This is a genomic window from Yonghaparkia sp. Soil809 (genome assembly GCF_001429705.1).
Taxonomy (GTDB): Bacteria; Actinomycetota; Actinomycetes; order Actinomycetales; family Microbacteriaceae; genus Microcella.
The window spans coordinates 263133-319680 of sequence record NZ_LMSV01000001.1 but is presented as its reverse complement, the minus strand read 5'-3'; the positions used below and the strand labels follow the sequence as shown (position 1 = coordinate 319680).

The window sequence follows — 56548 nt, the reverse complement described above, 5'->3', positions numbered from 1 at the left end:
ACCGGCTGATCACGAACCGCTTCCCTCTGGCCGACGTGAACGCCGCGTTCGACCTCATGCGCGCGGGAGCCCGGGGGCGAAGCGTCATAATGTTCTGATCGCTCACTTCTGACGGGGGCACGGTGGCACGACCCAGGCAGCAGCTCCTCTCGCCGGAGATCATCGCCGATGCCGCCATGCGGCTCGTCGCGAAGAACGGCGACTTCACGATCCCCGGCGTCGCCGCCGCGCTCGGGGTGCACCCGTCGTCGCTGTACCACCACCTCCCCGGCGGCAGGCTCGCGATCGTCCACCAGATGCGGCAGAGGCTCTACTCCGCCCTCGACCTCGGCTCCTCGATGGACTCATCGAGGCCGGCTCTCGATCGGCTCCGGCAGTGGATGCGCGCCTACCGATCGGCCACCGCCCAGGTCCCCGAGGCGGTCACCGTCCTCGTCGGGGCGCAGGTCGAGGACCGCCCGACCCTGGAGATCTACGAGGCGCTCTTCGTCATCCTCCGCGACGCGGGCGTGCCGCGCGAGCAGCGGGTGGCGGCCTCCGCGATGATCGACGCCGTCGTGCTGGGCTCGGCCGTCGACGCCGGATCGCCCGTGCCGCTGTGGCGGATCGGCGCAGAGGACCTCCCGGAGCTCCGCGACGTCGCCGCGACCGATGACGACGAGCGCCGCAACGAGTCGGGATTCGAGCTCGCCGTGGACGCGGTCGTCGTCGCCGTGGCGTCGATGTCTCGACCCGGCTGACGCGGCAGCAGGCCTCGGGCGAGGGGCGAGTCGAGCGCCGAGCGCGTCAGGCGGAGCGGGCCGGAGCGGGCATCCCGCCCGGGGCCATGAGGCGCGCCAGGAGCGCGTCGTCGGCGGCGCGCCGGCGGGGAGGCAGCAGGAGCGCGAAGGCGAGCGCGACGCCGGGGCCGATCACGAGGCTGAACACCCAGATCCACCCGCCGTCGAAGGTGAAGCCGAGCCACAGCAGGAGCACCCAGGTCGCCGCGGTCGCGGCGGCGGCGATCGCGGGGATCAGCAGCAGGCCGTGAGTGTCGCGGCCCGGCGCGCCGTAGCGGACTCCGAGGCCGAGGGCGGCGCCGATGACCGTGACGAACAGGAGCTCCATCGTCAGCCGACGAAGCCGATGCGGCGGGTCGACTCGGAGCCGATCTCGACGTAGCCGATCGCCGCGGCCGGCACGACGTACTGCTTGCCCTTGTCGTCGGCGAGGGAGAGCACGGTGCCGGCGGCGAGAGCCTCGGTCACGGCCTTCTCGATGTCTGCGGCGGTCTGCGAGGTCTCGAAGGCGAGCTCACGGGGGCTGTTGAGGATGCCGATGCGAATGTCCACGAACGTCACTGTACCCCGGCGCGCGGGGCGGTCCCGCGGCGTTCACCGAGAGCGGAGCGCGCGGGCCGCGCGGCGGCGGCGAGGCGGTGTCGGAGGGCGGCGCTAGCGTGTGGGCATGCCCCCGCTCGACCCCTCGCAGCTCGCCGCCGTCGAGGCCCGGCGCGGCCGCGGGGCCGTCGTGCTCGGCGCGCCAGGAACGGGGAAGACGACCGTCGCGATCGAGCTCCTCGCGCTCGCGGTGCTCGAGGACGGGCTCGCCCCCGACGAAGTGCTCGTCCTCACGCCGTCGCGGCGGTCGGCGACCGCCCTGCGCGATCGGATCGCCCTCCGGCTCGCCGAGCCGGACGAGACCCGCGCCCCTGTCCTGCCCGGTCCGCTCGCGCGCTCGATCGCCTCCTTCGCGCACTCCGTGGTGACCGCGGAGGCGCGTCTCGCCGGGGACGCCGATCCGCGCCTGCTGTCGGGGGCCGATCAGGATGCTGACATCGCCGAGCTGCTGGACGGCCACCTCGCCGACGGGGCCGGCCCGGTCTGGCCCGCGCACCTCGGGCCGGACGTGCGCGCGCTCGGCGCGTTCCGAACGGAGCTGCGGGACGTCGTCGCGCGGCTGTCGGAGCACGACTGGTCCTCCGACGACCTGCGGGCGGCGGCCGCCCGGCGGTCGCGGCCCGAGTGGGCGGCGATCGCCGACTTCGTCGACGAGTACCGCGCCGTCCTCGGCGGCGCGCGGGCCGACCAGGTCGACCCCGCGGAGCTCGTGCGCGCGGCGATCGGCCTCGTCCGCGACCCGCTCCCGAGCGCGCCTCCGGTGCCGCGCCTCGTCGTCCTGGACGATGCTCACGACGCGACGCCGAGCGGCTTCGACCTGCTCGCCGCTCTCGCCGCGCGCGGGTCGACCGTCGTGGTGATCGGCGATCCCGACGTCGCGACGAACACCTTCCGCGGCGCCGAGCCGGATGCGGTCGCTCGCTTCGCGGCCCTCGTCGAGGGTGCGGCGCTGCCGACGCTCGTGCTCGGCGTCGCGCATCGGCACGGGCCCGCCCTGCGCGCGCTCACCGCTTCCCTCGCCGGCCGGGTGGGTACGGCCGCGGCCGGAATGCAGCGGCGCGCGGTCGCCGGACGCGAGCGGGATGCCGGTGCTGCGGAGGGGGTGGCTGCGGAGGGCCCGGGCGCGGCTGGCCTCGACCCGCTCGTGCTCCCGCTCGACCCGCCCCTGATCGCGCTCACCGCGCCGAGCGGTGCGCGGGAGCGCACCCTCGTCGCCGACCTGCTCCGCGAGAGGCACGTGCTCGATCGGGTGCCGTGGTCGCGCATGGCGGTCGTCGTGCGCAGCGGCGCCCAGGTGCCGCTCATCGCGCGCGCGCTCGCGGTCGCCGATGTGCCGGTGCGCACGACGGCGGCGGGCCGACCGCTGCGGGAGCACCCCGCGGCGCGCGCGCTCATCCGCTTCGTCGACGTCGGGGTCGGGCGCAGCGCGCTCGATGCCGACTCCGCCACCGAGCTGCTCCTCGGCCCGCTCGGCGGTCTCGACCGCATCGGCCTGCGACGGCTCCGTCGCGCGCTGCGGGCCGAGGAGCTCGCGGGCGAGGGCGACCGACCGGCGGACGAGCTGCTGGTCGAGGCGCTCGCCGCCCCCGACCGGCTCGAGACGATCGACCATCGCGTGGCCCGTCGCGCCGCGCGCGTCGCGCGGACCCTCGCGGGCATCCGCGCCCGGCACGAGGCCGGGGCGACCGTGGACGAGCTGCTGTGGGCGGCGTGGAGCGATGCGCGTGTCGCCGACGAGTGGGCGCGCCAGTCGGCCGGCTCCGGCATCGCCGCCGTCGAGGCCGATCGCGCGCTGGATGCGGTCGTCGCGGTGTTCACGGCGGCGACGACGATCGTCGACACTGTGCCGGAGGCGACCGTCGAAGCCTTCCTCGCACGCGTGCTCGACAGCGACGTCGCCGACGACCTGCTCGCCCCCGTGCGCGTCGCGGAGTCGGTGCTCGTCACGACCCCCGCCTCCGCGACCGGCCTCGAGGTCGACGTCGTCATCGTCGTCGGCCTGACGGAGGGGGTGTGGCCGAACCTGCGCATCCGCGGCACGCTGCTGCACGCGCCGCAGATCAGCCGACTCGCGAGCGGGCTGCCCGTCGATGACATCGACGAGCGCCGCCTCGTGCTCGACGACGAGCTCCGGATGGCCGTGCTCGCCTTCTCGCGCGCCCGGTTCCAGCTCATCGCGACGGCGACCGCGGGCGACGACGAGCAGCCCAGCGCCCTCTGGCAGGTCGTCGCCGACGCGGCCTCCGCGCTCGAGAGCCGCGAGGACGGCGACGGAGCCGGAGGCGCTGCGGGCTCGGGCGCAGCGAGAGCGGCGGCCGAGCGTCGGCGCGGCCGACCGCGGTCGCTGCGCCGGCTCGTCGGGCACCTGCGACGCATCCTGACCGACCCGGGCTCGGGGGAGACCGCGCGCGCCGACGCCGCCGTCGCACTGCGACGGCTCGCCGAGGCCGAGGTCGCCGGCGCGGACCCCGCCGAGTGGTGGGGCCTCATCGACCCCTCGACGACCGAGCCGCTCTTCTCCGAGACGGAGCACGTCGCCCTCTCGCCCTCGAAGCTCGAATCCATCGAGTCGTCGCCGCTCGACTGGTTCCTGGACCGGATCGCCCCGGAGGAGTCGAGCCCCGCGATGGGCATCGGCACGATCGTGCACGGCGCGATGGAGACCGCCGCCGACCCGAGCGTCGATGCCGTGTGGGCCGCGATCGAGGCGCGCTGGAGCGAGCTCGTCTTCGAGTCGCCCTGGCTCGCCGATCAGCAGCGGCGCCTCGCGCGCCGCTACGCCGAGGGCGTCTCGGCCTACCTCCAGGACGCCGCGCGCGCCGGCCGCGCGCTCGTCGCGGCTGAGAGCCGCTTCGAGGTCGAGGTCGACCGCGCGCGCCTGCGCGGCACGGTCGACCGCATCGAGCGGGGTGCCGACGGCGCCGTGCGGATCATCGACCTGAAGACCGGGCGACCCGTGACCGACGCCGGCGCCGCCGAGAACGCGCAGCTCGGCGCGTACCAGCTGGCCTACGCCGACGGCGCCTTCGACGAGCNGCGGGGAAAGCCCTACCGGGAGGCGAGCCAGCCGGTGCTCGATGAGGCCGGGCTCGAGACGTTCCGAGAGCGGCTGCGCCAGGCGGTCTCCGCGATCGCCGTCGCCGAGCTCACCGGAGCCCGTACCGTCGGCCGCTACGACTACGGGGCACTGCGCCACCGCATCCACCGCGTGCCGCCCGTGACGGGAGAGTCATGACGAGCTGGATCGCCTCCGTGCCCGGCGCCCGCGTGAGCGCCGATGAGATCGCCGACGCCATCGGCCAGCACCGACCCACTCCCGAGCAGCGCGCCGTCATCGAGTCGCCGCTCGGCCCCGCGCTCGTCGTCGCCGGCGCCGGGTCGGGCAAGACCGAGACCATGTCGGCGCGCGTGCTCTGGCTCGTCGCCAACGGCTTCGTCGCGCCCGAGCAGGTGCTCGGGCTCACCTTCACCCGCAAGGCGGCCGGCGAGCTCTCGCACCGGATCCGCGAGCGGCTGACCGCGCTCGGGAGCACACCGCTCATGAGCCGGGGCGCCGACGCGCCCCCGCTCGTCGATGCGTTCACCCAGCCGACCGTCTCGACCTACAACGCCTTCGCCTCCACGCTCTACCGCGACCACGCCGTGCTCATCGGCCGCGACCCCGAGGGGGCCGTGCTCGGCGAGGCGAGCGCCTGGCAGCTCGCGCGCCAGCTCGTGACGGGCTCCGACGACGCCCGGCTCGCCGAGCTCGACCGGCCCGTCGACCGCATCTCGGCCGCCGTGCTGCAGCTCGCCCACGCGGTCGCCGAGCACGACGCCGACATCGCCGACGTGCGCGCGCTCATCACCGACTTCCTCGGCGTCGCCGACCTGCCCCTCGGCGATCGCCACGAGCGCAGGCAGGGAATCGAATCGCTGCTGCGGCTCGGCGCGACGCTGCCGATCGTCGACCTCGTCGAACGGTTCCAGTCGCTCAAGGCTCGGGAGGGGCTCGTCGAGTTCAGCGACCAGGTGAGCCTCGCTCTGCGCATCGTCGCCCGCCACGGCGAGGTCGCCGCGGGGGTGCGCGACCGGTACCGCGTCGTGCTGCTCGACGAGTACCAGGACACCAACGTCGCCCAGTCGCGCCTGCTGGCCTCCCTCTTCGCCGGACTCCCCGTCATGGCCGTCGGCGACCCGCACCAGTCGATCTACGGCTGGCGCGGCGCGAGCGCGTCGAACCTCGACGACTTCGCCCGGCGCTTCACGCGCGGCGAGGAGGCGAGCGTCGCCCGTTACTCCCTCAGCACGTCCTGGCGGAACGGCCACCGCATCCTCGACGTCGCCAACGCCCTCGTCGAACCGCTCACCGCGCGCGGGGGAGTGCCGGTGGAGCGCCTCCACCCCGGCCCCTCCGCGAGCGCCGAGCCCGTCGAGCTCGCGCAGCGGGAGACGGTGACGGAGGAGGCCGACGCAGTCGCGCGCTGGCTCGCCGCGCGGCTCGCCGAACCGCCGCACGGGCTCGACCCCGGCGCGGTCGACGACGCCGGGCGCCCGCTGCGGCCGAGCGCCGCGCTGCTCATGCGCAATCGCACGCTGCAGCCGATCTTCCTCGCCGCGCTGCGCGAGCACGGGGTCCCCTTCCACGTGCTCGGCATCGGCGGGCTCCTCGCCGAGCCCGAGATCGCCGACCTCGTGAGCGCGCTCGCGGTCGTCGACGACCCCGCCGCGGGAACCGAGCTCGTGCGCCTGCTCGCCGGGCCGCGCTGGCGGATCGGACTCGCCGACCTCGAGGCGCTGCGCGGCATCGCCTCCTGGCTGCGCGAGCGCGACCTCGCCCAGCGCGCCTTCCCGCCCGAGGTCATCGAGCGGATGCGCGCCTCGGTCGCCGCCACCGACGGCGTCTCGCTCGTCGACGCCCTCGACTTCGTCGCCACGGCCCCCGACGGCCACGGACAGCTCGCCCGCCTGAGCGAGACAGGACGGGAGCGACTGCGCGAGGCGGGCCGGCTCTTCGCCCGCCTGCGCGCGCGGACGGCCCTCGACCTCCCCGACCTCGTCGCGGCCGTCGAGCACGAGCTGCAGCTCGACATCGAGGTCATCGCCAACCCAGCGCGGGTGCTCCGCGACGCGCCGCGCGACGCGTTCCTCGACGCCCTCGACGGGTATCTCGCGCTCGCCGACCACGCGACGCTCGGCGGGTTCCTCTCCTGGCTGCGCGAGGCGGAGTGGCGCGACAACCTCTCGCCGCGCAGCGAGGACCCGGAGCCCGGCACGGTGCAGGTGCTCACCATCCACGGCGCCAAAGGACTCGAGTGGGACCACGTGGTCGTCCCCCGATTCGTCGCCGACGAGCTGCCGTCCAAGCCGCGCGACGGCACCACCGGCTGGCTCAGCCTCGGCGTCCTCCCCTACGAGCTGCGCGGCGACGCCGCGGAGCTGCCCGTCTTCGCCTGGCGCGGGGCGGAGACGCGGAAGGAGCTGCTCGAGCGCCGCGACGCCTACTCCGTCGAGGTCGGCGCGCACCTCGAGCGCGAGGAGCGCCGGCTCGCCTACGTCGCCGTCACGCGAGCCCGCCACCGGCTCCTGCTGACGGGATCGTTCTGGGCGGGGCAGTCGAATCCGCGGCCGGTGAGCCCCTTCCTCGTGCCGCTCGTCGAGCGGGGCATCCTGCCCGGGGTGCCGGAGGCGAGCGCCCACCAGGAGAACCCGCTCGTGCTCGACGACGATGACGCGCCCTGGTGGCCCGGCGATCCGCTCGGCGCCCGCCGCCCCGTGCTCGAGCGCGCCGCTGCGCGCGTGCGGGCGGCGAGCCCCGACGCCGCGAGCGCCTGGCACGACGACGTCGAGCTGCTCCTCGCCGAGCGGGCCGAGCGGCTCGCCGGCGCCCGCCGCGCGCCCGTTCCCCTCCGCGTGGCCGCCTCCACCCTGAAGGACTTCGTCACCGACCCCGAGGGCATCGCCGAGCGTCTGCGGCGCCCGATGCCGCAGCGCCCGTACCGCGCGACGCGACTCGGCACCGTCTTCCACCGCTGGGTCGAGCAGCGCTACGGCCTCGCGACGATGGAGGACGCCGTCGACGGGATCGTGCTCGACCCCGACGCCGTCGACGAGCTCGGAGGCGAGGAGGTCGAGCGCGAGCGGCTCGCCGAGCTCCAGGCGACCTTCGCTCGATCGTCGTGGGCGACTCGCCGACCTCTCGATGTCGAGCGCGAGCTGCACGTGCCGCTCGAGGGGCGCATCCTCGTCTGCAAGATCGACGCCGTCTACGCGCTCCCGCCCGGCCCCGACGGCGAGGAGCGGGTGGAGGTCGTCGACTGGAAGACCGGCCGCGCCCCGCGGGATGCCGACGACCGCGCGGCGAAGGAGCTCCAGCTCGCCGTCTACCGGCTCGCCTACGCGCGCTGGCGCGGACTGCCGCTGGCGAGCGTCGATGCGGCCTTCTACTTCGTCGCCGACGACAAGGTGGTCCGGCCGGAGCGGCTGCCCGACGAGGCCGAGCTGCGCGCGCTCTGGCGCGCGGCGATCGACGCGGAGGCGGGCTAGACCGCGGCGGTCGGCACCGTGAAGCGCGAGCGGTAGCTCTGCACGAGCGAGCGCATCCCGATGCCGCACACGCCCACGAGCGCGTCGCCGCGGTGGTACTCGACCACGCACTCGTCGTCGAGCGAGCCGGCGACGAGCTCGCGCCGGTCGGCGAGGTACGTCATGCCGAAGGCGAGCAGGTGCATGTCGTACTGGTCGCTCCAGAACGACGGGAGCGGCGCGAAGCCCGCGGCGGCGAGCGGCTCGCAGTCCGCGCCGGCGAGGTGCGCGGCGATGAGCTGCCCCGCGCGCTTGCCCGTCTCGGTCGGCAGGTTCCAGTGCTCGACGCGCCTCGCGACGTCGTCGAAGAGCGGGTTCGGGTAGCGGGCCACATCGCCCACCGCGAAGACGTCCGAGCGCACGACGCCGTCGTCGCCGACGGCCCGCAGGCCCCCGTCGACGAGAACGCCGTCGCTCACGTCGAGCCCCGAGCCGTCGAGCCACTCGGTGTTCGGGTCGCTGCCGACCGCGACGACGAGCACGTCGCACTCGAGCATGACCCCGCTCGTGAGGATCACGCGCTCGACGCCCGGATCGCCGACGAGCCCGAACAGCCCGTCACGGGTGAAGAACCGCACGCCGTGCGCCTCGTGCCGTCGTCGCACCTCGCCCCCGAGCTCGGGGCCGAGCGCCCGCTCGAGCGGCACCGCGCTCTGCGTGACGACCGACACCGCGCATCCGTTCTTGGCCGCCGTCGCCGCGATCTCGCAGCCGACAAACCCCGAGCCGAGGATCACGACGTTCGCCCCCGACCGCAGCGCCGACCGCAGGCCGACGGCGTCGTCGAGGGTCCGCAGAACGTGGATGCCCGTGAGCCCGTGATCAGGGATGGGCAGCGGCTTGGGGCGCAGCCCGGTCGCGATCACGAGCGCGCGGTACGGATGCTCGTCCCCAGCCTCGTCGGTCACCACGCGCCGCTCGGCGTCGAGCGATGCGGCCGCTCGACCGAGCGTCCACGTGACGTCCTGCTCGAGCGCCGAGCGGATCGGGAAGGCCACCTCGTCGTGCCCGTGCCCCTCGGTCTGCAGGAGCTCCTTCGACAGCGGCGGCCGGTTGTACGGCGCGTGCGCCTCGGCCCCGAGGAACTCGATGGGGCCCGCGTAGCCCGCGCGCCGGGCGCTCTCCGCCGTGCGGAGGCCCGCCATCGCGGCTCCGACGATGAGGAGCGGGGCATCCGTCATCAGGAATCAGGCCCGCGTGATCGTGATCGCCTGCATCGGGCACACGTCGGCGGCGGCCTCGAGGTCGGCGAGCATCTCGTCCGGCGCCTCGGCCTTGTACTCGAGCTTGTCGTCGGCGTTCAGCTGGAACACCTCGGGCGCCTCGAACACGCACTGGCCGTAGTGCTGGCACTTGTTCATGTCGACATCGATCTTGATCATGCGTCTTCTTCCTCCTGGACGGTGGACGGGTAGAGGTCTTTCGAGGGGGTGCGGATGCCGCGGAACTCCCAGTCGCCGCCGAGCGCGGTCGAGACGACCTCCTCGCTCTCGGTCGGCTGCGCGCCGACGTCGGTGCGGATCGGCGTGGGGCCCTCGACGATGCGGTTGCGCAGTCGGCCGAGGCCTTCGACCTCGACCTCGACGACGTCGCCGGGGACGACCGGGCGCGAGTTCGCGGGCGTTCCGGTGAAGATCATGTCACCGGGCTCGAGGGTGATCGTTCGCGCGAGGTCGGCGACGAGGTAGTGCATGTCCCACTCCATGTTGTCGGTCGAGTCCTCCTGCTTGAGTTCGCCGTTCACGTAGGTGCGGATCATCTTGCCGCGGAAGTCCCAGCCCTCGACGAGCCCGGGGCCGACGGGCCCGAGCGTGTCGGAGCCCTTCACGCGCAGCATCGAGCCCGCGTCGGTGTCGCGGAAGTCGTGCAGCCCGTAGTCGTTGCCGACGCTGTACCCGGCGATGTAGTCGCCCGCCTCGGCCGGCGACACGTTGCGGCACGAGCGCCCGATGATGATGACGATCTCGCCCTCGTAGTTGAGCCACTTGCAGCCGATCGGGCGCACGATGTCGCCGTCGTGGCTGTTGAGGGCCGTGATCGGCTTGTGGAAGTACGTCGGCGCGGCCGGGAGCCTCGTCATGAACTCCTCGGTGCGGCTTGCGTAGTTGAGATGGACCGCGAGGATCTTGGTGGGGATGCTCGGCGCGAGGTGCACGGCCTCCGCGATCGCGACCCGGCGCCCGTCGGGGGCGATGAGCTCCTCGCCGTCGCGGCGCACCCGCACGGGCGCCCCGCCGAGCAGGATGCGGCGGTACTCGGTCGTGCCGGTCGGGTCGGTCGTCGTCGCGTCGCCCACGTTCAGCGCTCCCGCGAGAGGACGAGGTCGCGCGGCTGCGGGAACCCTCCCTCGGGCTCGGGGAAGTACACGTGCACCTGGCCCGTGCCGATCGAGTTCTCGTACTCCGAGTACAGGACGCCCGGCGCGGTGTTGGCGCCCTCGCCGGTCGCGCCGGCCATCGTCAGCCAGTGGCTGAAGTTGGCCTCCGGCTTGTACCTCTTGAACTCGTCCATCGTGTCGAGGATGCGCGCGTGGTCGCCGGCCTTCATCCACTCGATGCGCTCGAGGTCGGCCTCGCGGGCCTCCGGGCTGTAGATGTGCGAGGGGTCGCTCGACTCGTGCGCCCGCAGGTCGCGCAGCTTGTAGAAGGTGTGCGAGAGCGCCCCGGAGGCGAGCAGCAGCACCTTGCGGTCGCTGTCGCGGATGGCCTCGCCGAGGGCGCGGCCGGCGCGGAGGAAGTCCTCCGTCTCCGCCGTCTGGCAGACCGACATGCTGACCCAGCGCTTGTCGAGCCCGCGGCCGAGGTAGTGCCAGAGGTTGACGGTCGCGTAGAAGATCGGCAGGTGCGGGTCGCTGATGGGCGTGATCCAGGTGCCGTTCTTCTCGTCGTACTCGGCGGTGAGGTTAGCGAGCTCGGGGTCGCCCTTGAACGCGTAGGGGATCTGCGACATGCCGCGCGGCAGCTCCTCGCTCGTGAAGAGCCCGCTGCGCTCGGCCTGGGCGGTGATGACGAACTCGACGGTCGTCGCCCAGTGCGAGTCGAGCACGACGACCGTGTCGTAGTCGAGGGTCTCCATGACCTCCTCGCGCAGCCGCTTGAGGCCGGGAACGAGCGAGATCTCCTTCCCCTCGTTGAGGTCGTACCGGACATCCTGCGGGAGCATGATGGTGGGCACGTGAGCCAGGATGGCGGCTCCGACGACTCTTCCCATGACTATTCCTTCCAACCGGTCGGTGCGTAGACGGTGTTCTTGACGTCGGCGTAGAAGTCGAAGGACCACGTGCCCCCCTCGCGGCCGATGCCCGACTTCTTGGACCCGCCGAAGGGCGCGGCGAGGTCGCGCACGAAGAAGCAGTTGACCCAGATCGTGCCGGCGACGAGGTTCTTGGTGAGGCGCTCGGCGCGCGCGCGGTCGCCGCAGACGACGACAGCGGCGAGGCCGAACTCGGTGCCGTTGGCGAGCTCGACGGCCTCCTCGTCGGTCGAGAAGGTCTGCATCGCGAGCACGGGCCCGAAGACCTCGGCGGTGAGGATCTCGCTGTCGGGCGCGGCGTCGACGACGAGCGTGGGGCGGTAGTAGAGCCCGCCGAGCTCCTCGTTCGGCCCGCCGCCGAACGCGATGCGGGCGCCGCTCTCGCGAGCGCGCTGCACGAAGCCGTCGACGCGGTCGAGGTGCACGCGGTGGATCTGCGGCCCGATCTGGGTCTCCTCCTCGCGCGGGTCGCCCTGGCGCAGGGCGGCGGCGCGCGCGGCGAAGGCCTCGGCGAAGCGCTCGGCGACGGCCTCGTGCACGAGCAGGCGAGTGCCCGAGAGGCACACCTGGCCGGCGTTGTCGTACTGCTCGACGGCGAGGTCGACGGCGAGGTCGAGGTCGGCGTCGTCGGCGACGATGAGCGGGCTCTTGCCGCCGAGCTCGAAGCTCACGGGCGTGAGGTTGTCGGCCGCCGCGCGCGCGATCGCCTTCGCCGTCGGCACCGAGCCGGTGAACGAGATGCGCGCGATGCCGGGGTGGGCGACGAGCGCGGCCCCCGCCTCTGCGCCGAAGCCCTGCACGACGTTGAACACCCCCGGCGGGATGCCCGCCTCGTTCGCGAGGTCGGCGAACACGCTCGCACTGAGCGGCGTCCACTCGGCGGGCTTGAGCACGACGGTGTCGCCGGCGGCGAGCGCGGGGCCGATCTTCCAGGTCGCGAGCATGAGCGGCGCGTTCCACGGCGTGATGAGCGCGGCGACGCCGGAGGGATCCCACGAGACGTTGTTGTCGTGGCCTCGCGTCTGCCACACCTCGTGGTGCAGTCTGTTGATCGCCCAGTCGGCGAAGAAGCGGATGTTCATGGCCACGCGCGGCATGACGCCGCGGCGGTGGCTGCGCAGGAGCGAGCCGTTGTCGAGGGTCTCGAGGTTCGCGAGCTGCTCGAGGTTCGCCTCCACGAGGTCGGCGAGGCGGTGCAGCAGCTCGCCACGGCCCTCGGGCCCGAGGTCGCGCCAGGCGGGGAAGGCCGCGCGAGCGGCCTGGACCGCCGCATCCACCTCAGCGGCACCGCCGCGGGAGACGTGCGCGAGGATCGAGCCGTCGATGGGCGAGATGCTGTCGAAGGTCTCGGCCGATGCGAGGCGCTCGCCGCCGATCGCGTGTCGGGTGTCGACCGTCAGGCCCGCGAGTTGCACCTGGTGCACGTGGCTGCTCCCTTGCAGTGGCGATTCATTCGGATGCGAATGACTGCGACGATACTAACGGAATCGCCCTCCGCGCGACAGGCTCAGCGCTCCTTCTCGACGACGAGCGTCACCGCGCGCAGCAGCTCGGCGAGCTCGACGCGCCGGTCGCCGGCCGCCCCCGCGATGGTCCGCTCGTGCTCGTTGAACTCGGGGAAGAGCGTCAGCATGAGCGCGCGGCCCGCCTCGGTCATCGACACGACCACGAGGCGGCCGTCCGTCGCACTGCGCTCGCGGGCGAGGAGGCCCTTGGCCTCGAGGGTCGTGAGCACGCCCGTGAGGGTTGCCTTCGAGAAGCCGCCCTCCTCGGCGATCTGGCGGGTCTCGATCGGCTCCCAGATCCAGGTCACCCAGAGCACGACGAAGGCCGTCCACGACAGGCCGTGCGGGGCGAGCACGGTGCGCTCGAGGTAGTTGCGCGTCGCGTTGGCCGCGCGGAAGAGGTTCGACACGACGGCCATGGCCTCGAAGTCGATGGGCAGGCCGCCGAGCTTCTGCGCGACCTGCTGCTCCGTCTCGGCGAGCGTGTGGGGGCTGGGCATCGATGGATCCTCTCCACGAGCATCCAACCTCATTCGGACGCGAAACGTGCTGAGAGACCGCGCCCGCGTCGCGATGGCGCGCCGGGGGAATCGGCACTCGACGCGGGGTGCCAAAGATTGNCCCTCGCCGACCTCGACCTGTTCGCCCACGGGGCGCCGTGGGAGGTCTTCGAGGGGCTCCGGCGCACTCCGGGCCTCCACTTCTCGACCGAGGAGGCCCCCAACAGCGGCTTCTGGTCGGTCACCCGATACCACGACATCGTGCGCGTGCTGCGCGACACCGAGACCTTCACCTCCACGCACTTCACGAACCTCGAGGAGGTCGACGCCGAGCAGGAGGAGATGCGGCGCTCCCTGCTCGAGACCGACGGCCTCCGGCACCGCGCCGTGCGACGGATGCTCCAGGGCGAGTTCACGCCGCAGGCGGTCGCGAAGTACGAGACCTTCCTTCGCGGCATCACCGCGAAGACGCTCGACGCCGCGCTCGCCAAGGGCGAGTTCGACTTCGTCGAGGAGGTCAGCGCCGACTTCCCGATCCGGGTCCTCGCGCGCATCCTCGACGTACCGGACAGCGACACCGGCAAGCTCATCGAGTGGGGCAACCGGATGGTCGGCAACACCGACCCCGAGCACGCCGACGTGCTCATCGGCTCGGCCGACAGCGAGGCGTACCGGCACGTGCCCTTCCGCTCGCCCGCGGCGATCGAGGTCTACGAGTACGGCAAGCACCTCAAGGCCGAGCGTCTCGGGAAGGGCGGCACCGACCTCGTGTCGCTGCTCGCCAACGGCGTCCCGAGCGACGGCGTGCCGCTCAGCGAGCGCGACTTCAACACCAACTTCCTGCTGCTCGTCGTGGCCGGCAACGAGACGACGCGCCACACGATCACGCACTCGATGAGCAACCTGCTGAACAACCCCGACCAGCTCGCGCTGCTCAAGAACGACCCCTCGCTCATCCCGTGGGCGATCGAGGAGTTCCTGCGCTTCGCCTCGCCCGTCTACCACTTCCGGCGCACGGCGACGAAGGACGTCGAGTTCGCGGGGACCGAGATCACGGAGGGCGAGAAGGTCGTCACGTGGTTCGCCTCCGGCAACCGCGACGACGCGATCTTCGAGGACCCGTACCGCTTCGACGTGACGAGGAACCCCAACGAGCACATGTCGTTCGGCCGCGGCGGCCCGCACATGTGCCTCGGCAACGCGCTCGCGCGCATCGAGCTGCGCATCATGTTCGAGGACCTCCTCACGCGCGACGTCGTCCTCGAGCGCACGGGCGACATCGACTACCTGCGCAGCAACTTCGTGCACGGCATCAAGCGGATGCCCGTCCGCGTCGTCTGACCCCGGCGCTCCGCGCAGGGCGTCGGCGGGTCGCACCGGTCGGCCCCGCGGCGTGCGTCAGGTCGCGGGTGCGCGCCTGCGCGCGCCCGCCTGCGCGCGCCCGCCTGCGAGCGCCCCTGCGCGCGCGCGCCTGCGTGCGCCCGCCTGCGAGCGCCCCTGCGCGCGCCGAACATGCGGAACTCAGGACGGATCCGGCAGGGCGCGCCGATGTCCCGCACGTTTCCGCGGTAAAGCGCGGCGGTCGCTGCCGGAGTTCCTGAGTTGCGCAGTGAGGGCGCAGTGCGGGGGAGTCGGCGCGCCCGGGGTGCGGTGCACCGGGTCCGCGGGATGCACGCGCGCTCGTGAGCGCGCCCGATCGGCCTCCCGTCTCAGGGGACGAGCAGCGCGACGCGCGTCAGGAACGCGTCGACGAGCGCGAAGGTGCGCTCGCGCGCGGCGGCCTCCTCGGCGCGCGTCTGCGCGAGCATGATCGCCGGGTCCTGGCCGTCCTCCGCGACCGCGCGGACGCCGCCCCAGTCGAGCCAGCCCGTCAGCCCGGCGGCGTCGAGCTCGGGGTGGAACTGCACCGCGAGGGTCCGCTCGATCGTGAACGCCTGCGAGGCGACGGGGGTGCGCGCGATCTCGACGGCGCCGGGCGGAAGAGTCCAGCGGTCGAAGTGGAACTGGAACCACGGGCCGGGCCCGACGAGCGACGGGTCGTCGCTCCAGATGGCCGTCCACCCGATCTCGCTCTTCGGCGCGGGCGCGACCGAGCCCCCGAGCGCGCGCGCGACGAGCTGGCCGCCGAAGCAGATCCCGAGCACGGGCATCCCGCCCCGCACCGCCTCGCCGAGCCAGTCGAGCTCGGCGCGCAGCCAGGTGCCGATGCACGCGTCGTCCCACGCGCCCCAGGGAGCGCCGAGCGGGACGACGACGTCGTAGTCGGCGAGGTCGGGGAAGTCGACGGAGATGTCGGGGGAGTGGAAGCTCTCCTCCGGGACGACGAGGAAGGCGTCCACGTCGAAGCCGTGATGGGCGAATCGCTCGCCGACGGGGCCGAGGGGGCTCACGTGATCGTGCTGCACGAACAGGACTCGCAACGGGGACCTCCTCATCGACGGCGCCGGGTGCCTACTGTATCGTTTGAAGCCGAACGATCCAGAGTCGGATCACGAGTGCCACAAGGGAGTCGCACATGAGTCGGAGCCTCGTCAACCTGCAGAGCGAGCTCACGGAGGCGGGCATCGACGTGCTCCGCGTCGTCTACGCCGACATCATCGGCACGGTCCGCTCGAAGGATCTGCTCGTCAGCCAGCTCGACAAGGTGAGCCACGGCGGCCCGACCTTCTGCCAGGGCGTGTGGGTCACGACCACCCAGGGCGGCGTGCTCGACGGCGGCGACGTGCTGAGCGACGGGCTCGAGGATTTCGTCACCCAGATCGTGCCCGAGAGCTGGCGCGCTCTGCCGTGGGAGCCGGGCGTCGCCTACGTCGTCGCGGGCGCCAACAACCCCGACATGACGCCGAACGAGTTCGCGCCGCGCACCCTGCTCGAGCGCATCGTCGGCGAGTACCGCGCACTGGGTCTCACGCCCGTCGTGGGCCCCGAGCTCGAGTTCTACATCGCCGACCGCAACGAGGACGGCTCGTTCCGCCGCGCGCTCACGCAGCCCGGCCGCGTCTACACGAGCGGCGCGACCGTCGACCCCAAGGGCACCTTCCTGCACCTGCTGCGCATGCTCGACCAGCTGCGCATCGGGGTCTTCGCGGGCAACCACGAGTTCAGCCCGAGCCAGTACGAGATCAACATCTGGCACGGCGAGGCGCTCGACGCGTGCGACCGCATCTTCATGCTCAAGGCCGGCGTGAAGGACCTCATCGCGCGCCTCGGCCAGGCGGCGACGTTCTCGGGCAAGCCCTGGAGCGACGAGGGCGGCAGCGGCTTCCACCTGCATGTCTCGCTCGAGAGCGCCGAGGGCGAGAACCTCATGCACGAGGGTCACGACCTGAGCGTGCTCGCCCAGCGCATGATCGCGGGCATCGTCGCGCACGCCCCCGCGCTCACGGCGCTCTGCAACCCGACCATCAACGCCTTCAAGCGACTCGGCCCCGACACCCTCGCCCCGTACCGCGCGAACTGGGGCTACGACAACCGCAGCGCGATGCTGCGCATCCCGCCCGAGCGCGGGTCGGGCACGCGCCTGGAGGTGCGCCTCGCCGACGGCGCGGCCAACCCGTACCTCATGACCGCGGCGATCCTCGCGGCCGGTCTCGACGGCATCCGCCGCGAGCTCGACGCGCCGCCCGCGGCCGTCGGGTACTCCTACGAGGACGAGACGCAGGAGATCCTGCCCATGTCGCTCGGCGATGCGCTGGATGCCCTGCGCGCCGACAGCGCTCTCATCGAGCTGCTCGGCGGCCCGCTCGTCGACGTCTTCGAGGTCATGAAGCGCGACGAGATCGAGCGCTACACCGAGGCCGTGGACGACCCCTGGACGCGCGACGTCACCGAGTGGGAGGTCAAAGAGTATTTCCTCGACCTGTAGATCGAGGGAATCAGATGCGAGGGGCCCGGGAGCGACGCTCCCGGGCCCCTCGCCTTTCTCGCCCTGATCTAGATCGCCGGGTTCGAGAAGTCCTTCACGAGCGTTCCGCCGTTGAACGTCACGCCGACCTCGCGGTAGTATGCGCCGATCTTCTCGCGCATCGGCAGGATCGACGCGAGCTCGTCCCAGGGGGAGTCGTGCAGCTCGAGCTCGAAGTCGCCGCGCCAGGTCGCGCCGATCTCGGCGTCGGTCGTGCTCATGGTGATGAGCTGGTCGAAGCTGTTGCCGGCGCCGGGCGTGATGGAGGGCATCCACCGCGAATGCAGCATGGGGTGCCCGTTCACGAAGCCGTTGCTCTCGCTCTCGGCCTCGAGGGTGACGACGAGCGAGGCGAGGCGGTGGTCGTACGCCGCGAGCGACGCGCCGATCCTCGCGCCGGGCGCGAGGCGGGGCGCGGCACGGCCGACGTTCATGACGCGCGTGACGGCCATCGAGCCGAGCTTCTTCGGGTAGCCCTGGAACCAGCCGCGCGCGATCGCGAAGTCCTTCGTGACCCATATGGCGACGCACCGCGTGTACGTGACGCCCTCGTGCTTCACGCGCACGACGGCGAAGGTCTCGAGGTACTGCGAGCGCTGCGGGTCGAGCAGCTCGGCGCCCGAGGCCGAGCACGACTGCCAGTCGGCCCAGATGAGCGCGACGGCGCCCGGATCCTCGTCGGCGAGCTCGAGTCCCTCGGGCAGGAGGGCGGCGACCCTCTCGGGGTCGGTGCGGTACTCGGCGGTCAGCAGCGTGCCCGAGTAGTACCAGGGCATGTCGGGCACGATCGCGCTCGCGCCGGAGGGGGTCTTCGGGGCCATGAAGCCGTTCAGGTCTGCCATGCGCTTCAGCGTACCCATTCGTTCGCAAACAAACGATAGGGAAAATCGCCGAGCGCCGCTGCTTGACGGAGGGAGGAGCGAGGGCCATTCTGTGAATCAGTCGTTTAGGCCCAAACGATCAGCCCTGCTCAATGAGGAGTTCTGGACATGACCCATTCCACCCCCACGGCCACGACCGAGCGCTCCTCGCTCCGAGCCGGCCGACTCGGCGTCATCGGCGTCGTCTTCTTCGTCGTCGCGGCATCCGCCCCCCTCGTGGGCATCACGGGCGCCGTCCCCGTCGCGATGCTCGTCGGCAACGGCGCGGGCACCCCGGGCGCCTACCTCGTCGTCGGCCTCACCCTGCTGCTGTTCAGCGTGGGCTACGCCGCGATGAGCAACCGCGTGACGAACTCCGGCGCCTTCTTCGCCTACGTGGGCAAGGGCCTCGGAGTGAACGCGGGCGTCGCCTCGGCGTTCGTGTCGATCCTCACCTACGTCACCATCCAGCTCGCCATCTACGGCTTCTTCGGCGGTCTCGTCGCCGGCACGATGGCCGAGCTCGGCCTCGACCTGCCCTGGTACCTCTGGTCGATCCTCGCCTGGGTGCTCGTCACCGGCCTGTCGCTCCTCACCGTCGACATCGGCGCGAAGGTGCTCGGCGTGCTGCTCGTCCTCGAGCTCCTGTCTCTGCTCGTCGCCGCGATCGCCATGCTCGCCGATGGCGGCCCCGAGGGCTGGAACATCGCGGCCTCCTTCAGCCCCGAGAACATCTTCGCCGGCGGGTTCGCCGGGGGCGCCGGCATCGCCCTCGCCTTCGCCCTCGCGAGCTTCATCGGCTTCGAGGCGACGGCGATCTACGGCGAGGAGTCGCGTGACCCGAAGCGCACCGTCCCCCTCGCGACCTACATCGCGATCTCGACCATCAGCATCCTCTTCGCCATCGTCTCGTTCGGCATGGTGACCGGCATGGGAGCGAGCGGCATCATCGACGAGGTCGTCACCCGCTCGGCCGACGCCGACGGCAACCCTCTCGTGAACCCCGCGGGAGTGCTGTTCAGCCTCACCGAGCAGTACGTCGGGGGCTGGCTCGTCACGATCATGACCGTGCTCGTGATCACGAGCCTCTTCGCCGGCCTCCTGGCCTTCCAGAACGCCGCGGCGCGCTACTTCTTCGCCCTCGGGCGCGGTGGCGTGCTGCCGCAGCGCGCCGCGACGACGAACCGCGCGGGCGCCCCGGTCGGCGGTGTCGTCATCACGTCGGCGCTCGCCCTCCTCGTGATGATCGTCTTCGCGATCGCGGGCCTCGACCCGGTCGCGAACCTCTTCTTCTGGATGAGCTCGATCACGGCGATGTCGGTCATCGTCGTCGAGATCCTGGTCTCGATCGCGATCATCGTCTACTTCCGCCGCGAGGGCGGCGGCTCGATGTGGAAGACCACGATCGCGCCCGCGCTCTCCGCCGTCCTGCTGGTGCTCGGCCTCTACCTGGTGATGTCGCGCTTCAACCTGCTCGCCGGCACCGTGCCCGATGGCGTCGACCCGACGCTGCCGGAGAGCGCCTTCCAGCTCAACGCGCTCGGCTGGTTCCTCGTGCTCCTGCCCTTCATCGCGCTAGTCATCGGCTACGTCGTCGCCGTCGTGAACAAGAAGGAGAACGAGCAGCTGGTGCGCGACTTCGCGTCGTAGCCGCCAGCATCTAGGCTCGGATGCTCCGCCCGCTCGGGTGGCGCGCGCTCCGGTTCGCGCCGCCCGGCCCCCGATCCCTCCCGGAGGTTCCCCGCATGGCCGACGACTTCGACCTCGACGTCGCACCCGAGCACGACATCGACGACTCGGCGGTCGACGCGCTCGGCTACGACGAGCTCGTGGGCCGCATCTCGCAGCTGCCGCCCGAGCTGCGGGCGCCGCTCGGCGGGATCCTGCTGGAGCGGCGCAGCTACTCCGACGTCTCGCAGGAGCTGGGCATCCGCCAGCCGGAGCTCGTGCGCGCCGTCCAGCGCGGCCGCGCCCTCATCGCGCGCCGCATCGCCGCCGACGAGTAGCCGGCGCGCGGCGCGCTAGTCGCGGGGCGTGGGCGGCGTCGGCGGAGTCGCCGCGCTGCCGTTCGAGCCGGGGCTCGCGGGCGAGCCGCCCGAGGCCCCCGATGCGGTCGACCCCGCCCATGCCGGGCTCGCGGACGACGGCCCCGCGGGCTGCGTCGCGATCCGAGCAGCCTCGGGCGCGCCGAGCTCGGCGAGGTCGTGCGCATCGGTGAGGGAGGCCGGGCGATCCTGCTCCATCGTGAGGGGGTTCGTCATGTCGCGGTGCACGCGGTCGAGGAGCGCGTGCAGCATTTCGACGGCGTCGTCGACGATCTCGGTGCTGCGGCTCGTCGTGCCGTGCAGCAGCCAGCGGGCGACCTCGAGCTCGGCGGCGAAGACGGCGCGTCGGGCGAGCTCGCGATCGTGGATGCCGCGAGCCTCGTGGTACGCCTCGAAGGCCGATTCGGGCACAGCGGCGTCGGCCGAGCCGAGCAGCCAGAACAGGTCGCGGGCGGGGTCGGCGATCTGCAGGCGCGACCAGCCGAGCACGCCCGTGACCGTCTCGCCGATCGAGAGGAAGGAACCCGCCGAGAGCCCCCCGTTGATGACGGTCGGCGTGAACTGCCAGAGCGACTGGTCCTCGCTCGCGAGCTCCCAGCGCCGCAGCAGCCCCGCGGGCACGAGCCCGGTCTCGCTCGCGCGGTCGAGCGTCGCGAGCGACTCGCGCATGACGTCGATCGCCCGCAGCTGGGGCAGCCCGACGTCGGCGACGACGCTCGTGGGCAGCGCGTGCACGGCCGCGATGGCGCGTCCGATCGAGGAGGCGAGCCCCGGCGTGATCGTCTCCAGGGCCACCGGGTCGCCGTCGACGAACTCGTGCACGATCGCGCGCGTGCCGCCGACGGGCGTCTGCCCGACGAGCCGCGGCACGGCGAAGGGAAGGCGCGAGCGCACGCCGTCGCTCAGCGCGCGCAGGGCGACGAGGTCGGCCGACTGCTCGGCCTCAGCCGGCTCGGTGCGGGGGACACGGATGACCAGGTGGCGCCCGTCGCGGCTCGCGAGCACGGCGGCGTCGACGTCGCGGCCGCGCGAGGAACCCAGGCGCGAGGCGTGCGTGACGTCCAGTCCCGGAACGGCCGCCGTGGCGAGCGCGGCTAGAGTGAGAGGGGATCTGGCCATGCCCCCAGGGTAGGCGGCGGGCACCCCCCGGCCGCCCTGCGCCACGCAGTTCCCACCCGGCAGTTGGAGGCATCCATGCAGTTCTCGCTCACCGCGTCGCTGCCGCTCTCGCGCTATCGCATCGACCGCGATGACGCCTCGCGGACGCGGCCGAGGCTGTTCGACGAGCTGTGGGCCGAGCCGACGACGCGCATCCTGGCGGTGTGGCGCGGCGAGGTCCTGCTCTCGGCGGGCGACGCGCCGGCCCTCGCCCTCCTCCCGGTGCAGGCGGCGCCGTCGGATGCCCTGCGCATCTACCTCGGGCGCTCGACCGACGACGCGCCCGACCTCCCGGCCGGCGCCGCCGTCGTCGCCGTCGTGCTCGACGACGACCGCGCGACCGGATTCGCCGCCGACATCGCCCGCTGGGGGAATCCCCGCTCGCTCGGCCACGCGCTCGGCGACCGCGACGCCGGTCTCGCCGTCGAGGCGCTCGGCATCGCGAACTGGCACGCGGTCCACGCCTTCTCCCCCCTCACCGGCAACCCGACCCAGCCCGGTCGCGGCGGCTGGGTGCGCGTGGACGTCGAGACGGGCCGCGAGCTCTTCCCGCGCACCGACGCGGCGATCATCGTCGCCGTGACCGACGTCGACGACCGCATCGTGCTCGGCTCGAACGCTCAGTGGGAGGCCAATCGGTTCTCGCTGCTCGCGGGCTTCGTCGAGCCGGGGGAGTCGCTCGAGGCCGCCGTGGTGCGCGAGGTGCGCGAGGAGTCGGGGCTCCGCGTCGTCGACCCCGTCTACGTCGGCTCCCAGCCGTGGCCGTTCCCCGCCTCGCTCATGCTCGGCTTCCGCGCGCGCCTCGACCCGTCGCTCGAGCACGAGCTGCGCCCCGACGGCACCGAGATCCTCGACCTGCGCTGGTTCAGCCGCGAGGAGCTCGCCGCGGCGCTCGACGACATCGCCCTGCCGGGGCGCACCTCGATCGCCCGCGCGATCATCGAGGACTGGTACGGGGGCCCGATCGACGCATGACCGGCCCCGACCCCGATCGTCTGCTCGCCCAGCTCGACGACCAGCAGCGCGTCGTCGCCGAGAGCCTGCTCGGCCCCGTGTGCGTGCTCGCCGGCGCCGGGACGGGCAAGACCCGCGCGATCACCCACCGCATCGCGTACGGCGTCGCGACGGGCGCCTACGACCCCTCGCGCGTGATGGCGCTCACCTTCACCGCGCGCGCGGCCGGCGAGCTCGTGGGCCGGCTGCGGGCGCTCGGTGCTGACGGCGTCTCGGCCCGCACCTTCCACTCCGCGGCCCTGCGGCAGCTCCACTACTTCTGGCCGACCGTCGTCGGGGGGTCGCCGCCGCGCGTGCTCGACGGCAAGGGGCCGCTCATCGGCCAGGCGGCGTCCTCGCTCAGGCTCGGTCTCGACACCGCGGCGCTCCGCGACGCCGCCGCCGAGATCGAGTGGCGCAAGGTCTCGCGCCTGTCGCTCGACGAGTACGCGCGCGCCGCCGAGAGTCGCACGATGCCCGCGCGCCTGCCCGTCTCCGCCATGGTCGACCTGCACCGCCAGTACGAGGCGATCAAGGATGAACGGCGCCAGATCGACTTCGAGGACGTCCTGCTCGCCACGGCCGGGATGCTCGAGGTCGAGCCGCGCGTCGCCGAGCAGGTGCGCGAGCAGTACCGCTTCTTCGTCGTGGACGAGTACCAGGACGTCTCGCCCCTTCAGCACGACCTCCTCTCGCTCTGGCTGGGCGGCCGGCGCGAGCTGTGCGTCGTCGGCGACGCCTCCCAGACGATCTACTCGTTCGCGGGCGCGTCGAGCGACTACCTCGTGCGCTTCGGCAGCGAGTTCCCCGACGCGCGCGTGGTGCGGCTGGAGGACAACTATCGATCGACCGAGCCGATCGTGACGCTCGCCAATCGGCTGATGCGCGGGCGTCCCGGCGCGCTCACGCTGCGCGCGGCGGCCCGCGAGGCCGGCGCCGCCTCACCCGCGCCGACGGTGTCGGCGCACCCGGACGACGCCTCGGAGTCGGCCGCGGTGGCCGAGTCGATCGCGCGGCGCGTCGCCGACGGCGCGAGCCCCGAGTCGATCGCCGTGCTGTTCCGCATCAACACGCAGTCGATTGCGCTCGAGGCCGCCCTGCGCCGCGCGGGCATCCCCGTGCAGACCCGCGCGAACAGCCGCTACTTCGACCAGCCCGAGGTGCGGCAGGCGATCATGCTGCTGCGCGGCGCCGCGATCTCGATCGGCGACGAGCCGCTGTTCAAGAGCGTGAGCGATGTCCTGCGCGGTCTCGGCTGGCGGCAGGACCCTCCCGAGGGCGGCGGCGCCGAGCGCTCGCGGTGGGAGAGCCTCACCGCCCTCCTCGGTCTCGCCGAGGAGTCGCCCGCGGGCACGACGCTCGCCGATTTCGTGCGCGAGCTGCAGCGCCGCGCCGAGCAGCAGCACGCGCCCGCGCGCTCGGCCGTGACCCTCTCCACCCTCCACGCCGCGAAGGGCCTGGAGTGGGATGCGGTCTACATCGTCGGCCTCAGCGAGGGCACCGTGCCGATCACGTTCGCGACGAGCCTCGAGGCCGTCGACGAGGAGCGTCGCCTGTTCTACGTCGGCATCACGCGCGCCCGGCGGGCGCTCGAGCTCTCGTGGGCCCAGCGCCCGAGCGCGAGCCGCGCCGAGCGGTCGCCGAGCCGCTTCCTCGACGAGGTGCGCGCCCCCGGCTCCCCGCCCGTCGGTGCGACCGGCGGCGTCAGCCGGCGAGGGGCTGCGCGGCGCTGAGGCCGAGATCGAGACCGCGGCAGCCGCAGCGCGCCGACGGCGCCCACGTCCGGCGGTGGCGGCGGCCGGTGACGGCGTCGATGCGCACGCTCGCGGCGTCCCGCTCGCGCAGCACTCGCAGCACCTCGATCGCGGCCTCGGTCGCGAGCATCGGCGCATCGGCGGCCGCCTCCTGGCCCCACAGCTGCGCCTCGATGGCGGGCCACGCGGGGTCGGCGGCGGTGCGCGCCTGATCGACGCAGGCCAGGCACGGCGTCGTGCCCGGCTCGACGCGCGGGCCGACGGTCGCGGACTGCTCGCCGATCACGACGGGCACGTGCACGATGTCGCGGCGCAGCCACGCGAGGTGCTCGGTCGGGTCGATGACGTGGTGGCTGACGAGCACGGCGGCGTCGATCGACTCGTCGAGGACCCCCGCGCCGTGCGCGGCGGCGATGACCGGATGCCCGGCATCGGCCACGATGCGCGCGATCCGCCCCGCGGCCGGCACCGCACCGATCACGGCCACGCGTCGCACGGCGGCGGCGACGGGCGGGGCGGTGAACGCGGGCTCGAGCGCGGTCAGCAGCTCGTCGACGCGGCTCGCGGCCACGCCGAGGGTCGAGGCGAGCATCCCGAGCCCGCTGCGCGTGACGCCCGTCGCAAGGGCGGCGATCAGCCGCGCGTCGCCGTCGTCCACGGGGTCGATGATCGCGACGACGGGGTCGACGCCGATCTGGATGCTGTGCGGCGTGCGCCACACGAGGGGGCGACGCGGATCGATGCGCAGAACCATGCGCACATGATGCGCGGCGGCTCCCCGCGGGGCCTCAGTTGTGCACAGGGCCCTCGTCGTCGCCCTCGGTCGGCTCCTCGCCCGGAGCGCCCTCGACGGGGCGGTCGCCCTCGCCCGCGAGCAGCTCACTGAGCGCCTGGTCGAAGGCATCGTCGTCGACGGGCCCGGCCTGGATCCCCGCGATGATGCGCGACGGGTCGTCGATGTCCTCCGCGGTCGGCAGCAGGTCGGGGTGGCCCCAGAGGTCGTCGCGGGCGGCGGCGCCGACGGCGTCCGTGATCGCGCGCCAGAACGCGGCCGCCTCGCGGAGGCGCCGCGGGCGCAGCTCGAGCCCGACGAGTGTCGCGAAGGCCGACTCGGCCGGCCCGCCCGCGGCCCGGCGCCGGCGCACGGTCTCGGCCGCCGCATCCGCCCGGGGCAGGCGCGCGGTCGCGTCGGCGGTGACGACGTCGACCCAGCCCTCGATGAGGGCGAGGGTCGTCTCGAGCCGCGCGAGCGCCGCGAGCTGCGACTCCGTCTTCGGCGGGATGAGCGCGCCGCTCGTGAGCGCCTCGCGCAGGCTCTCGGGGTTCGCGGGGTCGAAGTCGGCAGCGACGCTCTCGATGCTGGAGGCGTCGATGCTGATGCCGTGCGCGTAGTCGGTGATCGCGCTGATGAGGTGCGCGCGCAGCCAGCGCGCGTGCCGGAAGAGGCGGGCGTGGGCGAGCTCGCGCACCGACAGGTAGAGGTGCACCTGGTCGAGGGGGATGTCGAGGCCCTGCGCGAACGCCGCGACGTTCTGCGGCAGGAGCGCCGCCTGCACGTCGTGGTCGTCGCGGCCCGGGAGGAGCGGGATACCGATGTCGCCGCCCGAGACGACCTCGGCTGCGAGCTGGCCGACGACGTGCCCGAGCTGGAGGGTGAAGAGCGTGCCGCCGAGCGAGCGCATCATGCCCGTGGCGTCGCCCATCATGGCCTTGAGCTCCTCCGGCACCTGGGTGTCCAGGGCCTGCGTGAGGGCGTCGGCGATCGAGAGCGCGACGGGCTCGGCGAGCTGGCTCCAGACCGGGAGCGTCTGCCGCGCCCAGTCGGCGCGTGAGATCAGGGAGGGCTCGGCCGTCAGCTGCGTGATGCTCGTCGCCTCGTCGAGCCAGAGCGCGGCGACGTGGAGCGACTGACGCAGCGCTTCGAGCTCGGCGGCGGTGGGGGTGACGGCGCCGGTCGCGGCGATGCGGCCGGCCTCCTCGCGCGCGAGCTTCTCGTCGATGCCCTCCGTCTGCGCGTTCATCGCCCGCTGCAGCTGGCCCATGAGCCGCGCGACCATGGCGGGGTCGGCCGGCAGCCCCGCGGCTCCGGCGAGCCTCGCGGGGTCGATGTCGCCCTCTCCCGCCAGGAACTTGCGCATCATCTCGCGGAACTCGTCCTCGGCGCCGCCGAGGGAATCGTCAGCCATGCCGCCTACGCTAGTGCGGCGCCCGCGCTCTCCGGCCGGGTTTCGCCGTAGGCTGACGGCCGGATTTCGAGAGGAACAACCCGTGTCGCTCTTCACCGACGGGGCCGACGCCGAGCAGGACGACGCGCGATCGCGCGGCCGCCGCATCGGCTGGCTGCTGCTCGCCGTGACCGTCTTCGGCGTGCTCGGCATGGCCGTGCTGCCCTCGCCCTACGTCATCGAGCGGCCCGGCCCGGTCTTCGACACCCTCGGAACGGTCTCGGTCGACGGCGAGGAGGTTCCGCTCATCACGATCCCCAGCGAGCCCACCTACCCCACCGAGGGCTCGCTCAGCCTGCTGACCGTGAACGTGCTCGGCAACCCGGAGGCGCAGCCCTCGTGGTTCGAGGTCGCCGCCGCCTGGCTCGATCCCGAGCAGTCCGTCGTGCCGCTTGAATCCGTCTTCCCCCCGGGTCTCTCGACCGACGACCGCCGCGAGCAGAGCCGCATCGAGATGGAGAACTCCCAGCAGGAGGCCGTCGCCGCGGCCCTGCGCGCGATCGGCGAGCCCTACGAGAGCCGCCTGTACGTCGTCGAGGCGCAGGAGGGCGGCGCATCCGTCGGCGTCCTCGAGGCCGACGACGTCATCCTCTCGATCGAGGGCGAGCCGGTGCGGGATGTCACGGCGCTGCGCGCCGCGATCGCGGAGAACGGCACGGGGTCGCCGGTGCTGCTCGGCGTCGAGCGCGACGGCCGGGAGCTCACCGTCGAGGTGACCCCGCGCCTGAGCGAGGGCGAGAACCGCGTGCCCGTGATCGGCGTCCTCGTAGCGGGCGACTACGAGTTCCCGTTCGAGGTCGACATCGAGCTGTCGAACGTGGGCGGTCCGAGCGCCGGCATGATGTTCGCCCTCGGGATCATCGACAAGCTCACCCCCGGCTCGCTGGCGGGCGGGGCGGAGGTCGCCGGCACGGGCACGATCGCCGCCGACGGCACTGTCGGCCCGATCGGCGGCATCGTGCAGAAGATGTACGGAGCCGTCGACGCGGGCGCCGAGGTGTTCCTCGCGCCGGCCGGCAACTGCGACGAGGTCGTGGGGAGCATCCCCGAGGGCCTCGAGGTCTTCCGGGTCGCGACCCTCGACGAGGCGATCGGCGTCCTGCAGACGATCGCCGACGACGCTGATCGCGACGCCCTCGCCCGCTGCGGTTCGTAGCCCGACGCGCCGACCGGGAGCGGCGGAGGAGGGCCCCGCGCCCTGAGCGAACACCGCTCGAGCGCGGGGGTGCCGCCAAGGTTGCGCCCGATAGTCTGGCGGGGCTCGCCACCCGACTCCTGGGAGACCCTCCGTGACGTCCACCGCACCGCCGCCCGCCACCCGAAGCCGGGCGACTCTCGCGATCTCGGCCGGCATCCTCGCCGTCATCGTCGTGCTCTTCTTCGTCTTCGCGAACTTCTACACCGACGTGCTGTGGTTCGACCAGCTCGGCTACCTTCCGGTGCTGACGACGCAGTGGTTCGCCACAGCGGGGATGTTCGCGGTCGGCTTCCTCGGCATGTTCCTGCCGGTGTTCGCGAGCCTCCAGATCGCGTACCGATCGCGCCCCGTCTACGCCAAGCTCTCCAGCCAGCTCGATCGCTACCAGGAGGTCGTCGAACCGCTGCGCCGGGTCGCGATGCTGGGCATCCCGGCGGTCCTGGGGCTCTTCGCGGGCGTCGCGGCGGCGAGCCGCTGGCCGATGGTCCTGCAGTGGATCAACCGCACGCCCTTCGGCGACGTCGACCCGCAGTTCGGCCTCGACATCTCCTTCTACGTCTACGAGCTCCCGTTCTGGCGCGGCGTCGTCGCCTTCGCCTCGGGAGCCGTGCTGCTCTCCGCCATCGCCGCGGTCGCGACGAGCTACCTCTACGGCGCGATCCGATTCACGGGGCGCGAGGTCCGCATCTCCCGCACCGCGCGCATCCAGCTCGCCGCGACGGCGGCGGTCTACATCGCCCTGCAGGCGGTCTCGATCTGGCTCGATCAGTACGCGGCCCTCGTCCAGCCGAGCGACGGCTTCCTCGCTGCGGGCGCCGGCTACACCGAGGTCTTCGCGACCATCCCGGGCCGGCAGATCCTCGCCGGGATCGCCGCGCTCATCGCCATCCTCTTCATCGTCACGGCGATCATCGGCCGCTGGCGCCTGTCGATCGTCGGCACCGCGCTGCTCATCGTGTCGGGCCTGCTGGTCGGCAGCGTCTACCCGTGGATCGTCCAGCGCTTCCAGGTCGAACCGAGCGCTCGCTCGCTCGAGGCGCCGTACATCGAGCGCAACATCGAGGCGACGCGCGACGCCTACGGCATCTCCGGCATCGAGGAGGTGCCCTACGCGGCGACCACGAGCGCCGAGGAGGGCGCGCTGCGGGAGGACGCGGAGACGACCGCGAACATCCGCATCATCGACCCCGCGCTCGTGACCGACGCGTTCGCGCAGCTCGAGCAGTTCCGCCCCTACTACGGGTTCCCGACGTATCTCGACGTCGACCGCTACGAGGTCGACGGCCAGACGCAGGACACCGTCATCTCCGTCCGTGAGCTCACCCCGAACGAGCAGACGGAGGAGAGCTGGTACAACTCCCGCATCGTGTTCACGCACGGCTACGGCGTCGTCGCGGCCTACGGCAACCAGCGCGCCGACGACGGCCAGCCGCTCTTCCTCGAGTCGGGCATCCCCGCCAGCGGCCCCCTCTCGGAGTCGGTCGGCGAGTACGAGCCGCGCATCTACTTCGGCGAGACCTCGCCCGAGTACTCGATCGTCGGCGCTCCCGAGGGCGCTCCGGCGCTCGAGCTCGACTACCCGTCGGAGGGCGGCGAGGAGGACGACACCTCCGGCAACCGCACATACACCTTCACGGGCGAGGGCGGGCCCGCGCTCGACAACGCCTTCAAGAAGCTGCTGTACGCGATCAAGTTCCAGTCCGAGCAGATCTTCCTCTCCGACGCCGTCAACGACGACTCGCAGATCCTCTACGACCGCAACCCGCTCGACCGCGTGCAGAAGGTCGCCCCGTACCTGACGCTCGACAGCGACCCGTACCCGGCGATCGTCGACGGGCGCATCCAGTGGATCGTCGACGGCTACACGACCTCGGCGAGCTACCCGTACTCGACCTCGGTGCCGCTCTCGGCCGCGATCGCCGACACGTACACGCCCACGCCGACCTTCCCGATCGACGACATCAACTACATCCGCAACTCGGTGAAGGCCACGGTCGACGCCTACGACGGCTCGGTGACGCTCTACGCGTGGGACACGGAGGACCCGATCCTGCAGACGTGGCAGAAGATCTTCCCGTCGACTCTCGAGCCGATCAGCGAGATGAGCGACGAGCTCCTCGACCACGTCCGCTACCCCGCCGATCTGTTCAAGGTGCAGCGCGACATCCTCGGCGAGTACCACGTGACCGACGCGGGCTCGTTCTTCTCGCGCGACGACGAGTGGGTCACGCCCAATGATCCCGGCTCGCCCGCGACGAACCCGACGCTCCAGCCGCCGTACTACCTGACGATGCAGGTGCCCGGCACCGAGAGTCCCGCGTTCACGCTGTACTCCACGTTCATCCCCGCCTCGTCGGGCGGCAACAGCCGCAACGTGCTCTACGGCTACCTCGCGGCGAACGCCGATGCGGGCGACGACTACGGCAAGCTCACGCTGCTGACCCTGCCCCGGCAGACGACGGTGCCCGGCCCCGGCCAGGTGCAGAACCAGTTCGACTCCGACGCGAACGTCGGCCAGCAGCTCAACCTGCTGCGCCAGGGCGAGACCGAGGTCATCAGCGGGAACCTGCTGACTCTCCCCGTCGGCGGCGGTCTGCTCTACGTCCAGCCGGTCTACGTGCAGTCGACCGGAGGCACGAGCTACCCGCTCCTGCGCAAGGTCCTCGTCGCGTTCGGCAACGAGATCGCCTTCGAGGACACGCTCGATCAGGCCCTCGACAGCCTCTTCGGCGGCGAGTCGGGCGCGGAGGCCGGCGACGGCGACGTCGACCCGGTCGACCCGCTGCCGCCGACCGACCCCGAGGCGCCGACCGACCCCGAGCAGCCGACCGACCCCGAGGCGCCGGCCGAGCCGGACCTCGACTTCGAGGCGGCGCTGCAGGAGGCCCGAGCGGCGCTCCTGGAGCGCGAGGCGGCTTACGCGGCGAACGACCTCGTGGCGGCCGCCGAGGCGGATGAGCGGCTGCAGACGGCCCTTGAGCGGCTCTTCGCGTTGAGCGAGCAGCAGCCCTAGGGGTCGTCCGGAGTGGGAGCCGACGTCGAGCCCGAGTGGGTCGCCCTCAACCGCGCGCACTGGGATGAGAAGGTCCCCGTGCACCTCGGCAGCGAGTTCTACGACCTCGCGCCCCTGAGGCGCGGCGAGGGGCGGCTCTACTCCATCGAGGAGGCGGAGCTGCCCCGCATCGCGCCCGACGGCTGGGCGGGTCTGCGAGTGCTCCACCTGCAGTGCCACTTCGGCGCCGACTCGCTCGTGCTCGCGCAGCGCGGCGCCGAGGTCGTCGGCATCGACTTCTCGATGCCCGCCATCCGCGCCGCGCGCGAGCTCGCGACCGAGCTCGGCCTCGACGAGCGCACGCGATTCGTCTGCGCCGACCTGTACGACGCCCGCCACCGCCTGCCCGACCCGGAGGGCTTCGACGTCGTCTACACGACGTGGGGCACGATCGGCTGGCTGCCCGACACCGCCGAGTGGGCGCGCATCGTCGCCTGGTTCCTGAAGCCCGGCGGGCGGCTGTACTTCGCCGACGGGCATCCGACCGCCTTCGTCTTCGACGACGCGGCCGGAAGCGTCCCGATCGACGGCGCGCCGTTCCCGCTGCCCGCCTACGGCTACTTCCACGAGGAGGGGCTCTCGCTCGACGAGGGCGGCGACTACGCCGACCCCGACGCGACGCTCGCGAACTCCCGCACCGTCGAATGGTTGCACCCCCTCGGCCGCACGGTCACCGACCTCATCGAGGCGGGTCTCGCCATCGACTTCCTGCACGAGCATGACGCCGTCCCGTGGAGGATCTTCTCGGTGTGCGAGCGCGACGAGAGCGGGATGTGGCGCATGCCGGGCGAGTCGATGATCCCGCTGGGGATGAGCCTCGGCGCGACGCGTCGGGCCGACTGACGACGGCCCAAGGGCGGGGGCGCGCCCGGTCCGTTCGCAATGCGAACATCCGCTCTGTCCTCCAAACGGAGGACACTCGGTCGGAGGCCCGCGCGGGCCTAGCCTGAGCGCAACCCGACCCGGGAGGTGCTCATGTCCACAGATCTCGCCGACGCCATGGCGGTGTCGCTGCGGCCCGTCCTCCGCGCGTGGGAGGCGTGGGCCTCCGACGTCCGCGACTCCACTCCGCGCCCCATCGACGGCCCGCGCGCGGTCGCCGACGGCCCCTCGCCCGACCGCGTCCTGCTCGTCGGCGCGGGCGCCGCCGTGGGCTGGGGCGTCGCCTCCCACGAGCTCGCCCTGCCGGGCTCGGTCGCTCGCGCGCTCCGCGCGGGAACGGGGCGCGGCGCCGTCGTCGACGTCCTCGCCGACCACCGCTGGGGCCTCGCCGACATCGCGCGCGAGCTCCGACCGGCCTCGCCCGGCCGCTACGACGTCGTCGTCGTGGTCCTCGGGGGAGCGGACGTGCTCTCCGGCCAGACCTCCCGTGCCTGGCGCGACGCGATCCACGAGCTGCTCGAGGGCTGGCGGGCGACGGCGGGCTGGGCGACGCGCCTGGTCGTGCTCGAGATCCCCGAGATGGGCGAGATCGCCGGGCTCCACGGCGCCGTGCTCGGCTGGGCCGAGCGCCGGGCGGTCGAGCTCAACGAGATCCTGCGCTCCCGCATCGCGACCGAGTCCGGCATCGACGTCGTCCGCCTCCCGGCATCGCCCGCGCACGGGGTCGCTCCCGACCCCGCCGTCGCGCGCGGCGACTACGCCCTGACCGGGACCCTCCTCGCGGCGTCCCTCATGGACGAGCTCGACCGCGTCGTCGGCGTGCCCGTCGCCCGCCGTCGATCGCTCGACGCGGCCGATGCCGCGCGCAACGACCTCCTCGTGCTCGCGCTCTCGCAGCACCGCGCCCGCCTCGAGTGGATCGTCACGGTCGCCGCCGCGGCGTTCCGGGCTCCCTCCGCTCTCGTGACGGTGCTCGGGCCCGACCGCCAGTGGCACGTCGCGCGCACCGGTCACGCGACCGACAGCGTGCCCATCCAGGACTCCTTCTGCCTCTACGCCGTCGAGCTGGACGAGCCGCTCATCGTGCTCGACGCTCAGCGTGACGCGCGTTTCGCCGACAACCCGCTCGTCACCGAGCCCGACGGCATCCGCTTCTACGCCGGCGCCGCGATCGAGGGCGCCGACGGCCGCCCGGTCGGAGCGGTCTGCGTGATCGATCGCGAGCCGCGCACGGGGGTGACCGCGGCCGAGCGCGGCCTGCTGATGAGCCTCGCCCGCCGCGCCCAGGAGGTCGTGTGGGCGGCGGAGGCCGAGTTCGCCCGCGCCTCCTGAGCCGTCCGGAGCGCGCCGGCATCGGTGCGGCGCGGCCCCGATTCGACGGATGCTCCAGCCCCTGGTATCGTTGGCTCTCGTGCCGCGGGGTGGAGCAGTTCGGTAGCTCGCTGGGCTCATAACCCAGAGGTCGTAGGTTCAAATCCTGCCCCCGCAACAAGAAGAAGGCCCGGAATCCTGGATTCCGGGCCTTCTGCGTTCTCCGGGCCTTCTGCAATCCTGGCCCTCTGCATTCCCGCCGCATGTGCGCTATGCGAACATCCGGCGCGCCGCCCTCGCTCGCGCATCCGGTAGATACCGCCAGAGTGGTCGCGGGAGATCGGGTCCGACCCGACCGCACAGCCCCCTCGCGCTCCCGACGGGCCGGTGCCCACCTCGTTCGCCCCCCGAGCGCGTGAGCACCGGCCCCTGCCGGGGCGACGCTCGCACCCTGTCAGCCGCGCGGCGGCTGGGCGCCCGGCCACTGCACGGCCTCGGCGCCGGCTGCGACGCCGCTCTCGACGGCCTCCTCCAGCGAGCGTCCGCGGGCGAGCTCGGCCGCGACGGCTCCGACGAACGCGTCCCCCGCGCCCGTCGTGTCGAGCACGTCGACCCGCGGAGCCGGCCGGTGGCCCGAGACGGTCCGGTCGGCGGGGCCGGCACCGTGCTCGAGCGCCGCGCCGTCGTCGGACGCGCGCCGCGCGAAGACCGCGCCCTCGCCGCCGAGCGTGATGACGACGCTCCGGCAGCGCTCGAGCAGGGCGACCGCGGCAGCCGCCGCGGAGGCGGGGCCGTCGACGGACGTCGCGGCGAGATCGGAGGCCTCGGACTCGTTGACGACCAGGGGGTCGCAGAGGGCGAGGAGGGCATCCGGCACGGGAGCGCTCGGGGACAGATTCAGCACGACGCGACCGCCCGCCGCGTCGACGGCGGCGGCGGCCGCCGCGACGACGTCGATCGGCACCTCCAGCTGCGCCAGCATCACGGTGCCCGGGGCCGCGAGCGCGCGCAGGCGCTCGACGGTCGGCTCGACGGCGAGCCGGCCGTTGGCTCCGGGGGCCACGACGATCGAGTTCTCGCCGTCGCGGGCGAGGGTGATGAGCGCGACCCCCGTGGGGGCGCCTGGCACGGTCTCGACGTGGGCGACGTCGACCCCGCCGGCGGCCAGCGCCTCGAGCAGGGTGCGACCGCCCGCATCGTCGCCGACGGCTCCGAGGAACACGGGCGGGGCGCCGAGCCGCGCGGCCGCGAGCGACTGATTGGCGCCCTTCCCGCCGGTGCCCGTCGCCACGTCGCCGCCCATGACGGTCTCGCCGGGCCGCGGGTGCCTCTCGACGGCGACCGTGTAGTCGGTGTTGGCGGAGCCGAGGACGACGAGGGAGGCGCTCATGGCCTCCAGCCTGGCAGAGGGCGCGGCTCTAGGCTGAGCGCATGACCGACCACGCCGCCCCCGCCGGGCCCGGGGCCGCGCGCACGGGCGTCGCCGTGGCGCAGTTCTCGCCGGGCGCCGATCGCGACGAGAACCTCGCGAGCATCCGAGGCCTGGCCGCGCTGGCCGTCGAGCGCGGGGCGGGCCTCGTCGTCGCGCCCGAGTACAGCTCGTACTTCGCCCCCGAGCTCGGCCCCGACTGGGTGGCCGCGGCCGAGCCGCTCGACGGCCCTTTCGTCACCGGTCTGGGAGCGATCGCTCGCGACCTCGGCATCGTCCTCGTCGCCGGACTCGTCGAGACCGGCACGCGGCCCGACCGGTTCCGCAACACGATCGTCGCCGTGGGTGCCGACGGTGCGGTCGTCGCGATCTCGCGCAAGCTCCATCTCTACGACGCGTTCGGAGCCCGCGAGTCCGACTGGGCGGAGGCCGGCGACATCGAGCCGCCGCAGCTGCTCGCCTTCGCGGGACTTCGGGTGGGCATCCAGACCTGCTACGACGTGCGGTTCCCCGAGGTCACGCGCCGCCTCGTCGACGCGGGCGCCGACCTCGTGCTCATCCCCGCCGAGTGGGTGCGCGGCCCGCAGAAGGAGCACCACTGGCGCACCCTCGTCACCGCGCGCGCCCTCGAGAACACGATCTACGTCGCCGCCGCCGACCACGCCCCGCCCATCGGCGTCGGCTGCAGCCTCATCGTCGACCCCATGGGAGTTGCGATCGCCTCCCTCGGCGAGCAGACGGATGCCGCGGTCGCCTTCCCGACGCGCGCCCGCCTCGACGAGGTGCGGGCCGCGAACCCCGCCCTCGGCCTGCGGCGCTTCGGGGTCGCGCCCCGCTGACGCGCGCTCGGGCCCGGCGGCGGTTGCCGCCCACCCGTGACCCGGCTCAGCGGCGGTAGGCGCTCAGCCGGCGCACGGCCTCCTCGATGGCCTCATCGCGGCGGCAGAACGCGAAGCGCAGCGAGCTGCGGATCGCGGGGTCGGTCGTGCCCGGCGCGAAGGCGGCGAGCGGTATCGAGGCGACGCCGGCATCCCTCACCAGCTCGCGCGCGAACGCCGCGCCGTCCTCGACGCCCAGGGGCGCCGCGTCGGCGACGACGAAGTACGAGCCGCGGCTCGGCGACACCGCGAAGCCCGCCTCGCGCAGCCCCGCGCTCAGCAGGTCGCGGCGGCGCTGGAGCGTCAGGCTCGCCTCGGCGAAGTAGGAGTCGGGCAGCCGGAGCCCGACGGCCACGGCGGGCTGGAAGGGCGCGCCGTTGACGTAGGTGAGGAACTGCTTGACGGCGACCACCGCGTCGATGAGGGCGGCGGGGCCCGTGATCCAGCCGATCTTCCACCCCGTGACGCGGAAGGTCTTGGCGGCGCTCGAGATCGACAGTGCGCGGCCGACGGCGCTCGGCACGGTCGCGATCGGCGTGAACGGGGCGTCGTCGAACACGAGGTGCTCGTACACCTCGTCGCTCACGACGATCGCGCCGTGGGTGGCCGCGCGAGCGGCGATGCGCTCGAGCAGCTCGGGCGAGATGACCGCGCCGGTCGGGTTGTGCGGGTTGTTGAGCAGCACCGCGCTCGTGCCCGGGCCGATGGCCGCGTCGATGTCCGCCGGGTCGGGCTGGAAGTCGGGGCCGCGCAGCGGGATCACCGTGTGCCGCGCGCCGATGAGGCCGATGATCGCGGCGTAGCTGTCGTAGAAGGGGGAGAGGGTCACCACCTCGCCGCCCGGAGGGACGAGCGCGAGGAGCGCGGCGGCGATGGCCTCCGTCGCGCCGGCCGTGACGAGCACCTCGGTCTCGGGAGCGGGAGCGGGGCTGCCGAAGCGCGCGCGGTGCTCGCTGATCGCCGCGCGGAGTTCGGGTGCTCCGCGGCCCGGCGGGTACTGGTTCACGCCGGAGCGGATCGCCGCGATGGCGGCCTCGAGCACCTCCGCGGGGCCGTCCTCGTCGGGGAAGCCCTGGCCGAGGTTGACGGCCTCGTACCGAGCGGCGAGCGCCGACATCTCGGCGAAGATCGTGGGCCGCGTCGTGCCGTCCGCGTCGAGGAGGCCAGCGGCCGCGAGAGATCGTCGCCAGGGCTCCGTCGCGCTCATGCGCCCACCCTAGCGATGCCCGGCACCGGCGACCGGCCGCGCTCAGTCGTCCGAGCCCGACCTGCCCGAGATCGTCAGGCTCGTGGCCCAGTCGTAGAAGACGCGCTTGCCGGGCGTCGTGTCCTCCACGGCCGCGTCGACCCCGCGCGAGAGGAGGTCGCTGATGCCGCGGATCACCGTGTCGAGATCGTCGTGCGGCGCGGTGAGGGCGAGGCCGGCCGAGCACACGGAGAGCACGGACGAGACCATCGACGCGTCGACGTCGCGGCGGACCATGCCCGCTTCCTGGAGGCGCTCGATCATCTCGCCGCGGATGCCCACCTGGGGCACGTAGCGGAAGGAGTGGCTGTGGCGCATGATGCGGTTGAGGGCGTCGCGATCGATCACGAAGAGAGTCTTCGACAGCGGCCGCTCGTAGATGCCGGCGAGGATGTAGAGGTAGATCCGCGAGAGGAGGCCGCCGCGCGGGTCGCGCTCGATGTGATCGACGATGCTCGCGTACATGGCCGTGAATTCGCGGTTGAGCATCGCGACGAGCGCGTCGCCGGGCGTCTCGAACAGCTCGCCGACGTCCGACTCGCTCATGCCGGCCGATGCGGCGATGCGGGGGATGCTGACGGCGTCGTAGCCGTCCGCCATGAGGATGTCGGCAGCGGCCGTGAGAATCCGGTCGACGTCGGTGGGCGGAGCGGGCATGGAGCGTCCTCATTCGGGTGATGGGCGGCGTCAGCATTGTACGACGGGGAGGCGGAACGGTGGGTGCACCCCTTCCGGGGGTGCTGGTCGAGCCCCGCCCCGCATAGACGCCGTTGACCGGAGCGTCAGGCCGCCCTCAGTGGGGGCAAATAGACTGCACAGGTTTGCGGAGGACGCTGACAGCGGCCGAAAGGAGACCTCGCCATGACCGAGAACCCGACCACCCCCGAGCCCCCCGCGCACGAGCCGTCGGCGGGCCCGACGCCCGAGCAGCCCGGCGCCCCCGAGCAGCACGCGGCCCCCGAGCAGCATCCTGCCCCCGACCAGCACGCGGCCCCCGACCAGCAGGCCGGCCCCGATCGGCATCCCGCCCCGAGCGCGCCCGTGCCCCCTGCGCCTCCCGCGGCGGCCGCCGCACCGGCCCCCGCAGCCGCTCCGACGGCCCCGCAGCGCTCGCTGGCCCCGCTCATCGCGGCGCTCGCCGTGGGAGCCCTCGTCGGCGGAGCCGCGGGCGGCGGCATCGCCGCCTGGGCCCTCGCCGACCGCGGCGGCTCGATGTCCGCGCCGACCGGCCCCGCCTCGGTCACCGTCAACGACCCGGAGGACGCGACCATCGTCACGGGCGTCGTCGCCACGGCGATGCCCTCGGTGGTCACGATCCAGGTCGCGGGCGGCGGCGCGCAGGGCAGCGGCTCCGGCGTCATCCTGAGCGACGACGGCTACGTGCTCACGAACGCCCACGTCGCGACGCTCGACGGGGCGGCCGGCGACCCGACCATCCGCGTCACGACCGCGGACGGTCGTCTGTGGGACGCGACCCTCGTCGGCGCCGACCCGATCGCCGACCTCGCCGTCATCCGCCTCGACGGAGCGACCGACCTGCAGCCCATCGAGTTCGCCGACTCCGACGAGCTCAACGTCGGCGACCGCGCGATCGCCATCGGCGCCCCCCTGGGGCTCGCCGGAACGGTGACCGACGGCATCGTCTCCGCCCTCAACCGCTCGATCACCGTGAAGTCGTCCGCGGTGCCCGAGGCCCCCGAGGCCCCCGAGGCGCCGGGTCCGGACAGCGGGGGACCCTTCGAGTTCTGGAACTTCGACATCCCCGGCCGCGACAGCCAGCCCTCGGCGTCGTCGACCATCTCGCTCGCGGTCATCCAGACCGACGCGGCGATCAACCCGGGCAACTCCGGCGGCGCCCTCCTCGACCAGGACGGCCGTCTCATCGGCATCAACGTGGCGATCGCCACGGCCGGCGGGGGCCAGGGGAGCGCCGGGAGCATCGGCGTCGGCTTCTCCATCCCGGCCAACTTCGCCCAGCGCATCGCGACCGAGATCATCGAGACGGGGTCGGCGAGCCATGGCCTGCTCGGTGCGACGGTGACCGACGCGAGCGCCGCCGCCTCGAGCGACGTCGTCGGCGCCCTGATCGATCAGGTCTCGCCGGGCGGGCCGGCCGATCAGGCGGGTCTGCGCGGCGGCGACGTCATCACTGAGTTCAACGGTGTTCCGATCACCGACCAGATCGACCTGACCGCTCAGGTCCGGGCCCTGGCCGGGGGCGAGAGCGCCGAGCTCACCTACGTCCGCGGCGGTCGCAGCGAGACTCTCACGGTGACGCTGGGCGAGCTCGGCTAGGCAGTAGCCTCGGGAGCTATGGCCGCTCCACCCTCAGAGACCCCCGGTGTGAGCTACGTCATGCCGGTCTACAACGAGGCGGCCTACATCGACGACGCGATCGCGAGCGTCCTGGCGCAGCGCTACGGCGGCGACCAGGAGCTCGTGCTCGCGCTCGGTCCATCGACCGACGGCACGAGCGAGCGCGTCGCACGGCTCGCCGCCGCCGACGAGCGCATCCGGATCGTCCACAACCCGGAGATGGCCATCCCGATCGGGCTCAATCGCGCGATCCGGGCCGCGCGCCATGACGTCATCGTGCGGGTGGATGCCCACACCGAGCTCGACCCCGACTACACCGCCACCGCCGTCGCCACCCTCACCCGCACGGGCGCCGCGTCGCTCGGGGGCCTCATGGTCGCCGCCGGTCGGAGCCGCTTCCAGTCGGCCGTCGCGCGCGCCTACAACTCCCGGCTCGGACTCGGCGGCGGGGCGTACCACGGCTCGGCCGTTGAGGGCCCGGCGGAGAGCGCCTACCTCGGCATCATGCGCCGAGCCGCGGTCGTCGAGGTCGGCCTCTACGACGAGGGCCTGCGCCGGGGGGAGGACTGGGAGCTGAACTTCCGGCTCCGCAGCGCCGGTCACGTGGTGTGGCTCGACCCCGCGCTGCGCGTCACGTACTGGCCGCGCGACACGTGGTCGAAGCTCACCCGCCAGTTCGTGGCGACGGGGATCTGGCGGGGCGAGCTCGTGCGCCGCCACGGCGGCCGGCACCCCGTGCGCTACTTCGCCCCTCCCGCTCTCGTAGTCGCGAGCGCGGCGAGCCTCGTCGTGCTCCTGCTCCAGCTGACCGGAGCCCTCCTCGGCCCCGCGTCGGTCGTGCTCGGGCTCGTCCACCTCGCGCCGCTCGCGTATCTCCTCCTCCTGCTGGGGCTCCTCGGGGTCCCGTCGAGCGGGCGCTCGCTCGCCGACCGCGCGACCTTCGCGCTCGTGATCGCGACGATGCACGTGTCGTGGGGCTCGGGCTTCCTCCGCGGCGTCGCGCTCGGCGCGCGGGACGCGGTCGACCGCTCGCGCACCGAGTCCTGACCCGCGCCGCGGCACGCCGCGCCGCAGGAGCCGGGCTCAGCCGAGCATCCCCGCCGCGATCATGCGCGCCACGACGCGTTCGGCGGCGCGTCCGTCGTCGAGCGGGTTGAACCGCGCGCGCCACGCGGCGAGGGCCGCGGGGTCGGCGGCCGGCGCTCCCTCCGCGAGGTCGCCGAGGACCGCGAGCAGGGCATCCCGGTCGGTGACGACGGGGCCGGGGGCCTCGGTCGTGACGTCGAAGTAGAAGCCGCGCAGGTCGCGACGGTAGTGCTCCAGGTCGGGCAGGAAGAGCACGAGCGGGGCATCCGTCGTCGTCGCATCGAACATGATCGAGCTGTAGTCGGTCACGACGACGTCGGCCGCGAGCAGGAGGTCGCTCATCGACGGGTACGTCGTGACGTCGATGAGCCCCGGCGCCGAGAGGTCGCGGCCGAAGCGCAGCGTGCGGCTGTGCCCGCGCACGAGCAGGACGTGGTCGCCGGGCAGGTCCGCGAGCGCCGCCGCGAATCCGGGCAGGTCGAGGAAGTCGACGATCTCGGTGCGGTCGTCGCGCCACGTCGGGGCGTAGAGCACGGCCCGACGTGGCGCGCCGACGCCGAGGCGCTCGCGCGCGGCCGCGCGGTCGCCCGTCACGAGGACGTCGTTGCGCGGGTACCCCTCGACCCAGACGGGGCCGCGGAAGGCGTAGGCGCGGCGCAGGATGCCGGCGGCGTAGGGGTTCTGCGCGAGCAGGACCGACCACCGGGCGCTCTCGCGCCGCACGGCGATGCGCGTGCGCGGCCCGACCCGATCGCGGTCGAGCGCGAGGCGCTTGAGCATCGTGCCGTGCCAGGTCTGCAGCACCGTCTGGTGCGGGCGGGGCCGCCAGCGCTTGCGCAGCCAGTCGTTCACGACGAGCACGCGCGCGTCGGCCCGCACGCGCCACCACTCCGCCGAGCCCTCGACGAGCGGCACACCGCCCTGGGGAACCGCCACCGAGCGGTCCACGACCGACCAGTAGCGAACCACGTCGGGGTGCGCGCGGGCGAGCTCGCGGTCGATCGCGAGCGGGTTGCAGGCCGCGGTCTGGGCGTAGAAGCTCTCCAGGAGCACGGCGCGCTCGGGGGTCGCCTCGCGATGACGGTAATCGGCCTCGAGGCGGCGCTGGGCGGCCGCGCCGCGCTCGTCCTCGGCGAGGGGCGGGGCGAGCGTGACCAGGAGGGTTCCCCGGTCGGCGGCGACCGCGACGCGCAGGAGGGGCGAGAGGGATGCCGTGGGCAGCGTCGCCGCGACCGTAGCGCGCGCGGTCGGGCGCGCCGCGCCGTCGAGCTCGAGCTCGAGCGCGTACGCGCCGCTCGGCGCCGGCAGCGGCTCCGAGCCCCAGCGGGAGACGAGGAGGGGGATACGCGCGGTGAAGCGCTCGCCGTCGACCGAGAGCGCGCCCGGCAGGTGCTGCCGGGGCCCGACGAGCGCGATGCCGCGCAGGCCGAGGGCGCATCGCCCCGCGACGACCACGGTCGCGCCCGCGCCGTCGTCCCCGCTCTCGATCGCGACGGCGTCGACGACGACGGGGCGCTCGGGCACCGCGTCGAGGTCCTCCGGCGCCGCGCGCTCGCCGAGCAGGGCGAGGATCGCCGCGCGGACCCGCTCGGTCGCGCGCCCGTCGAGGCGGTCGACGTGCTCGTCGCGCAGCCACGTCGCGTGCGCGAGGGCGGCCGCGCGCGCCGAGCCCTCGTCGAGGGCGCCGTCGAGCCGTTCGAGAGTGCGCGACCAGGTCGTCGCCGGGTCCTCGCCGCTGAACGCGCGGTACGGGGTGTAGAGGCCGCGGGTCGAGAGGTAGCGCGCGAGGTCCGGCGCGAAGAACACGCTCGGCACGCCCGCGATCGCGGCGTCGAAAGCGATGGAGGAGTAGTCGGTGACGAGCGCGTCGAGAGCCGGCAGCGCGGGGGTCGCATCCCCCAGGAGGTCGCGCCCCATGAGCCGGATCCGCGGTGACAGCGCCGGCCCCGCCGCGTACGAGCCCGCGCCGAGCGGGTGCGATCGGATCAGTAGCACGGCGTCGACGCGCTCGGCCCACTCCGCGATCGCCCGCCACTCCTGCTCGGTCGGGATGGCCGGGTCGGTCTCGCCGTCCCGCCAGGTGGGGGCGTAGAGGACCACGCGCGCGGACTCGGGGAGGACGCCGACCACGCTCTCGACCAGCGCGCGCGCCGCGGCCCGGCGGGCGTCCGCATCGCCGTGCAGGAGGACGTCGTCGCGGGCGTCGCCGAGCACGCGGACGCGGGAGGAGGGCAGTCCGAACGCCGAGCGCACGCGCGCGGCGACGAGCTCGCTCGCTACCGGGAACAGCGCGATGCGCGAGGAGCCGGCGCGGTACAGGCGGGCCATGAGCGCTCGGGCTCCCGGCAGGGATCCGATGAGGGGCAGGCGCAGCGCGGCCCCCGTGTCGAGGTGCAGCCGCTTGAGCGGGATCCCGTGCCACAACTGCACGACGAGCGCGCGGCTCGAGCCGTAGCGGTTGACGTCGCCGAGCCCGTGCGTGACGATGACGACGCCCGACCGCAGGGTCTCCCAGAACCCGCGGATGCCCCGCGCCGGCACCGCGCGCATGCCCCGCGCGATCGCGTCCGCGAGCTCCTCGTCGCTCGAGGCGAGCCACACGAGGCGGCGCTCCGGGTCGCGATCGCGGCAGAGCTCCCACAGCGCGAGAGCCCCCTCGCCGACCCCGATGCCCGAGCCGAAGACCCACCGGGACGGGTCGCGGGGCACGAGGCGCGCGGCGAGCGCGCCCAGCCCGTACAGCGGGGCGCGAGCCAGGGCGCGCGCGTTGCCGGCGCTGAACGTGAAGCGGGCCATCGCGGGCGATTCTTCCACGCCCGCGCCTCCAGCGAACAAACGCATAACGGTTGCCCCCTGTTCGCGGGGTCGCGTCGACGGCGGAGACCATGATGGAGCAGTGAGCATTCTGAAGCAGCTGGGCACGGCGCGACGCCTCGCGCGCAACATCCTGCGGTCGCGCCGCCATCGCGCGCAGCTGGCCGCGCGACTGGCGTCCGTGACGCCCCCCGCCCCTGGCAGCATTCAGATCGCCGTGTATTTCGCCGACACGCGGGTCAACCTGTACCAGATCCGCCAGTGGTACGCGCCGCTCGCCGAGCTCGCGGCCGAGCATCCCGTCGCCATCATCGCCCGCAGCCCCGGCACGATGCTGACGCTCCTCGAGGAGTCGCCCGTTCCTGCCGTGTACCTGCGCCGCGTCGTCGATCTCGAGCGGTTCGTCGCTGAGCAGCCGCTGCGCATCGTGCTCTACGTGAACCAGAACGCGAAGAACTTCCAGATGTTCCGCTACAGCCGCATGTGGCACGTGTTCGTCAACCACGGCGAGTCGGACAAGATGTACATGACCACGAACCAGTACAAGGCGTACGACTACGCGTTCGTCGCCGGCGACGCCGCGAAGGAGCGCCTGCGCCGCAAGCTCTGGAACTACGACGTCGAGAGCAAGGCCATCGCGATCGGCCGCCCGCAGGCCGACCACTTCGCGGGAGCCCTGCCCTACGCCCCCGACGACCGCACGGTCGTGCTCTACGCGCCCACCTGGGAGGGCGACCGGCCGGCCGCCGCCTACGGCTCGATCGCGAGCCACGGGGAGGCGCTCGTCGACGAGCTGCTCGCATCCGGCCGGCATCGGGTCATCTACCGGCCGCACCCGCGCAGCGGCGTCGTCGACCCCGAGTACGGTGCCGCGAACGCGCGCATCGTCGCCGCTCTCGCCCGCGCGAACGCCGCCGACCCGCGCGCGCAGCACGTCTTCGACGACGGCCCGGAGCTCGGCTGGCAGCTCGCCGCCGCCGACGTCGCCATCACGGACATCTCCGCCATGGTCTACGACCGGCTCGCCACGGGCAGGCCCATCCTCATCGCGCGTCCCGCCTCGTCCCAGGCGGAGATCGATGCCACCGGCTACCTCGGCGCGTGCGAGTGGCTCACCGCGCACGAGGCGCGCGAGGTCGTCCCCGCCATCGACCGCGTGCTCACGAGCACCGAGGCGCACGAGCGCCTGCAGCACTGGGTGGAGCGCTACTTCGGCGACACGACGCCGGGTGCCGCGACGGCTCGCTTCCACGCCGCCGTCGAGACGCTCATGGCCGAGTGGGAGCGCGCGGCGGCCCAGCACCGCGACGACCCCATCACGAGCGAGTCGAACCCCTTCGACGAGGACATCGACGAGGACGCGGCGCCCGGCGAGGGCTGAGCGTCAGATCTCGAACGCCTCGTCCGGCGCGTCCGTCTCGCCGCGCCGCTCGATCGCGAGCCGAGGGACCCGTACGGGCCCGATACGGCCGGCCTCGCGGATCACGACGCGGCGGCCCGGGCGGGGCGCGCCGGGTGCGCGGGTCTCGATCTCGAGGGTGATGGGCCACATCACGGGTGCGGGGCCGAACGCCTCGCGCGCGTTGCTCACCACCTTGCGACCGAGGATGTGATTGCCCGTTCCGCCGATGACGGCGCCGATGCCGAAGGGAATGGCGCGGCCGATCGCCGTGCCGCCCTGCGTGACCGCGAAGCGCCGGACGAACGCCGTGCGCAGCCGGTCGGCGAGCGAGTCGAGCATGACCCGCGGCATGCTCTTTGTCACGAGCTCGCCCCAGTAGGCGTTGCGCGGAGCGCCGCCCGTCATCTGCCGCGCGAACTGCGTCACGAGATCCTTGCCGGCGCCGCCGAGCATGAGCGCCATGACGAGGCTCTGCGCCCGCTCCGGGTCGTCGATCGCGATGCCGTGGACCTCGGTGACCGACTGCGCGAACAGCGCGCTCGCCTCGAGGAAGGCGACCGTCTCGACGCCGCTGAGCGTCAGGGAGGCGGCGATCCCGACGGCGGGCACGGCCGCCGCGGCGCCGACGGATGCCCCGCTCGCGGTCACGAGCGTCAGGTAGTGCTTCTCCAGCATCCTGATCACCTCATCGGGCGAGGCGTTCGGCGAGCGGCGGCGCAGTCGGCGCACGTGCGCGATGACCGCGGGGCGCTGGGACGACATGATCGCCTGCAGGGCGCGCACCATGCGCGGGTCGGCCTCCTCGTGCGGCGGCGGGACGATCCGGGGCGTCGTGGGGTCGTGGGAGCTCATGAGGGGGAACCGTAGTCCCTGTTGTAGGCCGCGAGAACCCCCTCGATCGGCCCGTCGAGCTGCAGTAGGCCCTTGTCCAGGTAGAGGCCGCGCGTGCAGAACCGCGTGAGGTCCCGCTCGTTGTGCGAGACGAAGAAGAGGGTGCGACCGCCGGCGAGCAGCTCGTCGATGCGCTGGTAGCACTTGTCGCGGAAGGCCTTGTCGCCGACGGCGAGCACCTCGTCGACGAGGAGGATGGGCTCCTCCAGTCGCGAGATGACCGAGAACGCCAGGCGCACCTTCATCCCGCTGGAGAGGTGCTTGTACGGGGTGTCGACGCTCTCGCGGAGCTCGGCGAAGTCGATGATCTCGTCGTAGCGCTCGTCGATCTCGGCTCGGGTCATGCCGTGGAGCCCGGCCGTGAGGTGGACGTTCTCGCGCACCGTCAGATCGTCGACGAATCCGCCGGTGATCTCGATGAGCGGGGCGACGCCGCCGATCACATCGACGCGACCCTCATCGGGGAGCATGACGCCGGCGACGAGCTTGAGGAGGGTCGACTTGCCCTGGCCGTTGCGGCCCACGACCCCGATCGCCTCGCCGGCCCGCACCTCCACGTCGACGCCGCGCAGGGCCCAGAACTCGTTGGGGCGCGCCCGGCGGTTGCTGCCGGCGAAGAGGTCCTTGAAGCTCCGGCGCCCTCGGCGGTTGCGCCGGAAGCGGATCCCCGCTCCCTCGACGCGGATGACGACGTCGCCCATCAGATCTCCTTCAGCACGGCGCGCACCATGCGCCGGAAGACGAGGATGCCCGCTCCGAGGATGACCAGGCTCATGATCGCCGCGACGACCACGGCGAACGGCTCGACCTGGTCGGGGAAGTAGCTCGCGCGGTACAGCGAGAAGATCCCCGAGAGCGGGTTGAACGCCATCCACGCCTCCAGTCCGTCCGGCAGGTCGGTCAGGCCGTAGATGATCGGCGAGGCGTAGAAGAGGAACCGCAGCACGAGCTTGACGGCCCGCTCGAGGTCGCGGAAGAACACCACGAGCGGCGCGATCATGAGGCCGAGCCCCAGGATGAGGGTCGCCTGCAGCAGGATCGCGAGCGGGAGCCACAGGACGCCCCAGGTGGGCTCGGCGCCGTAGATGACCGCGAACGCGATCACGACCGGGATCGCGAGCACGAACTCGATGCCCTTCGACAGCACGATGCGCGCGACCCAGACGCTCCGGGGGAGGCGCGTGGATCGCACGAGCTTGGCGTCCTTGATGAACGCCCGCGTGGAGTCTCCGATCGCGCCGTTGAACCACGTCCAGGGCAGGAGCCCCGCGAGGAGGAAGACGATGTAGGGGTCCGCGCCGATCGACCGGTCGACGATCTGCGTGAACACGAACCAGTAGATGACGGCCATCACGAGCGGGTCGAGCACCGACCACACGTAGCCCAGGAACGACGTCGAGTACCGCACCCTCAGATCGCGACTCGTGAGCAGCCAGAGCGTCTGACGGTAGACCCGTGCGGGGGTGCGCGGCGGGCGCGACGGCGAGGCGAGGGTCACAGTGCACAACGCTAGCGGCATCCCGCCCGCGTCGGCCGAGAGCGGCACCGATCGATCGAGCGGCGGGGCGGATGCCGAACGGCCCGCCCCCTGCCGGGGTCGGGCCGTTCGCGGTCGTTCGGGGGCGCGTCGATCAGACGAAGAGGTTCGCGCGCTCCAGGTCCTCGGCGAAGTCGATCTCGACGGCGTAGAGGTCGGAGATGTCGAGCGGCTCGACGCGGAGGCCGTTCTGCTCGATCGCGAGCTCGATGCCGCGCTCGAAGTAGTCCTGGTCGGCGACGCGCTGCAGGTGGTGGATGAGCGTCGCCTTGTCGGCGGAGGCGATGTAGTTGATGCCGACGGCCTCGCCGAGCCCGCCGACGACCTGCTTGGAGAGCTCCTTGATGAAGCCCTCGGCGTCGACGGTGTACTTGACCTCCTCGTCGGAGACCTTGGAGGTGTTCACGCTCACGAACGAGCGATCGGCGTGCACGAGGCTCGCGGCGCGGACGAGCGCCTGCGGGTCGAAGACGACGTCGCCGTTCATCCAGAGCACGCCCTGCGACCCGGTCGCCTTGAGCGCGCGCAGGAGGCTCTTGGAGGTGTTGGTCTGGTCGTACTGCTCGTTGTAGACGTAGTTGACGTCGGGGAAGGCGTCGATGATGTGCTCGAGCTTGTAGCCGACGACGGTCGTGATGGTGGCGTCGGTGCCGAACGCGGCCGCGATGTTGTCGTGCTGCTGCTGCATGATGGTGCGGCCGTCGCTGAGCTCGGTGAGCGGCTTCGGGAGCGAGCGGCCGAGGCGGCTGCCCATCCCGGCGGCGAGGATGACGATCTGCGTGGTCATGAGACCTCCTGTGTCTTCAGTCGGCTGCGCAGGCTCTCGGCGATCATGCTCCCGTGTCGGGGGATCGGTCGGTGAGAGTTCACCGAACGGTCAACTGCGCGCTGTGGATCAGACACTCCCTTGTGCTGCGGCGAGTTTACCGGCCTTTCCGCCGGATGGACAGGAAATGCCCCGCATCCGTTGCCGGATCGTGACCGGCCGTCACGAACGTGGAGGGAGGGCGGGCCGGGAACGGCAGGCGTTGCTAGCGTGGACGCGTGGACTCCCCGACGCCGCACTCGACCAGCGACGCGACCCCCGGCACGGGGGTCGACGGCGCGGCGGCTCCCGCGCGGCCGGCGAAGGCCAGGACACCGGCCTCCACGAAGTCCGCCTCTCGTTCCCGCGCGTCCGCGGCGACCCCCACCGGCCCGCGCGCGCACCTCCCGGCAGCCCCGCCGCCCCCTCCCGCGCCGATCGTGCTGCAGGTCACGGGCCTGCGCAAGCGCTTCGGGCGCACGATCGCCGTCGACGGCATCGACCTCGCGGTGCGCAAGGGGGCCATCTTCGGCTTCGTCGGGCCGAACGGCGCGGGGAAGACGACCACGCTGTCGATGATCACCGGGCTGCTCCGGCCCGACGCGGGCTCGGTCGTGGTGGGGGAGGCCGATGTCTGGCGCTCGCCCGGCGACGCGAAGCGCGTCCTCGGCGTCCTGCCCGACCGCATGCGCCTGTTCGATCGGCTCACCGGCGCGCAGATGCTCTACTACTGCGGCGTGCTCCACGGCCTCGATCGCGAGACGGCGCGCAGCCGATCGGAGGACCTCTCGCGAGCCCTCGCCCTGGAGGGCTCGCTCGACCGCCCGGTCGCCGACTACTCGATCGGCATGATCAAGAAGGTCTCGCTCGCGGCCGCGCTCATCCACTCGCCGCGACTGCTCGTGCTCGACGAGCCCTTCGAGGGGGTCGACCCGGTCTCGACCGCGCACGCGATCGACCTCCTTCGCTCCTACGCCCGCGCGGGCGGGACGGTCGTGCTCTCCAGCCACAACATGGACCTCGTCGAGCGGGTGTGCGACTCGGTCGCGGTCATCGTCGGCGGGAGCATCCTCGCCACGGGAACCCTGGAGGAGGTGCGCGCCGGATCCTCGCTCGAGGAGCGGTTCGTCGATCTCGCCGGCGGCCGCAGCGCGGTGGAGGGGCTCGAGTGGTTGACGACGTTATCCGACTGAAGCTCGCGCTGCTCGGCTCCGCGTTCCGCGGCGCTCGCCGGCTCGCCCGGACGGGGCTCGTCGCTGTGCTCATCGCGGTGTTCACGGGCGCCGTCCTCGACGCGGCGCAGTCCTTCCGGCCCGAGGACGACGGGCACCGTGCCGGGCTCATCGTCATCACGAGCATCCTCGCCCTGGCCCTCGCGATCTGCCCTCTGACCTCCGGGCTTGGCTCGGCGCTCGAGCCGCGGCGCTTCGCGCCGTTCCCGATCGCGCCGGGTCGCCTCGCCGCGACGCTCGCGCTCGCGGGGGCGGTGGGAGTCCAGGGTCTCCTCACGATCGTGCTCGTCATCGCCCTCGGTGTCTCCTGGGCGGGCACGCCGTTCGAGGGCGCCGCGGTCGGGGGAGGCCTCGTCGGCGGCGTCGCGATCGTCCTCACCGGCCAGTTCCTCGTCGCCATCGCCGCGCAGCTCGCGGTCGCGCCGACCACCGCGCGCACCGTCGCGCTGTTCGCCCGCGGCGTCGTCGGGCTCTGCCTCGCCGCCGCGATCACCACCGCCCTCGTCGTCGAGCGCGGCCGCGACGACGCGCGCGTGGACGAGGTCGCCGCATTCCTCTCCTCCTCGCCGCTCGGCCTGCCCTGGGCGGTGGCGGGCAGCGAGCCCCCGGCCCTCACGGCGCGTATGCTCGGCGCGATCGCCCTCGTGGGGGTGCTCGCACTCGGCTGGCGTCTGCTCGTCGGCCGCCTCCTCGAGGCGCCCGAGCGGCAGCGGTGGGTCCCGCGCTCGCGCGGACTGGGCGTCTTCGACCTCGTGCCGGCCACGCAGGGCGGCGTGATCGCTGCGCGGAGCATCCTCTACTGGACCCGCGACCCGCGCTACCGTCTCGCGATCCTCGCCCTGCCGGTCGCTCCCGCGCTCATGATGATCGCCCTCGCGATCGCCGGGGTCCCCGGTCAGTACCTGTGGCTCATCCCGATCCCCGTGCTCGCGCTGTTCCTGGGCTGGTTCAGCCACAACGACGTCGCCTACGACCACACCGCCGTGTGGCTGCACGTCGCTGCCCACGTGCGCGGAGCATCCGACCGCTGGGGGCGCGCGGTGCCGCCGCTCCTCCTCGGGGTCCCGCTCGTCGTACTCCTCGCCCCGCTGTTCGCCGTCTGGTCGGGGATCGAGGGGATCGAGCCGGCTCTCCTCGGCACGAGCCTCGGGCTCCTGCTCACGGGCATCGGCGTCTCGAGCGTCGCCTCGGCGGCCGCCCCCTATCCCGCCCCGCGCCCGGGAGCCGGCCCGTTCGATCAGCCCCCGCTCACCGCCGCGTCCGCGGGCTGGTCGCAGGGGCTCTCGCTTCTGGCGATCATCGTCCTGATGTCGCCGACCCTGCACACCGCCTGGCGCGGGGCGACCGGCGAGACCGAGCTGCTGCCCGCCGCGGCGATCGCGGGCGCGGCCACCGGCGTCGTCATGCTCGCGCTCGGCGTGCTCATCGGCGGGCGGGTCTTCCGGCGTCGCGCGCCTGAGCTGCTCGACCTCGTGCTGCGCAGCTGACTCGGCCCCCGCGCTCGGGGCGCGTCGTAGAATCGGAGAATGGCGACGACGGACGACACCGGAACCGGCGGAGGGCTCGACGTCCTCGACCGCGAGCTCGAGAAGCTGCTCAACGAGGAGCAGCTGGAGGACGGCGACCACGAGCGGTTCTCCCACTACGTGCCGAAGAGCAAGATCATGGAGTCCGCGCTCACGGGGAAGCCCGTGCGCGCGCTGTGCGGCAAGAAGTGGACGCCGGGTCGCGACCCGGAGAAGTTCCCGGTCTGCCCCACCTGCAAGGAGATCTACGAGAAGATGCGCGACGCGTAGTCGTCGGCGCCTCGCACCCTCGAGCCTGCTGAGTGCCGCGCCGCGGTCGCCCCGCCGGCCGCACTAGCCTGGGGCGCATGGCGGAACGCTCCTGGAACCTCGGCGGCGCCCTCAAGGGGCTGTTCACGAAGCCGACGATCGATGAGACCACCTGGGACGACCTCGAGACGGCGCTCATCCGGGCCGACTTCGGCCCCGATCTGACCGAGAGCATCCTCGAGCAGATGCGCGCGCAGGTCGAGCGGTACCGGACGACCGATCCCGCCGACCTCAAGCGCATGCTGCGCGAGTCGATCGAGGAGCGACTGGCCGCGCACGACCCGACCCTGACCCTGAGCGCACGGCCGGCCGTGGTGCTCGTGGTGGGCGTCAACGGCGTCGGCAAGACCACGACGATCGGCAAGTTCGCGAAGTTCCTCACCGGCTACGGGCGCAGCGTGGTCGTCGGCGCCGCCGACACCTTCCGCGCCGCCGCGGTCGAGCAGCTCGCCACGTGGGCCGACCGCGCGGGAGCATCCGTCGTGCGCCCCCAGCAGCACGGACAGGACCCGGCGAGCGTCGCCTTCCAGACCGTGCAGAAGGCGATCGACGACGGGATCGACATCGCGATCATCGACACCGCCGGCCGCCTGCAGACCAAGGCGGGCCTCATGGACGAGCTCGCGAAGGTCCGGCGCGTGGTCGAGAAGCTCAGCCCGATCGCCGAGGTCCTCCTGGTGCTCGACGGCACGACCGGCCAGAACGGGCTCGCGCAGGCCGAGGCCTTCATCGAGCACGCGGGCGTGACGGGTCTCGTGATCACGAAGCTCGACGGCTCGGCCAAGGGCGGGTTCGTGCTCGCCGTGCAGGAGCGCACGGGGATCCCGATCAAGCTCATCGGCCAGGGCGAGGGCATCGGCGATCTCACGGGATTCACGCCGCACGTCTTCGCGGCCTCGCTCGTCCCGTAGCGGACCCCGCGCGCTCAGTCCTCGATCGCCGCGTGCTCCCGCGAGAGCATGAGATAGGTGTCGGCATTGCGACGGATGCCCGCCACCTCGTCGTCCGTGAGCGCGCGCCGCACCTTCGCGGGCACGCCGGCGACGAGCGATCGGGGCGGCACGACGGTGTCCTCGAGCACGACCGCGCCCGCCGCGACGAGGGACTCGCTGCCGATGACCGCCCGGTTGAGCACCGTCGCGCTCATGCCGATGAGGCAGTCGTCCTCGATCGTGCAGCCGTGGAGTACGGCGGCGTGGCCGACGCTGACCCGTCGGCCGACGATCGTCGGCGTGCCCGGGTCGCAGTGCACCGTCACCGAGTCCTGGAGGTTGGAGTCCTCCCCGAGGACGATCGCGGCGCGATCGCCGCGGAGCACGGCGCCGTAGAAGACGCTCGCGCCCGGGTGCACCGTGACATCGCCGATGAGCACCGCCGTGGGGGCGATCCACGCCCGCTCGTCGACCGCGGGCTCCCTGCCGAAAATGCGCCGTCGCATCCCGCCTCCTCGCTCTCGCCTCCAGTCAACCAGACGGGCCCTTCTAGAATGGGCGGATCATGGCGACCTTCGGCACCCTCTCCGACCGGCTGACTCAGACGTTCAGCGCCCTCCGCACGAAGGGCAAGCTGAGCCCGGCCGACGTCGACAAGACCGTCCGCGAGATCCGGCGCGCGCTGCTCGACGCCGACGTCGCACTGCCCGTCGTCAAGGACTTCACGAATACGGTCCGCGAGCGCGCGCTCGGCGACGAGGTCAACAAGGCGCTCAACCCCGCGCAGCAGGTCGTGCAGATCGTCAACGAGGAGCTCGTCGCGATCCTCGGCGGCGAGCAGCGTCGCCTGGAGTTCGCGAAGAACCCGCCGACCGTCATCATGCTCGCGGGCCTCCAGGGCGCCGGCAAGACGACCCTCGCGGGCAAGCTCGCCAAGTGGCTCAAGGGCCAGGGCCACACCCCCCTGCTCGTCGCCGCCGACCTCCAGCGCCCCAACGCCGTCACGCAGCTGCAGGTCGTCGGCGAGCAGGCCGGCGCCGCGGTGTTCGCCCCCGAGCCCGGCAACGGCGTCGGCGACCCGGTGCGCGTCGCGAGGGACGCCGTCCAGTTCGCCCGGACGCGCCTGCACGACGTCGTGATCGTCGACACGGCCGGCCGCCTCGGCGTCGACGCCGAGCTCATGAAGCAGGCCGCGAGCATCCGAAAGGCCGTCGACCCCGACGAGGTGCTCTTCGTCATCGACGCGATGATCGGTCAGGACGCGGTCGCCACGGCCCAGGCCTTCCAGGAGGGCGTCGACTTCACGGGCGTCGTGCTGTCGAAGCTGGATGGCGACGCGCGCGGCGGCGCCGCGCTCTCCGTCGCCTCGGTGACCGGTCGCCCGATCATGTTCGCCTCGACGGGCGAGGGCCTCGACGACTTCGAGCCCTTCCACCCCGACCGCATGGCGAGCCGCATCCTCGACCTCGGCGACATCCTCAGCCTCATCGAGCAGGCGCAGAAGGCCTTCGACCAGGACGAGGCCCAGAAGGTCGCTGAGAAGTTCGCGACCGACAGCTTCACCCTCGAGGACTTCCTCGCCCAGATGCAGCAGCTCAAGAAGATGGGCTCGATCAAGAGCATGCTGGGGATGCTCCCCGGAGCCCGCGGCATGCGCGAGCAGCTCGACAACTTCGACGAGAGCGAGCTCACCCGCACTGAGGCGATCATCCAGTCGATGACGCTCGCCGAGCGCCGCACGCCCAAGCTCCTCAACGGCTCGCGCCGCCTGCGCATCGCGCGCGGTTCGGGCACGACCGTGACCGAGGTCAACGCCCTCGTGAACCGCTTCGAGCAGGCGGCGAAGATGATGAAGACCGTCGCCAAGGGCGGCGTGCCGAACGTCCCGGGCATGGGGCCCATCCCGGGCATGGGCGGCGGAGGCGGAGCGGCGAGCGCGCGCAAGGCCGCGGCGAAGAAGAAGGGCAAGGGCGGCTCCAAGTCGGGCAACCCCGCCAAGCGCGCGGCCGAGGAGGCCGCTCGCGCTCAGGGCGTGCGCCCCGCCGGTGCGGCGGCCGGCTCGGGCTTCGGGCTCGGAGGCCTCGGCGGCGCCGGGGGAGCGGGCGCCGCGGGCGGCACCGAGCCGACGCCGGAGGAGCTCGCCGCTCTGCAGAAGTTCCTCGGCCGCTAGCGCGTCCGAGCGGAGTCCCGCCAGGCGCGCCAGGCGCCCGTCGACCACAGCGCCCACGCGACGAGGACGGGCTGGAAGAGCAGCCGGATGCCCCGCGCGACATCGGTGTCGAGACCGAAGCCGTCACGACCTTCGGTGAACTGCGCGATGTTGCCGGGGAAGATCGCGAGGAAGAACAGCGCCGTCGCCCAGCCGACGGCGACGCGCCACTGCCCGAGCACGATGAGAGCGAGGCCGAGCCCGATCTCGACGACGCCGGAGCCGAGCACGACGAGGTCGGCGTCGACCGGCAGCCACGGCGGCACCTGGGCGAGGAACTCCTCGCGCCCGTAGGTCAGGTGGCTGACGCCCGCGAACGCGAGCGCGCCCCCGAGGGCCCAGCGCGCGAGTCGCTGCGGCCAGCTGGTTCCGGGCTCCCGTGCGTCACTCATCGCTCGATTCTGGTGCGGCGCGCCCCTGCCGCGGCTGGGAGCCGCGCGTCGACGTAGGGTGAAGCCATGAGCCTCCCCGCCGCCGCGGAGTCCGCCGTCGCGACCGCCGCCGCCGTGCGCGCCGGCGCAACCACGGCCCTCGCCGAGACCCGTGCCGCCCTCGCCCGCATCGCCGCGCTCGACCCGCAGCTCGGCGCCTTCCAGCTCGTCCGCGCCGAGCGCGCGCTCGCGGAGGCCGCCGAGGTGGATGCGCGCCTGGCGGCGGGGGAGGACCTCCCGCTCGCGGGCGTGCCGATCGCGATCAAGGACAACATCCCCGTCGCGGGCGAGCCGATGCTCGAGGGCAGCGCCGCGACCAGCGCCGCGCCGAGCCTGGCCGACCACGAGGTCGTCGCGCGGCTGCGCGCCGCGGGTGCCGTCGTCGTCGGCCTCACGCGCGTGCCCGAGCTGTGCGTGTTCGGGACCACTGACTCCGTGCACGGCACGACGCGCAACCCCTGGAACCCGACCCGCACCGCCGGCGGCTCCTCCGGCGGCTCGGCCTCCGCGGTCGCGAGCGGCATGGTGGCGGTCGCCCACGCGGCCGACGGCATGGGCTCGATCCGGATCCCCGCCGCCAATTGCGCTCTCGTGGGGCTCAAGCCCGGCGCGGGGCTCGTGCCCGCGGAGATGGGCGCCGACAGCTGGTTCGGGATGAGCGAGAACGGCCCGCTCGCGACGACCGTGGCGGATGCCGCTCTCCTGCTCGCGGTCATGGCGGGCCGCCCCGCCCTCGCCGACGTCGCGCCGCCCGACCGCCGTCTGCGCATCGGGCTCGCCCCGGGCATCCCCACCCCTCTCGCCCGGCTCGATCCGCGCTGGGAGGCGGCCGCCCGTCGCACGGCCGCCACGCTCGCCGCGGCGGGGCACGAGGTCGTCGAGCTCGCCCTTCCCTACCCCGCCGACCCGCTTCCGGTGCTCGCGCGCTGGTTCGCGGGGGCCGCCGCCGACGCCGCGCATCTCGGGCTCGACGACCGCCTGCTCGAGCCGCGCGTGCGGGCGCACGTCCGGGCCGGGCGCGTGCTCGAGCGCCTCGGCGCCCTGCGGCCCGGCCCCGTCGACCGGCTGCGGGCTCGCGTCACTGTGGCGACCGCCGATGTCGACGTCGTGCTGACGCCGGCGCTCGCGCAGCCGGGGCCGGATGCCGAGGGCTGGCACCGGCGCGGATGGATCGCGAACCTGCGCTCCAGCATCGGGTACGCGCCCTACGCCGCCCTGTGGAACCTGCTCGGCTGGCCGGCCGCGGTCGTTCCCGCCGGGTGGCACCCGGAGGCGGCCGTGCCGCTCGCGGTGCAGCTCGTCGCCCGCCCGGCCGCGGACGGCGCGGGGGAGGCGCTCCTGCTCGCCGTCGCCGCCGAGCTCGAGCTCCTCGCGCCCTGGGAGCGCACCGCCTCCCCGGCGGCGTCGACCGTAGTCTGAGGGCATGACCATGCGACCCATCCGCATCGGGGTTCAGCTGCAGCCCCAGCACGCGCCGTACGAGCTCATCCGCGATCGCGTCACCGAGCTGGAGGAGCTCGGCGTCGACATCGTCTTCAACTGGGACCACTTCTATCCGCTCTACGGCGAGCCCGACGGCCTGCACTTCGAGTCGTGGACGATGCTCGCGGCGATCGCCGAGCAGACGAGCCGCATCGAGCTCGGCGCCCTCGTCAACTGCAACTCGTACCGCAACCCCAACCTGCAGGCCGACATGGCCCGCACGATCGATCGCATCAGCGCCAAGGGAACCGGCACGGGCCGCTTCATCTTCGGCACCGGCTCCGGCTGGTTCGAGCGCGACTACGCCGAGTACGGCTACGAGTTCGGCACGGTCGGCTCGCGGCTCAACGATCTCGCGCGCGACCTGCCGATCATCCGCGACCGGTGGACGAGGCTCAACCCGCCGCCCACGCGCGACATCCCCATCCTCATCGGCGGCGGGGGCGAGAGGAAGACCCTCCGCATGGTCGCCGAGCACGCGAGCATCTGGCACAGCTTCAGCGACGCCGAGACTCTGGAGAGGAAGCTCGGCATCCTCGCCGGCCACTGCTCCGACGTCGGTCGCGACCCCGGCACGATCGAGATCTCCGTCGAGCTCGGGCGGAAATCGTCAGCAGAGGCTGACGAGCTGCGCGGCCTCGGGGCGAGTCTCTTCACGATCGGGCTCACGGGGCCGGACTACGACCTCGCGCCCGTGCGCGACTGGCTCGCCTGGAGGGACGGCTCGCGCTGAGCATCCGTCGCCCGCGGCCCCGATCGCGGTCGCGAATGCGGGCGGTAGGCGACCGCCCGCGGAATCTGCAAGAATAGGCGGTCGAGTGCTCGCGCGCCCGACCCTCTAATCAGGCCAGCGAGCAACCCTTCCGAGCTTTCGCGCCGAGTGTGCCCCACGCAACCGGCGTCGACTCACCCCGTTCACACTTCTGGAGAATCGTGGCTGTCAAGATCCGTCTCAAGCGCATGGGCAAGATCCGCGCGCCGTACTACCGCATCGTCGTCGCCGACTCGCGCACCAAGCGCGATGGTCGTGTCATCGAGGAGATCGGCAAGTACCACCCCACCGAGGAGCCCTCGGTCATCGAGGTCGACTCGGCCCGTGCGCAGTACTGGCTCAGCGTCGGCGCCCAGCCGACCGAGCAGGTCACCGCGCTGCTGAAGCTCACCGGCGACTGGGGCACGTTCAAGGGCGAGAAGGGTGCGAAGAGCACCGTCCGCTACGCGGAGCCGAAGGAGGCGTTCCAGTTCGACGCCGCCAAGAAGCCCGTCCTCAAGCCCAAGGCCGAGAAGAAGGCCGAGGAGGCTCCGGCCGCCGAGGCGCCCGAGACCGAGTCGGCCGAGGCCGAGGTCGTCGAGGCCCCCGAGGCGGAGGCCCCCGAGGCCGACGCCGCCGAGGCCGACAAGGCCTGACGCATCGTGCTCGCTGACACGCTGGAGCATCTGG

The 56548-nt window shown here is 73.0% G+C and carries 49 protein-coding genes, 1 tRNA gene and 1 pseudogene (1 of these 51 running past the window's edge); 28 read left to right on the top strand and 23 right to left on the bottom strand.

What is annotated here, in order from left to right; genetic code table 11:
- Both ASG83_RS01565 and ASG83_RS01560 read left to right on the top strand, forming a co-directional pair.
- A protein-coding gene (locus ASG83_RS01565) for an alcohol dehydrogenase catalytic domain-containing protein (protein ID WP_055856326.1) crosses the window boundary here: on the top strand, positions 1–98 show its 3' end. It extends 994 nt beyond the left edge of the window; the window shows 98 of its 1092 coding nt (coding positions 995–1092); the start codon falls outside the window, past its left edge; it ends in the stop codon at positions 96–98.
- A gap of 24 nt (positions 99–122) precedes the next feature.
- Complete coding sequence (locus tag ASG83_RS01560; RefSeq protein WP_055856323.1) at positions 123–740, top strand: TetR/AcrR family transcriptional regulator; 618 nt, start codon at positions 123–125, stop codon at positions 738–740.
- A gap of 46 nt (positions 741–786) precedes the next feature.
- On the opposite strand, the gene ASG83_RS01555 is transcribed toward ASG83_RS01560, so the two are convergent.
- Positions 787–1107: a hypothetical protein gene (locus tag ASG83_RS01555; RefSeq protein ID WP_055856320.1), complete on the bottom strand. Its 321-nt coding sequence runs from the start codon at positions 1105–1107 to the stop codon at positions 787–789.
- Between the two features lie 2 nt (positions 1108–1109).
- Positions 1110–1331 carry a DUF3107 domain-containing protein gene (locus tag ASG83_RS01550; RefSeq protein WP_055856316.1) on the bottom strand — a complete coding sequence of 74 codons (222 nt, stop codon included), beginning with the start codon at positions 1329–1331 and terminating at the stop codon, positions 1110–1112.
- 115 nt (positions 1332–1446) lie between these two features.
- Here ASG83_RS01550 and ASG83_RS13375 point away from each other — a divergent pair.
- The 3 genes and pseudogenes from ASG83_RS13375 to ASG83_RS01540 form a co-directional block, all read left to right on the top strand.
- A pseudogene (locus ASG83_RS13375) lies at positions 1447–4414 on the top strand (PD-(D/E)XK nuclease family protein); the annotation flags it as partial.
- 1 nt (position 4415) lies between these two features.
- Positions 4416–4614 (top strand): hypothetical protein (locus ASG83_RS13370; protein WP_369813369.1); only part of this gene is annotated, 199 nt, incomplete at its 5' end.
- On the top strand, positions 4611–7904 hold the full coding sequence (locus ASG83_RS01540) for an ATP-dependent DNA helicase (RefSeq protein ID WP_055856310.1): 3294 nt from the start codon (positions 4611–4613) through the stop codon (positions 7902–7904). The genes ASG83_RS13370 and ASG83_RS01540, both read left to right, overlap by 4 nt.
- Here the strand turns inward: ASG83_RS01540 and ASG83_RS01535 are convergent.
- The 6 genes from ASG83_RS01535 to ASG83_RS01510 form a co-directional block, all read right to left on the bottom strand.
- Entirely contained in the window at positions 7901–9124 is a 1224-nt protein-coding gene (locus tag ASG83_RS01535; protein ID WP_055856307.1) for an NAD(P)/FAD-dependent oxidoreductase, read from the bottom strand. The two genes, ASG83_RS01540 and ASG83_RS01535, sit on opposite strands and share 4 nt — an antisense overlap.
- 6 nt (positions 9125–9130) lie before the next feature.
- A complete protein-coding gene (locus tag ASG83_RS01530) occupies positions 9131–9325 on the bottom strand; it encodes a ferredoxin (protein WP_055856304.1) in 195 nt (64 codons plus the stop codon).
- Complete coding sequence (locus ASG83_RS01525; protein WP_055856301.1) at positions 9322–10239, bottom strand: fumarylacetoacetate hydrolase family protein; 918 nt, start codon at positions 10237–10239, stop codon at positions 9322–9324. The genes ASG83_RS01530 and ASG83_RS01525 overlap by 4 nt, the downstream gene beginning before the upstream one ends.
- A 2-nt stretch (positions 10240–10241) precedes the next feature.
- Positions 10242–11153, bottom strand: coding sequence for a catechol 1,2-dioxygenase (locus ASG83_RS01520; RefSeq protein ID WP_055856299.1), 912 nt, complete (start codon positions 11151–11153; stop codon positions 10242–10244).
- 2 nt (positions 11154–11155) lie between these two features.
- On the bottom strand, positions 11156–12619 hold the full coding sequence (locus ASG83_RS01515) for an aldehyde dehydrogenase family protein (RefSeq protein ID WP_055856296.1): 1464 nt from the start codon (positions 12617–12619) through the stop codon (positions 11156–11158).
- An 83-nt stretch (positions 12620–12702) separates the two neighbouring features.
- Positions 12703–13200 (bottom strand): MarR family winged helix-turn-helix transcriptional regulator, encoded by a 498-nt coding sequence (locus tag ASG83_RS01510; protein WP_055856293.1) that lies wholly within the window; start codon positions 13198–13200, stop codon positions 12703–12705.
- A gap of 342 nt (positions 13201–13542) precedes the next feature.
- Between ASG83_RS01510 and ASG83_RS01505 the strand changes: the two genes are divergently transcribed.
- A complete protein-coding gene (locus ASG83_RS01505; protein WP_369813381.1) occupies positions 13543–14541 on the top strand; it encodes a cytochrome P450 in 999 nt (332 codons plus the stop codon).
- Positions 14542–14909: 368 nt separating this feature from the next.
- Here ASG83_RS01505 and ASG83_RS01500 read toward each other — a convergent pair whose 3' ends face one another.
- Positions 14910–15620 carry a type 1 glutamine amidotransferase gene (locus ASG83_RS01500; protein ID WP_055856287.1) on the bottom strand — a complete coding sequence of 237 codons (711 nt, stop codon included), beginning with the start codon at positions 15618–15620 and terminating at the stop codon, positions 14910–14912.
- A 95-nt stretch (positions 15621–15715) separates the two neighbouring features.
- Between ASG83_RS01500 and ASG83_RS01495 the strand changes: the two genes are divergently transcribed.
- Positions 15716–17065, top strand: coding sequence for a glutamine synthetase family protein (locus ASG83_RS01495; RefSeq protein WP_055856284.1), 1350 nt, complete (start codon positions 15716–15718; stop codon positions 17063–17065).
- 68 nt (positions 17066–17133) lie between these two features.
- Here ASG83_RS01495 and ASG83_RS01490 read toward each other — a convergent pair whose 3' ends face one another.
- Positions 17134–17946 (bottom strand): acetoacetate decarboxylase family protein, encoded by an 813-nt coding sequence (locus ASG83_RS01490; RefSeq protein WP_055856282.1) that lies wholly within the window; start codon positions 17944–17946, stop codon positions 17134–17136.
- A gap of 147 nt (positions 17947–18093) precedes the next feature.
- Here ASG83_RS01490 and ASG83_RS01485 point away from each other — a divergent pair, with 147 nt between their 5' ends.
- Both ASG83_RS01485 and ASG83_RS01480 read left to right on the top strand, forming a co-directional pair.
- On the top strand, positions 18094–19614 hold the full coding sequence (locus ASG83_RS01485; RefSeq protein ID WP_055856280.1) for an APC family permease: 1521 nt from the start codon (positions 18094–18096) through the stop codon (positions 19612–19614).
- 95 nt (positions 19615–19709) lie between these two features.
- Positions 19710–19970 (top strand): hypothetical protein, encoded by a 261-nt coding sequence (locus ASG83_RS01480; RefSeq protein WP_156710906.1) that lies wholly within the window; start codon positions 19710–19712, stop codon positions 19968–19970.
- A 15-nt stretch (positions 19971–19985) separates the two neighbouring features.
- Here ASG83_RS01480 and ASG83_RS01475 read toward each other — a convergent pair whose 3' ends face one another.
- Complete coding sequence (locus ASG83_RS01475) at positions 19986–21128, bottom strand: phosphotransferase (protein ID WP_055856274.1); 1143 nt, start codon at positions 21126–21128, stop codon at positions 19986–19988.
- Between the two features lie 75 nt (positions 21129–21203).
- On the opposite strand from ASG83_RS01475, the gene nudC reads away from it, so the two are divergent.
- Together nudC and ASG83_RS01465 are read left to right on the top strand one after the other, a co-directional pair.
- Positions 21204–22142, top strand: coding sequence for an NAD(+) diphosphatase (gene nudC, locus ASG83_RS01470; RefSeq protein WP_055856269.1), 939 nt, complete (start codon positions 21204–21206; stop codon positions 22140–22142).
- Complete coding sequence (locus ASG83_RS01465) at positions 22139–23893, top strand: ATP-dependent helicase (RefSeq protein ID WP_055856266.1); 1755 nt, start codon at positions 22139–22141, stop codon at positions 23891–23893. Before nudC ends, ASG83_RS01465 begins: the two co-directional genes overlap by 4 nt.
- On the opposite strand, the gene ASG83_RS01460 is transcribed toward ASG83_RS01465, so the two are convergent.
- Both ASG83_RS01460 and ASG83_RS01455 read right to left on the bottom strand, forming a co-directional pair.
- A complete protein-coding gene (locus ASG83_RS01460; protein ID WP_055856263.1) occupies positions 23865–24668 on the bottom strand; it encodes a hypothetical protein in 804 nt (267 codons plus the stop codon). The genes ASG83_RS01465 and ASG83_RS01460 overlap by 29 nt on opposite strands.
- Positions 24669–24702: 34 nt before the next feature.
- Entirely contained in the window at positions 24703–26100 is a 1398-nt protein-coding gene (locus ASG83_RS01455) for a zinc-dependent metalloprotease (RefSeq protein WP_055856260.1), read from the bottom strand.
- A gap of 82 nt (positions 26101–26182) precedes the next feature.
- Here ASG83_RS01455 and ASG83_RS01450 point away from each other — a divergent pair, with 82 nt between their 5' ends.
- From ASG83_RS01450 to ASG83_RS01430, 5 genes are all read left to right on the top strand, one after another.
- On the top strand, positions 26183–27295 hold the full coding sequence (locus tag ASG83_RS01450) for a PDZ domain-containing protein (protein ID WP_055856255.1): 1113 nt from the start codon (positions 26183–26185) through the stop codon (positions 27293–27295).
- 133 nt (positions 27296–27428) lie between these two features.
- The gene (locus tag ASG83_RS01445; protein ID WP_200932274.1) at positions 27429–30350 is read left to right on the top strand and encodes a UPF0182 family protein; all 2922 of its coding nucleotides are present in this window, start codon (positions 27429–27431) and stop codon (positions 30348–30350) included.
- Between the two features lie 12 nt (positions 30351–30362).
- Positions 30363–31232, top strand: a complete 870-nt coding sequence (locus ASG83_RS01440; protein ID WP_055856252.1) for a bifunctional 2-polyprenyl-6-hydroxyphenol methylase/3-demethylubiquinol 3-O-methyltransferase UbiG — start codon at positions 30363–30365, stop codon at positions 31230–31232.
- Positions 31233–31364: 132 nt separating this feature from the next.
- Positions 31365–32603: a GAF domain-containing protein gene (locus ASG83_RS01435; RefSeq protein WP_156376745.1), complete on the top strand. Its 1239-nt coding sequence runs from the start codon at positions 31365–31367 to the stop codon at positions 32601–32603.
- A gap of 83 nt (positions 32604–32686) precedes the next feature.
- Positions 32687–32760, top strand: a tRNA-Met gene (locus tag ASG83_RS01430).
- Between the two features lie 276 nt (positions 32761–33036).
- On the opposite strand, the gene ASG83_RS01425 is transcribed toward ASG83_RS01430, so the two are convergent.
- Entirely contained in the window at positions 33037–33972 is a 936-nt protein-coding gene (locus tag ASG83_RS01425) for a ribokinase (protein ID WP_055856245.1), read from the bottom strand.
- 41 nt (positions 33973–34013) lie between these two features.
- On the opposite strand from ASG83_RS01425, the gene ASG83_RS01420 reads away from it, so the two are divergent.
- Positions 34014–34850 carry a carbon-nitrogen hydrolase family protein gene (locus ASG83_RS01420; protein ID WP_055856242.1) on the top strand — a complete coding sequence of 279 codons (837 nt, stop codon included), beginning with the start codon at positions 34014–34016 and terminating at the stop codon, positions 34848–34850.
- Between the two features lie 46 nt (positions 34851–34896).
- On the opposite strand, the gene ASG83_RS01415 is transcribed toward ASG83_RS01420, so the two are convergent.
- Positions 34897–36096: an aminotransferase class I/II-fold pyridoxal phosphate-dependent enzyme gene (locus tag ASG83_RS01415; RefSeq protein WP_055856240.1), complete on the bottom strand. Its 1200-nt coding sequence runs from the start codon at positions 36094–36096 to the stop codon at positions 34897–34899.
- A gap of 42 nt (positions 36097–36138) precedes the next feature.
- Positions 36139–36792: a TetR/AcrR family transcriptional regulator gene (locus tag ASG83_RS01410; RefSeq protein ID WP_055856236.1), complete on the bottom strand. Its 654-nt coding sequence runs from the start codon at positions 36790–36792 to the stop codon at positions 36139–36141.
- A gap of 204 nt (positions 36793–36996) precedes the next feature.
- Between ASG83_RS01410 and ASG83_RS01405 the strand changes: the two genes are divergently transcribed.
- Both ASG83_RS01405 and ASG83_RS01400 read left to right on the top strand, forming a co-directional pair.
- Positions 36997–38430 carry a S1C family serine protease gene (locus ASG83_RS01405; protein WP_055856234.1) on the top strand — a complete coding sequence of 478 codons (1434 nt, stop codon included), beginning with the start codon at positions 36997–36999 and terminating at the stop codon, positions 38428–38430.
- Between the two features lie 18 nt (positions 38431–38448).
- Positions 38449–39498, top strand: coding sequence for a glycosyltransferase family 2 protein (locus ASG83_RS01400; protein ID WP_055856232.1), 1050 nt, complete (start codon positions 38449–38451; stop codon positions 39496–39498).
- Between the two features lie 36 nt (positions 39499–39534).
- Here ASG83_RS01400 and ASG83_RS12995 read toward each other — a convergent pair whose 3' ends face one another.
- Positions 39535–42333, bottom strand: coding sequence for a CDP-glycerol glycerophosphotransferase family protein (locus ASG83_RS12995; RefSeq protein WP_235459981.1), 2799 nt, complete (start codon positions 42331–42333; stop codon positions 39535–39537).
- A 100-nt stretch (positions 42334–42433) separates the two neighbouring features.
- Between ASG83_RS12995 and ASG83_RS01385 the strand changes: the two genes are divergently transcribed.
- Complete coding sequence (locus tag ASG83_RS01385; RefSeq protein ID WP_055856229.1) at positions 42434–43732, top strand: CDP-glycerol glycerophosphotransferase family protein; 1299 nt, start codon at positions 42434–42436, stop codon at positions 43730–43732.
- Between the two features lie 3 nt (positions 43733–43735).
- On the opposite strand, the gene ASG83_RS01380 is transcribed toward ASG83_RS01385, so the two are convergent.
- The 4 genes from ASG83_RS01380 to ASG83_RS01365 all read right to left on the bottom strand — a co-directional run bounded on the left by ASG83_RS01380 (position 43736) and on the right by ASG83_RS01365 (position 46968).
- On the bottom strand, positions 43736–44605 hold the full coding sequence (locus ASG83_RS01380; RefSeq protein ID WP_055856225.1) for a hypothetical protein: 870 nt from the start codon (positions 44603–44605) through the stop codon (positions 43736–43738).
- Positions 44602–45345, bottom strand: coding sequence for an ABC transporter ATP-binding protein (locus ASG83_RS01375; protein WP_055856222.1), 744 nt, complete (start codon positions 45343–45345; stop codon positions 44602–44604). The genes ASG83_RS01380 and ASG83_RS01375 overlap by 4 nt, the downstream gene beginning before the upstream one ends.
- The gene (locus ASG83_RS01370) at positions 45345–46142 is read right to left on the bottom strand and encodes an ABC transporter permease (protein WP_235459980.1); all 798 of its coding nucleotides are present in this window, start codon (positions 46140–46142) and stop codon (positions 45345–45347) included. Before ASG83_RS01370 ends, ASG83_RS01375 begins: the two co-directional genes overlap by 1 nt.
- A 133-nt stretch (positions 46143–46275) precedes the next feature.
- Positions 46276–46968, bottom strand: coding sequence for an NTP transferase domain-containing protein (locus tag ASG83_RS01365; protein ID WP_055856218.1), 693 nt, complete (start codon positions 46966–46968; stop codon positions 46276–46278).
- Positions 46969–47225: 257 nt separating this feature from the next.
- Between ASG83_RS01365 and ASG83_RS01360 the strand changes: the two genes are divergently transcribed.
- The 4 genes from ASG83_RS01360 to ftsY all read left to right on the top strand — a co-directional run bounded on the left by ASG83_RS01360 (position 47226) and on the right by ftsY (position 50964).
- Positions 47226–48179, top strand: a complete 954-nt coding sequence (locus ASG83_RS01360; RefSeq protein ID WP_369813368.1) for an ABC transporter ATP-binding protein — start codon at positions 47226–47228, stop codon at positions 48177–48179.
- A complete protein-coding gene (locus ASG83_RS01355; RefSeq protein ID WP_055856213.1) occupies positions 48155–49705 on the top strand; it encodes a hypothetical protein in 1551 nt (516 codons plus the stop codon). Before ASG83_RS01360 ends, ASG83_RS01355 begins: the two co-directional genes overlap by 25 nt.
- A gap of 39 nt (positions 49706–49744) precedes the next feature.
- A complete protein-coding gene (locus tag ASG83_RS01350) occupies positions 49745–50014 on the top strand; it encodes a DUF3039 domain-containing protein (RefSeq protein WP_055856209.1) in 270 nt (89 codons plus the stop codon).
- Positions 50015–50091: 77 nt separating this feature from the next.
- Positions 50092–50964 carry a signal recognition particle-docking protein FtsY gene (gene ftsY, locus ASG83_RS01345; RefSeq protein WP_055856206.1) on the top strand — a complete coding sequence of 291 codons (873 nt, stop codon included), beginning with the start codon at positions 50092–50094 and terminating at the stop codon, positions 50962–50964.
- Between the two features lie 14 nt (positions 50965–50978).
- On the opposite strand, the gene ASG83_RS01340 is transcribed toward ftsY, so the two are convergent.
- A complete protein-coding gene (locus ASG83_RS01340) occupies positions 50979–51491 on the bottom strand; it encodes a gamma carbonic anhydrase family protein (protein ID WP_055856203.1) in 513 nt (170 codons plus the stop codon).
- A 59-nt stretch (positions 51492–51550) separates the two neighbouring features.
- Between ASG83_RS01340 and ffh the strand changes: the two genes are divergently transcribed.
- A complete protein-coding gene (gene ffh, locus ASG83_RS01335; protein ID WP_055856200.1) occupies positions 51551–53155 on the top strand; it encodes a signal recognition particle protein in 1605 nt (534 codons plus the stop codon).
- Here ffh and ASG83_RS01330 read toward each other — a convergent pair.
- Positions 53152–53586 carry a hypothetical protein gene (locus ASG83_RS01330; protein WP_055856197.1) on the bottom strand — a complete coding sequence of 145 codons (435 nt, stop codon included), beginning with the start codon at positions 53584–53586 and terminating at the stop codon, positions 53152–53154. The two genes, ffh and ASG83_RS01330, sit on opposite strands and share 4 nt — an antisense overlap.
- Positions 53587–53652: 66 nt before the next feature.
- Here ASG83_RS01330 and ASG83_RS01325 point away from each other — a divergent pair, with 66 nt between their 5' ends.
- The 3 genes from ASG83_RS01325 (at position 53653) to rpsP (ending at position 56514) form a co-directional block, all read left to right on the top strand.
- Positions 53653–55044, top strand: coding sequence for an amidase family protein (locus ASG83_RS01325; RefSeq protein ID WP_055856193.1), 1392 nt, complete (start codon positions 53653–53655; stop codon positions 55042–55044).
- Positions 55045–55048: 4 nt separating this feature from the next.
- Positions 55049–55840: an LLM class F420-dependent oxidoreductase gene (locus tag ASG83_RS01320; protein WP_055856190.1), complete on the top strand. Its 792-nt coding sequence runs from the start codon at positions 55049–55051 to the stop codon at positions 55838–55840.
- A 200-nt stretch (positions 55841–56040) separates the two neighbouring features.
- The gene (gene rpsP, locus ASG83_RS01315; RefSeq protein WP_055856186.1) at positions 56041–56514 is read left to right on the top strand and encodes a 30S ribosomal protein S16; all 474 of its coding nucleotides are present in this window, start codon (positions 56041–56043) and stop codon (positions 56512–56514) included.
- Positions 56515–56548 lie beyond the last annotated feature (34 nt).

Coding starts and splice junctions, on each gene's coding strand:
- ASG83_RS01555 (WP_055856320.1), bottom strand. CDS start 1,107: ATGGAGCTCCTGTTCGTCACGGTCATCGGCGCCGCCCTCGGCCTCGGA.
- ASG83_RS01540 (WP_055856310.1), top strand. CDS start 4,611: ATGACGAGCTGGATCGCCTCCGTGCCCGGCGCCCGCGTGAGCGCCGAT.
- ASG83_RS01535 (WP_055856307.1), bottom strand. CDS start 9,124: ATGACGGATGCCCCGCTCCTCATCGTCGGAGCCGCGATGGCGGGCCTC.
- ASG83_RS01530 (WP_055856304.1), bottom strand. CDS start 9,325: ATGATCAAGATCGATGTCGACATGAACAAGTGCCAGCACTACGGCCAG.
- ASG83_RS01520 (WP_055856299.1), bottom strand. CDS start 11,153: ATGGGAAGAGTCGTCGGAGCCGCCATCCTGGCTCACGTGCCCACCATC.
- ASG83_RS01510 (WP_055856293.1), bottom strand. CDS start 13,200: ATGCCCAGCCCCCACACGCTCGCCGAGACGGAGCAGCAGGTCGCGCAG.
- ASG83_RS01505 (WP_369813381.1), top strand. CDS start 13,543: ATGCGGCGCTCCCTGCTCGAGACCGACGGCCTCCGGCACCGCGCCGTG.
- ASG83_RS01495 (WP_055856284.1), top strand. CDS start 15,716: ATGAGTCGGAGCCTCGTCAACCTGCAGAGCGAGCTCACGGAGGCGGGC.
- ASG83_RS01490 (WP_055856282.1), bottom strand. CDS start 17,946: ATGGCAGACCTGAACGGCTTCATGGCCCCGAAGACCCCCTCCGGCGCG.
- ASG83_RS01485 (WP_055856280.1), top strand. CDS start 18,094: ATGACCCATTCCACCCCCACGGCCACGACCGAGCGCTCCTCGCTCCGA.
- ASG83_RS01480 (WP_156710906.1), top strand. CDS start 19,710: ATGGCCGACGACTTCGACCTCGACGTCGCACCCGAGCACGACATCGAC.
- ASG83_RS01475 (WP_055856274.1), bottom strand. CDS start 21,128: ATGGCCAGATCCCCTCTCACTCTAGCCGCGCTCGCCACGGCGGCCGTT.
- nudC (WP_055856269.1), top strand. CDS start 21,204: ATGCAGTTCTCGCTCACCGCGTCGCTGCCGCTCTCGCGCTATCGCATC.
- ASG83_RS01465 (WP_055856266.1), top strand. CDS start 22,139: ATGACCGGCCCCGACCCCGATCGTCTGCTCGCCCAGCTCGACGACCAG.
- ASG83_RS01460 (WP_055856263.1), bottom strand. CDS start 24,668: ATGGTTCTGCGCATCGATCCGCGTCGCCCCCTCGTGTGGCGCACGCCG.
- ASG83_RS01455 (WP_055856260.1), bottom strand. CDS start 26,100: ATGGCTGACGATTCCCTCGGCGGCGCCGAGGACGAGTTCCGCGAGATG.
- ASG83_RS01435 (WP_156376745.1), top strand. CDS start 31,365: ATGTCCACAGATCTCGCCGACGCCATGGCGGTGTCGCTGCGGCCCGTC.
- ASG83_RS01425 (WP_055856245.1), bottom strand. CDS start 33,972: ATGAGCGCCTCCCTCGTCGTCCTCGGCTCCGCCAACACCGACTACACG.
- ASG83_RS01420 (WP_055856242.1), top strand. CDS start 34,014: ATGACCGACCACGCCGCCCCCGCCGGGCCCGGGGCCGCGCGCACGGGC.
- ASG83_RS01415 (WP_055856240.1), bottom strand. CDS start 36,096: ATGAGCGCGACGGAGCCCTGGCGACGATCTCTCGCGGCCGCTGGCCTC.
- ASG83_RS01410 (WP_055856236.1), bottom strand. CDS start 36,792: ATGCCCGCTCCGCCCACCGACGTCGACCGGATTCTCACGGCCGCTGCC.
- ASG83_RS01405 (WP_055856234.1), top strand. CDS start 36,997: ATGACCGAGAACCCGACCACCCCCGAGCCCCCCGCGCACGAGCCGTCG.
- ASG83_RS01400 (WP_055856232.1), top strand. CDS start 38,449: ATGGCCGCTCCACCCTCAGAGACCCCCGGTGTGAGCTACGTCATGCCG.
- ASG83_RS12995 (WP_235459981.1), bottom strand. CDS start 42,333: ATGGCCCGCTTCACGTTCAGCGCCGGCAACGCGCGCGCCCTGGCTCGC.
- ASG83_RS01380 (WP_055856225.1), bottom strand. CDS start 44,605: ATGAGCTCCCACGACCCCACGACGCCCCGGATCGTCCCGCCGCCGCAC.
- ASG83_RS01375 (WP_055856222.1), bottom strand. CDS start 45,345: ATGGGCGACGTCGTCATCCGCGTCGAGGGAGCGGGGATCCGCTTCCGG.
- ASG83_RS01365 (WP_055856218.1), bottom strand. CDS start 46,968: ATGACCACGCAGATCGTCATCCTCGCCGCCGGGATGGGCAGCCGCCTC.
- ASG83_RS01350 (WP_055856209.1), top strand. CDS start 49,745: ATGGCGACGACGGACGACACCGGAACCGGCGGAGGGCTCGACGTCCTC.
- ftsY (WP_055856206.1), top strand. CDS start 50,092: ATGGCGGAACGCTCCTGGAACCTCGGCGGCGCCCTCAAGGGGCTGTTC.
- ASG83_RS01340 (WP_055856203.1), bottom strand. CDS start 51,491: ATGCGACGGCGCATTTTCGGCAGGGAGCCCGCGGTCGACGAGCGGGCG.
- ffh (WP_055856200.1), top strand. CDS start 51,551: ATGGCGACCTTCGGCACCCTCTCCGACCGGCTGACTCAGACGTTCAGC.
- ASG83_RS01330 (WP_055856197.1), bottom strand. CDS start 53,586: ATGAGTGACGCACGGGAGCCCGGAACCAGCTGGCCGCAGCGACTCGCG.
- ASG83_RS01325 (WP_055856193.1), top strand. CDS start 53,653: ATGAGCCTCCCCGCCGCCGCGGAGTCCGCCGTCGCGACCGCCGCCGCC.
- ASG83_RS01320 (WP_055856190.1), top strand. CDS start 55,049: ATGACCATGCGACCCATCCGCATCGGGGTTCAGCTGCAGCCCCAGCAC.